The following is a 57640-nucleotide window of genomic DNA, read 5'->3' on the forward strand; positions in this document are numbered from 1 at the left end:
AGGCCTTTAGGCCCCTCGCCACGCCGCGACTTTTTCAGGTCGAAGTAGCTAGGGCGCGCTTATCACTACGTAGTGATCGGGGCTGCGCTTGTGCAACGAATACCCCGGCGGCATGGCGAACATCCCCGCGTCGGGCACCCAGTCGGGATGGCTCCGCTGCCTGATGAACTCACGTAGCGCGTTGTCGAGTCGACGGTGGCCTTTCTGACCGGCACCGACCACCTCTCCACTCGGCGTTTGGGTGACCCAATGCCACTGCCCGCCAACACTTTCGCTCCGCTCCCGGCGAAAGTGGGTGACCGTCGGATCAGTCATGGGCGACCCGCCCGGCGGCATCGGTGATGCGATCAAGCAGTACGTCGTCGACGTCCATATGCAACTCCACCGTGCCCAAGTCGAAGGTACCGCTGGCATACGGGAGTAACTCGCTCATCTCGCCGACCACTCGCGCGAGCTCATCGATGAAATCGCGGAAACCTGTCAACGGTACGTCCATCAGCTTGCCCAAATCACCTATCAGGCTGGCATATTCACCGGGAGCAGATAGTCCACGGCACCGCTCCGCCAGCTCGAGGAAGCTGTCGTGATAGTCCATCAGCCGGTTGGCGGTATGCACGATGCCGTCGGCGTCGGCGGTGTCCTCGTCGGCTGGATCGCCGAACACGCCCATGAACGCCGGAGTCGACATGAACGTCTCCACGCGATTGACCAGAGCGAGTAACTCGTCCATGCGGTTGTACACAATCGCCGCCATCTCGGCGCCGCTGTGCACGCGCTCGCCGGTCGGACGGCCATAGGACAGAGCGCTGTCGCGCAGTCGCGACTGCACCGCATTGCGCCGTTGCAGGAGCACCGAGACGAAAGCCACCCATCGCCAGCACGGCGGCTTCGTCGCAAGCAACTCCGCTAGCCCCTTCTCCGTGTAGGTGATCTGGGCCGTTGGTCCTGCGGCCTCAGTGGGGGAATCACCTTGTGGCTCAGGTGACACGCTGTCCATCACCTTGGCGCCCTCTCGACCGTAGACGCCTCTGCTGTCGCCGAGTTGGGCCCACCGGTGCTGCTGCTCGGCGCGTTGCAGTATCTCGTTCGGGTCGTCCGCGATCGCGCCGCGTTTACGACCTCCTCTCGAACGCCGCCAACCCACCGCACACAAGGCGATAGACCCCGCGAGCACCAAGATCAACCACACCGTCATCGAGCCACCGCCGTCATCATCGGTGCAAGCACAACGTGCACGTCCAAATATCTTCTTGGACACAGCATCCCCGGGCGTCTCTCCACGGCGCGATCCGCGCGGACGGGTCGAGCAATCCGAACAGCGCAGCCTGGGTCTGGCGGCCACCACACTCCGGGCAGACCGGATGCCGGAAGAACCGGTAATCGAGGAAGGAATCGAACGCGCGCATCGCCCATTGGCAGTTCAGACACAGCGCGGCCGGCCAGTCGACCGGGATCGCCGGCGGACGCGGCTGGAAATACAGGTCCCAATCGTCGTCGGCGTCCGATTCGACCAGCGCGGACTCCTGGCGCGGACGGTACTGCAGTGACTCGACGGTCCAGACGCCGACCGCATCACGTGCGTTCTCTGCTGCCAAGCGGAAGCGGGTGCCACAACCTGCGCAATTGCCACCGGATCTCAGCAGGATGCGGGCGGCGGCCATCGATGAGCTACCGAAACTGGGCGTGTCCTCGATGTCGAACACGTGCTGCTCGAGCGTCTGAAGAAACTCCGCCGCCTCCGGTCCCTCGACGAGCAGGTGGCGGCCGTCGATATCCTCCAGCCCGACCTCCGACGCCGGCACCGCTTGTCCGACAGACCACGCCGAAATCTCGGCGATCGCGCCTGCGACACCTTTGCGGCCGGCCCGCGCCACCCGAGTCAGCACCAGCCGGGGCTCTGAATCGATCGCCACGACAACCGTGTCACCGCGACGCACATCCGGCAGCGACGGCCAAGGCCGATACGGTGACCTGCTGTCCAGACAACTGATCACGGCGTCTTTCCACGGCGTCCCGACGACAACGTGCACGCGATGCGCCTGAGTCCCGGCCATGATCCCCCCTTGAAACGCGCTGCCCGCGACCCTAGACCCGGCCACCGACAACGACAGGGCCACTCGACGTTGTCGGCGGCCCGGTGTTCAATCGGGGCATGGAGTTAGCTGACAGCCCGGAGACCGCCCTCGCCGCAGTATGACTTCGTGAACGGATTGTTCAGCCTGCTCGGCCACCGATCGATACGACGCAATCCGTTGCGTACAGCGTTTGAATAGCACCCCGAGACTCGACGCACGTGAACCCCCAAGCGCAAGCCAGACGGTGTCTAGCCTCGGCCGAGTCCTTCGAACACGTTCCACGACTGGCTGCCCCTGATGTGGAGGTAGTACGCGTAGTTGGCGGTCGTCATCGCGATTGCGGGCACGACGAGGGACGCGATACGAACGACGACGTCCGGTGTGTCGAGTCCGAGGACGACCACGGCGAGGCCGACGGCGATAGCCAACAACGCTAATCCCTTGCGCCACATCCCTTTCAGGAAGAAGTAGATCGGCCCGAAGAAGAACGCCCAGCCGTTCGCGGTGAGCCGCATCTTGGTGCCGAACGGAAGCTGTCGGTACGCCGCCCGGCTCTCCGGCGTCGAATTCGGCACGCCGTAGCGGTCATAGAACGCGAACCGCTGCTGCCATGAGGACGCCAGATCGGTGTAGCTCTGCTGTTGGGCCATGAAAAAAGTCTATGGCCGCCGATGACCACCCCCACGCACCAAAATCTGGCCCCGGAGGCGGTTGCTGCGGCTCGTGCGGCAACCAACCGACACCGCGGCCGACGAGCGACGCGCACTGCGGTGCCCACGCTTGCCCGGCACACCGCCAGACCCATCGGCGGGCGCGTCGCGTCCGCCCCCGTCGTCCACAGGTTTTGTCCAACCCCCGTCCGGGCCCGTCCACAGGTTTCTCGCCAGGCGCGAGTTCCGCCACGCGATCGATCCACAGGTTTGCTCGCGGATCGTCGATCTCGCCCTGCTGAAACGGCTGCCCGGTCTGCACAAAGGAGAATTCGTCTGCTCCAGCCCGTCCACAGGTATTGGCGAAATCATCCACAATTTCCGCGCGTAGAACGGAATGTCAAACACATGTATCCACCCCTGAAAGCTAGCCGAATCCACAGGTTCACGCCATTTTTCGGGCGGCCAATCGGTGCAGCTAGACAGACATTTTTAATGAGGCCACGAGCTATCTTGACAGGAAACGCCGGCACGTTAAACTTCCGTTCGTTCTGCCCAACGATGAGGAAACCAGCTAGGAGTTGACCGTGAAATTTGCCCCACATTTCTGGCTGCCAATTATTTGCCCATCATTCGATGCCGCGAGCGGCAGCTGGGGGACGGCGAGCAATGACCACGCTTCTGGGTGAGCCGATCCGTCACCTCTCGGGCGAGGACCGCTGATGGTCGCCACCGCGCCGCCCACCGAACCCGAAACTCAGCCGGACCGCCTGCCTCTGCCCCCGGCAGTGGCCGGCCCCCTCGGCGAGCTGGGCAAGTTCTTCGCGCTCACGCTCGACATCGCGAGAGTCGGGGTGACCTCCCGATTCGCCTGGCCGGAGTTCCTGCTCCAGACCTGGTTCATCGCCCGCGTCTCGTTGATACCGGCCCTGGCGGTGACGGCCGCCTACGGGATGGTCGCCGCGATGTTCTTCAACGGACTCTTCGGCGAACTCGGCGGCGCCGACATCAGCAGCGCCGGCTTCGCCGCCGTCATGTGGGGGCAGGCAGTGCCACTGCTCACCGCCCTGGTCCTCAGTGGTGCCAGCGCCACCGCGATGTGCGCCGACCTCGGTTCGCGCACCGTTCGAGAAGAACTCGACGCAATGCGAGTAATGGGGATTAATCCGGCGCAGCGGCTATTCGCGCCCAGGGTCGCGGCAATGATGGTGAATGCGGTGATAATCACCTCATTTTCCATTGTCTCAACGCTGGTTCTGCACTATTTCTATTCGATCTACATCAGCAATATCACCCCGGGTGCCTGGGCTTCCAACGCGACCCTTCTGGTCGCCATGCCGGTAATGGTCGTCTGCTTTGTGAAGGCCCCTTTGATGGGCGCACTCGCGGCCGCCATCGCCTGCTATCTGGGCAGCAGCGCGACCGGCGGCCCGGAGGGCGTGGGCAACCGAGTCGTCGAGACGGTGGTCTGGTCGTTCATCGGCACGTTGCTGTTGAACTCGGTGATCACCGCATTGACCGCGCAGATGGTGGTGACGACGTGACCGACACGACCAGAGTCGTCAGTTCACGGTTTCCGCGGCTGACCAACAGCACCCAGCGCTATGTGAATGCCTGGAACAATCTCGGCGAGCAATTCGCGTTCTACATCCGCACGGTGCTGCTTTTCGGTGAGGCCATCCGCCGGTACAAATCGGAGATACTCCGTCTGGTCGCCTATATGAGCCTCGCGCTCGGCCGGCTCGCCCTGATCGGCGGCAGCGTCGTGATCACCGCCGCGGTCGTCATGAATGTTTCGTTCATCGTGACGATTTGGGTGTTCACCCAATTGGCAGGCGTCGGTGTGGAAGCGGTCGCGGGTTTCCTCGCCGCGTTCGCCCAAGTGCGCGTGGTTGTTCCGATGTTCTTCGCGTGCGCACTGTCGGCCACCGTCGGCGCCGCTGCCACCGCGCAACTCGGCGCCATGCGGGTCAACGACGAGATCGACGCGCTCGAGGTCATGGGGGTCCGCTCGCTGGCGTATCTGGGGTCTACCCGGGTGCTGGCGGGGATGATCGTCGCGGTGCCGTTGGGCTGCGTGTCGCTGATCGGCGCGGTCATCCTCAGCAGGTTCGTCGTCAGCGTCACATACGGACAGTCGATGGGCGGCTACGACCACTACTTCGCGATCTTCCTCAAACCCACGGACACGCTCTGGATGTTGATCCAGGTGTTCACCATCGGGATGGTCATCATGCTGATCAGCGTCTACAACGGCTACAACGCCTCCGGTGGCCCCACCGGCGTGGGGGAGGCGACCGGGCGCGCGGTCCGTGCCGCGATGACGGTCGGCATGTTTCTGGTCGCCCTGTTCTCGCTGGCGGCCTATGGATACTCCGGCGACTTCAACCTATCGGGATAGCTGCAGAGGCAATGAACGAAAATCAGCGCACCTTGGGAGTGCATCCCGCATTTTGGGCTCTGCTCTTGGTCACCGCGATCGTCGGGACGATATTCGTCGTCAAGACGTCCTTCAACAGAGACTTCCGGTCCTACGCCAGGGTGACCGTCACGACCGACCGTTCGGGTCTGCAGATGGAACCCAAAGCGAAGGTGAAGTTCCGCGGCGTCGAAATCGGCCGCGTCGCCACGATCCAGCCGGGCGATCCGGTGCAGCTGCAGCTGGAGTTGTACGACAACGAGCTGCAGTACATCCCGGAGAACGCCACGGCCCAGATCACCGCGCCAACTGTCTTCGGCAACAAGGCAATCGAGCTCATCGCGCCCGACGACCCGAGCCCCAAGCGGCTGGCCGCGGGCGACATGCTGACCGCTCGTGAGGTCAGCATCGAGGCGAACTCGGTGTTGGAGAACCTGGTCGACGTCCTCGACCAGATCGACGTGGCCAAACTCAACTCGGTCCTGTCGGCCCTGGGGGAGGGCTTCCGTGGCAAGGGTGAGGCGATGGGCGAGGCCGTCACCGACTTCAACGAAGTGCTGTTGGCGCTCAACCCGCGCAGCGAAACCATCAGTGCCGACATCAAGTCCGTGCAAGGTTTCGCCGACACATACAGTGCCGCGGCGCAGAACCTGGTCACTGTCCTCGACGCCGGCACCACGGTCGCCACCACCTTCGAAGAGCATGCCACTGAGCTCGAGGCGCTCCTGCTCAACGTGGTCGGATTGTCCAACAGCGGTATCAACCTGCTCGGTGCGAGCAAGGACAACCTGGTCCACCTCGTCGACATCCTGGAGCCGACGACACGTCTGCTCAACAAGTACAACCCCGTTGTCACCTGCACGCTCAAGGGCTTTGAGGTCCTGCTCGACCACGGCTGGGCCGACATGCTCGGCGGCTACACCGGCAAGTCGATGATCGGTGACGCCGCGCTGCTGTTCGGTGACGACGCCTACCGCTATCCCGATCACCTTCCGATCACCGGTGCCAAGGGTGGCTACGGCGGCACGCCCAGCTGCGGCTCGTTGCCCGACGTGGCCGACAACTGGCCCGTGCGCTATATGGTCACCAACACCGGATTCGGCACCGGACTCGACGTCCGGCCCAACCCCGGCATCGGCTTCCCCGGCTGGGCGAACTACTTCCCGGTCACCCGCGCGGTGCCCGAATCACCCAGTGTGCGAAACAACTTCGGCGGGCCGGCCATCGGACCGATCCCCTATCCGGGAGCACCGCCCTACGGCGCGAAGCTGTACGCGCCCGACGGCGCCCCACTGTGGCCTGGCCTGCCGCCCGCACCTCCGCCCGGGCGACCGGCGGAGCCCGGTCCGCCGCCACCGGGATCGGAGCCGTCGGTGCCGGCAGTGCCCGCAGGAATCCAACCGACACCGGTGCCACATCTACCGGGTAACTGACGCGGTCCACCTCCCCACGAAGCGCTGAAAAGGTCACCAGATGCAAGACAAGATGTCGAGTACGGCATGGCGTGTCGCCATCTACAGCACGGTCAGTGCTGTGGCGATCGCGCTGCTGTTCGCGACCTTCGGGCAGTTCCGCTTCGGCGACGAGAATGCGTACAACGCCGTGTTCAAGAACGTGTCCGGGTTGCAGAAGGACGAGTTCGTACGGATCGGCGGCGTCGAAGTGGGACGGGTCAAGAAGGTTGACGTTCAGCCCGATACCACTGTGCACGTCGTCTTCTCCGTGGAGCGGGCGGTGGTGCTGACCGAGGGCACCAGGGCCGTCATCCGCTACGACGACCTCATCGGCGGCCGTTACCTGGCGTTGGAGGAAGGGGAGGGTGCCACCAAGCGGCTGCCCGCCGGCGGGACCATCCCGATAAGCCGCACCGCACCCGCGCTGGACCTCGATTCGGTGGTCACCGGCTTCCGGCCGTTGCTGCGTGCGCTGAGCCCCGACGAAGTCAACGCGCTCACCGGACAACTGATCGAAGCGCTGCAGGGCCAGGGCGGGACGATCGGTTCGTTGCTGAACCAAGCCGCCGCCATGACCCACACCCTGGCAGATCGCGACAAGTTGATCGGCGATGTCATCAACAACCTGAATACCGTGCTCGGATCGCTTGGCAGCCAAGGTGATCAGCTCGGCAAGACCGTTGACTCGCTGGCGGAACTCATCGACACCCTGGAAGCGCGCAAGCAGGACATCACCAACGGTGTCGCTTACGCGAACGCGGCCGCCAAGTCGATCGCGGACATGCTGTCGCAGTCGCGCCAGCCGCTGAAGAAGGTGGTGCACGAAGTGGACCGGACCAGCGGGGTGGTGTTGGAGGAGAAGGAGTACATCGACGACTACCTGGCGACGCTGCCGGCCACCTACGACGTGCTCACCAGGCAGGGCCTGTACGGCGACTTCTTCACCTTCTACTTCTGTGACGTGTTGTTGAAGCTCAACGGCAAGGGCGGCCAACCCGTCTACGTCAAATTGGTCGAACAGAGTTCAGGGAGGTGCACACCGCGATGAAATCCTTGTCTGACCGCGACCCGATTTTCGTAGCGATCGCCGGATTGGCCGCCGTCGTCGTCATCACCGTCGCCAGCATGTTCATCAGCGGCTTGTCCCTGGTCACTGGTGAAAAGGAGTACTCCGCCTACCTTGCTCAGGCCGGCGGGCTGATGGCCGAGCAGTCGCCCGTCGAGGTGTCGGGCGCCGAGGTCGGCCGGGTGACCAGCGTCGAACTCGACGGTCCACGGGTGCTGGTGAAGTTCAATGTCGCCAAGGGTGTGCCGCTGGGTGATCGGACCGAGGCGGCAGTCAAGATGAAGACCGTCCTGGGCGCCAAGCTGCTCGAGATCACGCCGCGCGGAGAAGGTCAGCTCAGTGAGCCGATTCCCCTGGAGCGCACCACGCCCGCCTACCAACTGCCCGAGGCGCTGAGCGATCTGTCGATGACGATCAGCGGTTTGGACACCGACCAACTATCTGACTCGCTGGCGGTGCTCTCCCACGAGTTCTCCGACACCCCGCCGGCTCTGAAAGTCGCGGTGCAAGGTGTGGCGCGGCTGTCCGAAACCATCGGTGCGCGCGACGAACAGCTGCGAAACCTGTTGAGGGACGCCAAGAAGGTGACCACGGTGCTCGCCGAACGCGGCGACAAGGTGGTCAACCTGGTGGGCAATGCGAATGCGCTGCTGGCCCAGTTGAAGACCGAGAGCCAGGCGTTGGACGAGATCGCCCGCAATCTGTCCTCGGCCACCCTGGAGTTGAAGGGCTTCATCGCCGAGCACCGCGCATCGCTGCGCCCCACGCTGGACAAGCTCAACGAGGTGCTCGAGGTCGTCGAGAACCGTCGCGAAGAAGTACAGCTGACGCTCAAGGGCATGAACAGCTACCTGCTGTCGTTCGGTGAGGCGCTGGCGTCCGGACCGTTCTTCAAGGCCTACGTCGCCAACCTGCTGCCCGGACAATTCGTCCAGCCGTTCATCGACGCGGCGTTCTCCGACCTCGGTCTGGATCCGGCCACGCTGCTGCCCTCGCAGCTGCACGACCCGCTGGTCGGCCAGAAGGCCACCCCGCCGCAGCCGGTTCCCTTCCCGCGCACCGGGCAGGGTGGCGAACCCCGTCTGACCGTCCCGGACGCCATCACCGGCAATCCCGGCGACACCGGCGGATGTGTTGTCCCGCACGCGGGTTGCTACCCGTTGAAGGAAGAACCGCCAGCGCCGGCCCCCGGTGGACCACCGCCGGGACCGCCCGCGGAGTCCAGCGACGACGGCCGGGAAGTTCCGCATGGCGTCACCGCACCGGTTTTCGATGAGGGGAGAGGGCAGTGACCCGCCGCAATCTCATGATCGTCGTCGCGGTGACCCTGACCCTCGTGCTGGTCGGCGGCATCGTCGCGGTGACTCGCACGACGAGCCGCATCAACCTCGTCGCCTATTTCGACCGCGCCACCGGGCTGTACGAGGGCGACCAGGTGGTGCTCCTCGGCGTGCCGGTGGGCAGGATCGACAAGATCGAACCGCAGCCCAACCGGGTCAAGATCTCGTTCTGGTATGACAGCGACCATCAGGTGCCGGCGGACGCAAACGCGGTGATCCTGTCGCCGAGCCTGGTCACGGTCCGCCAGCTGGAGCTGACGCCGGCCTATACCGGCGGGCCTGTGATGGCCGACGGAGCGGTGATACCGCAGGAACGCACCGCGGTGCCGCTGGAGTACGACGACCTGCGTGAGCAACTCCAAAGGCTCACCGAGACACTGCAACCGACCGAGCCCGGCGGCGTCAGCACCCTGGGCGCGTTCGTCAACACCGCCGCCGACAACCTGCGGGGCCAGGGCCCGGACATGCGCAAGATGGTGATCTCGCTGTCCGAGGCGCTTGCCGCCCTCGACGATCACAGCGACGACCTGTTCGGGACGTTCGAGAATGTGGCCACCCTCGTCAAGGCGTTGCGCGACAGCAGTGGCCCACTCGCCCAGTTGAATCGGGACCTGGCCGCGGTGACCCAGCCGCTGGTCAACCAGCCGAACGAACTCGAATACGCGCTGACGAACCTCAACGACGTCGTCGGCGACGTGAGCAGCTTCGTGGCGGAGAACCGTGACGCGATCGGCACGACCTCCGACCGGTTGGTGTCGGTGTCGGATTCGGTGGTCGAAAGCATCGACGACGTCAAACAACTGCTGCACGTACTGCCCTCGACATTGGCGAACTTCCAGAACTTCTATCAACCCGCCCAGGCCACCTTCACCGGTGTGCTCACCGCGCAGAACTTCGCCAATCCGCTGCAGTTCATCTGTTCGGCGGTCGAGGCCGCGGCCCGATTGGGCGCCGCGGAATCGGCGAAGCGCTGCATCCAGTACATGGCGCCGATCTTCAAGAACCGCCAGTACAACTTCCCGCCGCTGGGCATCAACCCGGTCGTCGGGCCCATGGCACGCCCCAACGAGGTCACCTACAGCGAGGACTGGCTGCGCCCGGACTACATTCCGCCGGCCGGACCGGCGCCGACCGAACCCTTCCGTGCCGTGCCGCCGCCGCCCGAAGGCCCGCTGCCGCCGGCCAACGAACTGTTCAACTACTTCGGTTGGGGGCGCGATCTGGCGGTCAGCCCGCCGTTGCCGACCGACCCCGAGACCGGTCTACGCGGAATGATGCTGCCCGCCACCAGCGATGAGGGTGAAGGATGATCCGAGCAGTAGCCAGAAAAACCCGCTGGGGCCGAGCGGGAACGGTGCTTCTTCTGACTCTGGCCGTGGTGGCGTTGTCCGGGTGCGGCTCCCTGCGGGACTTCAAGGGGCTCAACTCCCTTCCGCTGCCGGGCCGAGCGGGCCAGGGCCCGGACTCCTACACCATCCAGGTGCAGATGGCCGATGTGCAGAACCTGCGGATGAACTCGCGGGTGCGCGTCGCGGACGTCAACGTCGGCAACGTCAAGAAGATCGAACGCCAGGATTGGCACGCGTTGCTCACCATCTCGCTGGAGGGCGACGTCGACCTGCCGGCCAATGCCACTGCCCGACTGGGCCAGACCAGCCTGCTGGGGTCCATGCACATCGAGCTCGCGCCGCCGACCGACGCCAAGCCGGAAGGAAAGCTCAAGGACGGGTCGGTCATCCCACTGGCCTCGACGGCGGCGTTCCCGTCCACCGAGGAGACGCTGAGCGCGTTGGCGTTGGTGACCAACGGTGGGGGCCTGGGCCACGTCCACGACATCACCACGGCGCTCAGTACGGCCTTCACCGGCCGCGAAGGCGAGCTGCGCAGCTTGATCGGTGAGCTCGACACGTTCATCGCCTTTCTCGACGACCAGAAGGGCGACATCATCTCCGCGACGGAAAGTCTGAACAGTCTGGCGGTTCAGTTCGCCGACGAGGAAGCCGTCTTGGACGAGGCGCTGAGAACCATCCCGGATGCGCTCGAAGTGGTCAAGGATCAGCGCGACATACTCGCCGATGCACTGACTCAGGTCGGCAAGTTCAGTGCGCTGACCGCTGATTCCGTGAACCAGATCAAGGACAATCTGGTCACCGAGCTCAAGGACATCGGTCCGCTGCTGCAGTCGGTCGCCGACGCGGGCCCCGGTGCCCTGGTCGCCACCACCGATGTCCTCGGTGCGCCGCCGTTCGCGAAGAGCACGCTCACCAAGTGGATGCGCGGCGACTACGGCAACCTGACCGCGGTCATCGACCTGACGTTGAGCCGCATCGACGCCGGCATGCTCACCGGCACCCGGTTCGAGGGTGCCCTCACCGAGTTGGAGCTGCAGTGGGGCCGCACCATCGGCCAGATGCCGAGTCCGTACACGGCCCGAAACCCACTGATCGCTCCCTACCAGTTCAACCAGGGGCCGTGATATGCGTTTGGACAGGAAGCTCGCAATCCAGCTGACGGCATTCAGTGTCATTGCGGTGACGGCGATCTCGTTCGTGCTGGTGCAGTACATGGAGTTGCCGACACGGGTGCTGGGGTTCGACCGGTACGACGTCACCCTGCAACTGCAGGACTCCGGTGCCCTCTATGCGAACGCGGACGTCACCTACCGCGGGGTCTCCGTCGGCCGGGTGACAGACGTGTCGTTGACCGACGCCGGCGCCCAGGCGGTGCTTCTGCTGGACAAGGGCGTCGACATCCCCGCAGACTTGACCGCCGAGGTGCGCAGCATGAGCGCGGTCGGCGAACAGTTCGTCGAACTGACCCCGCGCAGCGACAGCGGACCGGTCCTGAAGGGCGGCGACGTGATACCGGCGGACCGTGTCGAGGTGCCGCCCAATATCAACGCGTTGCTCGCCGCGACCAATCGTGGGCTGAACGCGATCCCGCGCGACGATCTGAAAACGGTTGTGGACGAGGCCTATACCGCCTTCGGTGGGCTCGGACCCGAGCTGTCCAGGGTGGTGGACGGGATGACCACGCTGGCCACCGGTGCGCGGGAGAACCTGGACTCGATTCTCACCGTGATCGACGAGGCCAAGCCGATCCTCGACAGCCAGATCGAGACCGCAGACTCGGTCCAGGCGTGGACCCGCAACGTCGCCGAGATCGAGACGCAGTTCGCGTCGGCAGACCCCGCGGTGCGCAACATCCTGCAGGAAGGCCCGGCGGCGCTCGATGAGGCCCGCCAGTTGTTCGACCGGCTACAGCCGACGCTGCCGACCATCCTGGCCAACCTGGTCAGCGTGGGGGAGGTTGCCCTCACGTACCACCCGCACCTGGAAAGCGTGCTGACGTTGGTCCCGGTCGTGCCCCAGGCGCTGCAGGGTTCGCACCTGGCCAACAGGTACGCCAAGCCGCATCTGCATCGCGGAATGTACTTGAGCTTCAACCTGAACCTGAACTGGCCACCACCGTGCACGACGGGCTTCTACCCCGCCCAACAACAACGGTGGGCCCAGTACGAGGATCCCGAGGGCTCCCCGGGACGGCCTCCCGGCGACGTCTATTGCCGTGTTCCGCAGGACTCGCCCATCGCAGTCCGCGGAGCGCGCAACATCCCGTGCGCGACCAAACCCGGCAAGCGCGCGCCGACGGTGAAGATGTGCGAGAGCGACGAAGAGTACATCCCGCTCAACGACGGTTGGAACTGGAAGGGCGATCCCAACGCAACGATGACGGGACAGGACATCCCACAGTTCCGCCCCGGTGAGGAACCGCCGGCGGCGCCTCCCGCTCCGGGTGAGCCACCGGCATCGGCGAACAACTTTGTGCCGACGCCGATCCCGTCAGCCGCATACGATCCCGCGACCGGAACCTACGTCGGTCCGGACGGACAGTTGCGCACCCAGTCCAACCTCGCGAACGGTGACGAACAAACATGGCAACAGATGCTGATACCGCCGACGGAGAACTGACCGAGATGGTCGGGCCGCGAGGTGCGCGTCGGGCGGCGGCGGCCGCGCTGGTGATGGTGCTCGCCATGACCGCGTTGGTGGGTTGGCTGGCCTACCGTGACCATCGAAGCCAGGCCTTTGAGGCCGACCAGCAGATGTTCGTTGCGGCGGGTCGACAGGTCGCCGAGAACCTCACGACGATCGACTGGGCGCAGGCCGAGGCCGACGTCGAGCGGGTCCTCGACTCCGCGGCGGGCTCCTTCCATGAGGAGTTCTCACAGCGAAGCGCCGACTTCATCGACGTGGTCAAGAAGGCGCGTTCGAAATCGGAAGGCACGATCAGCGAAGTCGGGCTGGAGTCGGAGTCCGAGGGCAACGCCGTGGTGTTGGTGGTGGCCGCCGTGCGCACCTCGACCGTCGACGACGACGGGAATCCCGTCGCGGACAGCGAAACCTCAAGCCAGTGGCGGATGCGGATATCCCTGGAGAAAGCCGACGGTGACGTGAAAGCCACCAATGTGGAGTTCGTCTCGTGAGGGCGCTGCGACGGATAAGCGTCTACGCCGTATTACCGTGCCTGGCAATGCTGTTGGCGCTGCCTGCGGGTTTTCTGAAGTGGCAGGACGGGGTGACTCGCAGCTCGCAGCTGGCCGGCACGCAAGCGGTGGCGGCGGCCAGGGACGCCACCGTGGCCATGCTTTCCTACCAGCCGGACAGCGTCGAAGCAGACCTCGGGGCCGCCAAGGAACGGCTGACCGGCACGTTCCTGGACGACTACACCCGCCTGATCGACGAAGTGGTGATTCCCGGGGCCAAGCAGCAGCGCATCTCGGCTGTCGCCGACGTGCCGGCTGCGGCTTCGGTGTCGGCAGAGCCGGACCGTGCGGTGACGCTGCTGTTCGTCAACCAGACCACCAATGTCGGCACAGAACCGCCGATCGAGAACATCTCCACGGTTCGCGTGACGATGGACAAGATCGGCGGTCGCTGGCTGGTTTCCGGTTTCGAGCCGGTCTAGAGCTTCTGCGTTTCCTCGGTGCTGTAGACCGTGACACCACCGGTGGCGAAGTTGGCGACATCGGCACTGGCGGCTGCCATCTCGGGTGAAGTCAATGCGGTCTGCAGATCCTCGGCCGTGTCGAAGGTCAGGCTGGCGACCATGTAATAGGGGGCTGCCTCCCCCGGCGCGATGGAGTGGCATTTGCCGACGCTGAGCCCACTCAGGCACGGAACCTTCAGCGCGAGTGGAATGTGGGTGTCGGTGTAGTAGGCATCGAATGCGGCGGGATCGTCCGGATGGCCGTAGCACACGGAAACACGAAACATATTGAGACTCCTGATAATTCGGGCGAAAACGGTCCGAGTCAGCCTAGCAGCTGGGAGACGTGGAGTGGCGTGTGCGGCTCGAGAATCGGTTGTTCGAGATTGCCCGCTTTTGCACACGCAAATGAGGCAACGGATTACCTGGCTTGGACATGCCGTCGGCGGTACCGTTATCCCATGGGTGGCTACCGCGAACTGTACGAATCCAGCATCGCGAATCCCGAGGGTTTCTGGGCCGAGGCCGCGCAGGCGGTCACCTGGACGAGAGCGCCGCAGCAGATCCTCGACGACTCCAATCCGCCGTTCTACCGCTGGTTTCCAGGCGCGGAGATGAACACCTGCGCCAACGCATTGGACCGCCACGTCGCGGCCGGCCGCGGCGATCAGGACGCGGTCATCTACGACTCGCCCGTCACCGGCACCACAGGTCGCATCAGCTACGCCGACCTGCTGGACCGGACGGCGCGATTCGCCGGGGCACTGCGTGACCTGGGAGTGGCCCAAGGGGACCGCGTCATCGTCTACATGCCGATGGTGCCCGAGGCGATCGTCGCGATGCTGGCCTGTGCCCGCCTCGGCGCGGTGCACTCGGTGGTGTTCGGCGGGTTCGCCGCCCACGAGCTGGCCGCCCGCATCGACGACGCCGCGCCCAAGGTCGTGGTGTCCGCGTCATGCGGTGTGGAGCCGTCGCGGGTGGTGCCCTACAAGCCGATGCTCGACGCCGCGCTGGGGATGACCGCGCATCAACCCACCCGCTGCGTGATCCTGCAGCGCGAGCAGTGCCTCGCCGAGATGGTGGCGGGCCGCGACGTCGACTGGGCCGATGCGCTGGCCGACGCGGAACCGGTCGCCCCGGTACCGGTCGCGGCCACCGACCCGCTCTACGTGCTCTACACCTCGGGCACCACCGGCACACCCAAGGGTGTCGTCCGCGACAACGGTGGACACGCCGTCGCGCTGCTGTGGAGCATGCGCAACATCTACGACATCGGTCCCGGCGACGTGTTCTGGGCAGCCTCCGACATCGGCTGGGTGGTCGGGCATTCCTACATCGTGTACGCCCCGTTGCTGCAGGGCGCGACGACCGTTCTCTACGAGGGAAAGCCGGTCGGTACACCGGATCCCGGCGCATACTGGCGGGTGGCCGCCGAACACGGCGTCAAGGCCTTGTTCACCGCGCCGACCGCCATCCGGGCGATCCGCAAACAGGACCCGGACGGCGCCCACATCGGCCGCTACGACCTGTCCAGGCTGCGTTATCTGTTCCAGGCCGGTGAGCGGCTCGATCCGGATACCTACGCGTGGGCATCCGAAAAGCTGGGGATCCCAGTGGTGGACCACTGGTGGCAGACCGAGACCGGTTGGGCCATCGCCGCGAATCCGATGGGCATCGAACCGCTCCCGATCAAGCCCGGCTCGCCGACGCTGCCGATGCCCGGCTATGACGTACGAATACTCGACCATGACGGCGCACAGGCGGACCCGGGTACCGACGGCGCGATCTGTATCAGGCTGCCGCTACCTCCTGGCACCCTGCAGACCCTGTGGCGGAACGACGACCGCTACCGGGCGGGGTATCTGACGGAGTACCCGGGCCACTACCTGACCGGCGACGGCGGCTACCTCGACGACGACGGCTACCTGTTCGTCATGGGCCGCATCGACGATGTGATCAACGTTGCCGGGCACCGGCTTTCCACCGGCACCATCGAGGCGGTGCTGGCGGAGCACGCCTCGGTCGCCGAGGTCGCGGTGATCGGCGTCGCCGACGAGATCAAGGGCCAGGTGCCACGCGGGTTCGTGGTGCTCAAGGACGGCGCCTCCGAGGACGGCCTGACCGAGGAACTCGTGGCGGCGGTGCGCGACGACATCGGTGCGGTGGCGAACTTCAAAACCGTCGACCTGGTGCCGGCACTGCCGAAGACCCGGTCCGGCAAGATCTTACGCAAGATCATGCGCAGCATCGCCGAGGGTCACGACGAACCGCTGCCGTCCACCATCGAAGATCCCGGTGTCGTCGAGGCGTTGAAACCGATCCTGCGCAGATAGGGGTGTGGCTGCCCGCCGGATCACGACGAAACGAGTGTCAACGCGAAGCCGGCATAGACGTCGCAGATCTCGTCGATGCCGAGCGGGCCGTCCGGTCGGTACCATCCCGCCACCGCAGAACACATCTGCAGGATGGCGAAGATGACAAGTTTCGTCCTGGGCGAAGCCGTCGCGGAGTCGTCGCCACACTCATGCACGATTCCGGTGAGGATCGCCTCGTATTCGGCGCGCAGCTTCACCGAGTGTTCCTGATGGTCTGAGGTCAGACTTCGGTGCTGAGAGTTGATGATCGACGCCTCATCGCGATGCAGGGCGTGGTAGCGGACATCTGCGCGGACGAACGCCACCAACCTCTCGGTGGGGGTGGCCGATGGTGGCAGCCGGTCCAATTCGGTACGCCATGACTCGTTGAGCTTGGCGAAGGCCTGCGTGGTCAGGTCCCACAGGATCGCTTCTTTGGACGGGAAGTGGTTGTACATGCTCGAGCCGCGAATGCCCGCGCGGTCTGCGATCTCGCGAATCGACGTTCGGTCATACCCCTGGGTGGAGAACAGATCCAGCGCGACGTGACGGATGCCCTCCGCGGTCGGTTTGACAACACGCTTTGCCACGCTGAGACCCTATTACACCCGACGCTGATCGTGTGGTGCCGGAGTTCGAGATGCCCCTCGGCTGGGCACCGCAAGATGCGCAGAACGGCCGCGCTGGTCAGGTCTGGTGCGTGGAAGTCGTTGTCCGCGGGCAAAATTGATGAGTCAACGCATGTCCTGTTCGGCTGGTCAACGGCGGGTAAGTTGGCGCTCAGGGCGACCCAGCACGTAGCCGTGCCATCCGCTGTCGACAGGAGGACCACCAGCTGTGGACGATTACGCATCGTATGACGCGCTGGGGTTGGCCGAGCTCATCCGGGGCGGCCATGTCAGCCGTGCGGAAGTGGCGGCTGCCGCCTACGCTGCGGCGCAAAAGGCCGGCGACGAGCTGAACGCCTTCACCGAGGGGCCCTTCCCGCAAGCGCTGGAATTCGACGCTGCCGGCCCGTTCGCCGGCGTCCCGTTCGTGTTGAAGGACATCCTCTGCCACGCACGCGGTGTCCCTGTCCACTCCGGTTCCCGGGTACCCGCAGGTGGGGTGGTCTACGAGCACGACACCATCCTGATGGAGCGGTTCCGGCGGGCCGGACTGGCCACGATCGGCACCACCCGAACACCGGAGTTCGGGTTGAGCACCAGCACCGAAGCCCGGCTCGGTGGCGCGGTACGAAATCCATGGGACCGCAGCAGGTCTGCCGGTGGCTCCAGCGGGGGATCAGCGGCCCTCGTGGCGGCCGGCGTGGTTCCCGTCGCCCACGCCAGTGACGGCGCGGGCTCGATACGGATCCCGGCTGCGCACTGCGGGGTCGTGGGTCTCAAGCCCAGCCGGGGACGAATCCCGATCGGTCCGGACGTCGCTGAACTGTTTTTCGGCAATGCCGTCGAGTTCGTCCTGACCCGTACGGTGCGCGACACCGCGGCGTTCCTCGACGTACTTCACGGCAATGAGGCAGGCGAAAAGTACGCTGCCCCAGACCCGTCGGGCCGTTACCGTGATATCGCCGAAGCCGACGGGACAAGCCTCCGGATAGCCGTTGCGTCGGGCGCATGGACGTCGTCACCCGTGGGTGAGGGCATCGCTGCGGCGATGAGCAACGTGGCGGCCGTGTTGGCCGATGCCGGACACCACGTCGAGATCGTCGATCCACCTCTGGATTGGGATGCGCTTTGCGAGGCGGCGACCACGATCTGGTGTGCGGGCACCGCCGCAGCCGTGGTTCCTCTTGCCGAGTCCTTGAACATCCGACGATTACAGGACGCCCCGTTCGAGAGAACAACCATCGCATGCGCCGAGGCCGGCAGGCTGATCTCGGCGGTGGAACTCGTCGCCGCCCAGTCGGTCTTCAACACGATTTCGCGCTCGATGGCGAACTTCATGACCGAGTGGGATGTGCTTGCCTGTCCCACCTCCACTCAGACCGCCCCACCCCTCGGGGAATTCTTGGCCGACGACGACTACGCGGCCGAAGACTGGGTGCGCAAGTGTCTGGACCCTTACCCCGCAGGCGTGCTCTACAACATCACCGGCGCCCCGGCGATGACCGTTCCGGTCGCGATCGCCGGCGACGGAATGCCTGTCGGGGTGCAGTTGGGCGCGGAGATCTTTCGAGAGGACCTGTTGATACAGGTCGCCGGCACACTGCAGCGACACTGCTGGTCAAGCGACCGGCGTCCAACATCCGATCGTGGAACTACAGAAAGAGGAAGTCTCCATGAAGACATTCGACCCTGACTTCATGCGCGGCCTGGTGCCCGGGTTCGTGTTCGGCGCCAGCCAGAACGGCATCGCATTCCTGGCCGGGCAGGTGGGCCTGGACCGCGACCTGAAGGTGGTCGAAGGCCGTCGAGCCCAGACCGAACAAGCTCTCCGAAACATCCGGGAAACCCTCGACGCCGGCGGTCTCGAAATCTCGTCGTTGGCGCAGATGATGATCTTCTACAAGGCGCAGGACGATCTCGTGCTCACCGAGGCGATAGAAGAGTTCGTGGCGCTCAAGGACGAGATCCTGCCCGGCAGCACGCCTGCGGGTTTCGTCTGCAGCGTGCACGGACTGCTCTACCCGGAGTTGCTGGTCGAGGTTCAAGCGGTGGCGTTCACCCGGCAATGACGGCCAGCGACTGCTCTGGAGGACGATGAGATGTCCTTGGATCCGGAAGTCAAAGCACTGCTCGACGACCTCGCCGCCCAGGGTCTTCCGGCCTTCGACGAGATGACGGTGACCCAGGCCCGCGAAACCGCCTACGCCTTCATCGACCTCCAGGGCGACGCCGAGGATGTCGACACGGTATGGACCGAGAAAGTTGCGGTCGCCGGAAGCGAGGTCGAGGTCCGCATCTACCGCCCCGCTTCGCAAGATCCGTTACCGCTCGTCGTGTACTTCCACGGCGGGGGGTGGGTGATCGGCGACCTCACGGTGGTCGACAAACCATGCCGTTCGCTGGCCAATGCCGCCGGCGCTGTTGTCGCGGCCGTCGGCTACCGACTGGCTCCCGAACATCGCTTCCCGACGCCCGCGGAGGATTGCTACCAGGCCACGGCGTGGTTGGTGCGGCACGCCGCACAGTTGGGCGCCGATCCCGCCGCCGTCACGGTGTGCGGAGACAGTGCCGGCGGGAACCTCGCTGCCGTAGTGGCCCTCATGGCTCGCGACCGAAACGGCCCCGCCATCGCGCGTCAGGTGCTTCTCTACCCGCCGATGCTGCCACCCCGGCCCGAGCGGTTTCCCTCCTACGTCGAGAATGCGCAGGGATATCTGCTGACCACCAACAGCATGCAGTGGTTCTGGAACCACTATCTGAGTTCGCCGGACGACGCCGACAATCCCTACGCGGCTCCTCTGACAGCGGCCGACCTCACCGGGCTGCCACCGGCGTTTGTCGCAGTGTGCGAATACGATCCGCTCCGCGACGAGGGTATTGCCTACGCCGAACAACTCGAGAAGGCCGGGGTCTCTGTCACCCTGCGCCGTGTCGACGGTGCGGTCCATGCCATCTGCTGGATGGCCGGGGTCGTCGCGCTCGGTCGTTCCGTGCTCGAGGACGTGGCGCGGCAGGTGTTCACCGCGCCGAAAAGGGACGAATAACCAAGGGCGCGGGCAAATTTGGTGAGTCAACGCAGGTCCTGTTCGACCCCTTCGAACATGTTACGTTGACCCGCGAACTCGCCCCCGAATTCCTTCGAGAGGAGCCTGCGATGCGGTTTGGTCTTATCTGCGAGGGTGACACACCTGAAGGTTTGACCCACTTCCACCGCTACCACGAACTGGTGGACGAGGCCGTGCTGGCTGAGGAGGTCGGCTTCGATTTCTGGGGGACGTCAGAGCAGCACTTCCATCCGTCGGTGGCCTCGGTGTCGGCACCGGAAACCTTGTACTCCTACGTCGCGGCGCGCACCAAGACGATCAAACTGCGTCTGATGTCGATCGTGATGTTGAAGTTCAACCACCCGATCCGGGTCGCGGAACGCCTTGCGACGCTCGACATCCTCTCCAACGGACGGGTTGAGTTCTGCACCGCTCGCTCCAACAATCCGGGAACCATCGACGCCTTCCAGGTCTCGGCGTCGGAGACCAGGGGACAGTGGCGTGAGGGTGTCGAGTTGACCGTGCGCGCGTTGACCGAGGACCCGGTCGAGTTCAACGGTGACTACTACCAGTTCCCGTCGCGGAGCGTGACCCCGCGCCTCTATCGCCCGATGTTTCCGGTATCAATGGCGGCGTCGAGTAGGGAAACCTTCACGATGGCAGGCGAGTTCGGTCTTGGCGTCATCATGACCGACAACTACGCAGGCTGGGAGTATGTCGAAGAGTGCGCGAAACTGTACCGGAAGGCAGCGGCGGACCCAACGCCGTTCGCGGCCTACCCGGCCAGTGAATCGCTCGGCTTCGTCGTGATGACCACGGCCTGCGATGAGGATCCACAACGGGCCAAGCGCAATGCCGCGCATGTGGCGCAAGGTGTGCTCGTGGTGTGCCATCAGATGTACACCGCGCTCGCCAAGCGTGACCAGAGCTACGCGGACCTGGCTCGAATCGAGACGTTGTACCAGAAGCGAGAGGATCTCGACTTCATGATGGATGCGTCGCCGACTGTGCTGGCGGGGGGTCCCGACCGGTTCATCGAGACGATCCGCCGACTCGAAGCGCTCGGTTACGACGAGGTGATCTTCCGAGTCGACGGCCTCGGGTATGAAGAGAACATGCGGACGATCGAGATGATCGGAAAGTATGTCATCCCCACGCTCCGGATGCCCAGCGCCGCGGTGACGCCGAGCCAGTATGTGACCGACATGAAATTGGAAAGCGTGCCGCAGTACCTGATCTAAGTGTGACCGCGGAGTAGAGCAGGAGGCACGAGATGGGTTTCATGACACCGGATCTGACGCCGAATGTGGTGCCTGAGGAGTTCCTACGCAGGCCGCTGATGCAGCGGATGCGTGCCTTGGCGATGGATTGGGCGGAGAACGGCTTCGGTACCGCGAGGATCGTCCATGTCACCTACATCGCCAAGCTGATCTTCTTCTTCGCCCTCGGTGGCATCGTGATCGCGACGGTGACATCGGGGTTACCGGCGTTCTGGCGGGTTTCGGAGTGGTGGAACCAGCCGATCGTCTACCAGAAGGTGATCCTCTGGGTGGTGCTGCTCGAGGCGGTGGGACTGGCCGGGACGTGGGGTCCGTTGGCGTTCAAGGTCAAACCGAAGATCTACGGAGTACGGTTCTGGGTGCGGCCGGGAACGATCCGGCTGCGGCCGTGGCGGTGGGTGCCGTTGACCGGTGGCGATCGGCGCACCGTCGTCGATGTCGTGCTCTACCTGGCGTTGTTGGGCAGTGTGGTGGTGGCCCTGGTGTCACCCGGTGTGAGCAGCGCGTCGTTGTCGGAGGCGCTGCCGGACAACACTTCCGGATTGGTCAACCCGGCTCTGCTGGTGGCGCCGATCGTACTGCTGGTTGTGACGGGCTTGCGGGACAAGACCATTTTCCTGGCCGCGCGCGGTGAACAGTATCTGCCTGCGCTGGTGTTCTTCGCGGTGTTGCCGTTCACCGACATGATCATCGCGTTGAAGATCCTGATCGTGGTGGTATGGGTCGGTGCGGCGTTCTCGAAGTTCGGCGCACACTTTCCGCGCACGGTGGCGCCGATGATCAGCAATATGCCGTTGGCGCCCAAGTGGTTCAGGCGGGCACAGTATCGCGACTTCCCGCAGGACCTGCAGCCGTCGAAAGTCGCGTACCTCATGTCGCACGGGCCGGGCACAGTGGTGGAGTTCGGCGCGCCGCTGGTGTTGTTGTTCTCGATGAACAAGTGGCTGACGCTGGTGGCCGTGTTGGCGATGGTGGCATTCCACCTTTTCATCATCCAGACATTCCCGCTGGCGGTACCGCTGGAGTGGAACGTGGTGTTCGCCTACGCCACGGTGTTCCTGTTTCTCGGATTTCCGGCTTGGCAGGGGTATGCGGTCGCCGACATGTCCACCCCGTGGCTAACGGTCGGGATCACCGCGGCGCTGTTCGTGTTCCCGGTCCTGGGCAACCTGCGCCCGGACAAGGTGTCGTTCCTGCCGGCGATGCGGCAGTACGCCGGGAACTGGGCGTCGGCGTTGTGGGCGCTGACACCGGGCGCCGAGGCTAAGCTCAACCGGGTGACGCGGCCGGTGACCAGCATGACCGATCAGTTCGTCGCGGCTGGGTTCGATCCGCAGTGGGCGGAGCTCACCGCGCAGAAAACGATCGCCTGGCGAAGCATGAACTGTCAGGCGCGTGGCCTGTTTTCGCTGTTGCTCAAGCGGTTGCCCGACATCGATTCGCGCACCGTCCGGGAGGGCGAGGTGATGTGTGTGTCGCTGATCGGCTTCCAGTTCGGCGACGGCCATCTGCACGATGAGCGCATGATCCGCGCTGTACAGCGCGAGGCCAACTTCGCGCCGGGTGAATGCGTGATCGCATGGGTGGAGTCGCAAGCCGTCGCAAGCAAGGTGCAGCACTACAAATTGATCGACGCCGCGATCGGCGTGATCGAGCGGGGCACCTGGCGGGTTGCTGAGGCTGCGGGCGAACAGCCCTGGCTGCCCAACGGCCCGATCGCGACCGAGGTCGCCTGGCGGCGAAAGGGCGACCAGCCGAACGGCCCGGCTCCGGCGCCTACTGAGCAGGCGATGGCCGGCGCCCACGAGGACAACCGGAAGTCGGGCCCTGCCTAGCGCGATCGTGGTCGGCGCCGGCCCCAACGGGCTGGCCGCCGCCGTTGTGCTCGCGGCGCGGGGCGTGCAGACCATCGTGCTCGAAGCCGCCGAGGAGATCGGCGGCGGGACGCGTTCGGGTGAGTCGATCCTGCCCGGCCTGCTGCACGATCACTGCTCGGCGTTTCATCCGATGGCGGTCGGTTCGCCGCTGCTCAACGGCCTTGAGTTGCAGCGTCACGGCCTGTCGTGGCGTCTCCCGCCGATCGATTGCGTCCACCCACTCGATGACGGCGGGGCCGGGGTATTGCACCGCTCGATCGACCAAACCGTCGCCGGGCTGGACCGCGACGGGCCGCGCTGGTCTGCGCTGTTCAGCAGGTCCGCGGCGAACTTCGACCGGCTGTCACACGACATCATGGGGCCGCTGCTGCGCATCCCTGAGCACCCACTGACACTGGCCAGATTCGGCATCACCGCATTGATGCCCGCATCGGTGTTGGCACGGCTGTTTCGAAGCGAACAGGCCCGCGCTCTGTTCGGTGGCGTGGCAGCACACGCCTTCCGCCCTCTGCACTACCCGATGACCGCGGCCATCGGACAGGGCATCATCGTCGCCGGACACCGCCACGGCTGGCCCGTCGCCGAAGGCGGCTCTCGGGCGATCACCCACGCGCTGGCCGCTCGGTTACGCGAGCTCGGCGGCCACATCCACACCGGCACCCGCGTGGAGGTGGCCACCCAGCTGCCGCCCGCAGACATCACCATGTTCGATCTGGATCCCCGCCACATCGCGGCCATCCTCGGCGAGCGTCTGCCGCGCCGTGTCGCCAACGCCTTCAGCCGGTTTCGGCACGGACCCGGGGCATTCAAGGTCGATTTCGCCGTCGAGGGCGGCGTACCCTGGCGCAACGCGCAGGCACGCCGGGCGGGCACGGTGCACGTGATCGGCGGCTACCGCGAACTGGCCGCCGCCGAACGTGACATCCACGGCGGGCGGATGCCTCGACGCCCCTTCGTCCTCGTCGGGCAGCAGTACCTGGCCGACCCGCAACGCTCCGTGGGCGACGTCCACCCGGTCTGGACCTACGCCCACGTCCCCAACGGCTACACCGGTGACGCCACCGAACAGATCCTCAACCAGATCGAACGCTTTGCACCGGGATTTCGTGACCGCATCGTCGGGCAGGCCGTCCGCACCACCACCGACATGGCCACCTGGAACACTAATTACGTCGGCGGCGACATCATGACCGGCGCCAAAGACATCCGCCAACTCACCTTCGGTCCACGGATCACGCTCTCCCCGTACTCACTCGGTCTGCCCGGCATGTACATCTGCTCGGCGGCGACCCCTCCGGGTCCCGGCGCGCACGGCATGTGCGGCGCCAACGCGGCAGCACTGGCACTCACCGAGCTCGGTCGGCATCGCAGCTAAGTCAGCTCACCCGACGGTACTGACCGGTGGCCCCGACGAGGTCGCTCACCGCTGGGTTTCGGGTCGGTCCGGACGGGTGGTGGCGATCGTGACGAGCTTGCGCTTCAGCGCCCAAATCTGGCGTCGGATGGCCACGGGGTTGAGGCCGGCGTAGACGTCGGCGAGGATCGCCTTGTCCTCGGGCGAGACCGCTTCATGGCGCTGCGCGCGCCGATACGGCGTCGCGGCGGTGTCGTGCTTGATGGACACCCGGTCGCCGTCGCGAATCTTGGAGACAAGCTTCTGTCTGGGGTAGAAGTAGTTCGTCAACTGGGATCTCAGCTCCCAAATCTCGTTCAACACAATGAGTTCTGCGGGTGTGTCGTATCGGTGGCGGCCGACGACGGAGCACGCGAACTGGTTCCTGTGCTCGGCGGTCGAGTTGTCCAGGCAGGACCAGATCAGCGTGAAATCGCGGTTGTCACACCAGTTCTGTAGGTCGTCGTGAAGATAACCGAATCCATCCTGCACGTCGACGCCGCGGATCGGGAAAGGCATCTTTTTGGCGATGTCGTCGAGCGCGTCGATCATTGCCTTGGGAGTCGAGCCCAGGACGCTGCGCTTCTCGGTCCAGCCGGTGGCGATGTCGGTGACGGCCAAGGTGTGGGCGTGGACACCGACGAGATGACCACCGTGATGACTCGTCAGGTGCAGTTCGACGAACCCCGGAACCCGGTCGTCCCAGCCTGCCCCCGCGCGGACGGCAAGCCGTCTTCTGGCGGCCACCTTCGGTCCGGTCGGACCGCGGCGGGTGACCCGGCGATTCTTCTGACGCTCCAGAGCCAGCCGCCGATCGATGGTGGCCGCCGACATTCCCGCCAACAGGGCCGCGGTGTCGTCGTCGACGTCCAATTCACCGCACCGACGCAGCACGGCCACCAGGTCACCGAGCACGGGCGCCAACCGCTTCCCGGCGGGCATGTCCAATGTCTTCCAGCAAAGAACAAGTGCCTCAATGGCTTTGCCGTCGTACTTCGGCGCCCGAGGCGCCCGCTTGCGGGCCACCCCGGGCTGCAAGACACCACGCAGCGCCTTGCGCGCATGGTCGCGATGCCAACCTGTGGCCGCGCACAGCTCGTCGAGGATCTTGGTCTTACCCCGATTGTCCGAGTCGTGGTAGCGGATGGCGACCTCTTCGGTCAAAACGCTGCACGCTGTCAAGCTCCAGCACCGACCTCCCCGCGGCGCCCGGCGGGCATTCCCACGTGAGGCAACAGGTAATTCCGACTTCCGCTGGACCACAACAAATTCCGCGCCATGCCGGAATGTTAACGGACGCTTGTTAGTTTGTCAGCGGATCACCGCAACTGAGGGGAGTGCCGGGCCGGCGCGTGACGGGGCTCAGCGGGCGTGTAATTGTCGCCGCAGCGTCGGCTTGTCGATCTTGCCAACCGGATTCTTCGGAAGATCGCCGAGGATGGTGATTTTGGCCGGCTGCTTGTACTTGGCCAGCGATGCGCGGGCGTGTTCCTCGATTCGGCCGACACCGATCTCCGTACCGGGGGTCAGGGATACGAACAGCACCGGTTCCTCGCCGTACACCGGGTGTCGGCGCCCGACCACGGCCGCTTCGGCGATCCCCGGCAGTTGATAGACAGCGGCCTCGATCTCCTTGGGGTAGATGTTCTCACCGCCGCGGATGATCAGGTCCTTCGCGCGGTCGACGAGGATGAGGTAGCCGTCTTCGTCGAGACGGCCGAGGTCGCCGGTGTGCAGCCACCCCTCGACGATGGTCTGCGCAGTCTCGTCGGGACGGTTGAGGTAACCCCGCATGACGTTGGGGCCGGTGATGACGACTTCACCGACCTCTCCTTGGGGCAGTGACCGGCCCTCCGCGTCAACGATTCTGACCTGCTGACCTGGAAGTGGGAGCCCGACGGTGCCGGGCTTACGTACTCCGCGCAGTGGGTTCAGTGTGCTCGCGCAGGTACCCTCCGAGAGACCGTAGCCCTCGATGATCGGTATGCGGTAGCGGGTTTGGAACCTTTCGAGTAGCTCGGGGCTGGCCGGCGCCGCACCGCACACGCCGAACCGCACGGACGTGGTGTCCGGGCGCAGCTCGGCGGGCAGATCGGCCAGCATCGTGTATATCGCAGGAACGGCCGAGAAATAGGTCGCTCGGCTCTCTTCGAGCCGGGTGAAGAAGGTTTTCGGGCTGAACCGTCCGGCGATGGTGACCCGGCCCCCGGCGAGCAGAGGCGACAGGACACTGGCCAGGATTCCGTTGACGTGAAAGAGCGGCAGCACCAGAAGGCTGTGATCGTCGCTGTTCAGTTCGAACCCGGCGACCATCATCCGGGCCATCGCCTCGAGATTGCCGTGACTGAGCATCACTCCCTTCGGCTTTCCCGTTGTCCCGCTGGTGTATATGAGAAGTGCCAATTCATCGGTAGCCGCCTCGGCCGATAGGTCGCCAAGCGGCGAGCTCGATGTCAGGTGGTCGACGGGCAGAAAGGTCGTCGCGGTTGGTTCGGCAGCGGGCGGGGCGTCCGCGATCAGCAGCCGGGCGGCTGCGTCGTTGATTTGATACTCGAGCTCCGGACCCGTCAGCGCTGGGTTGATCGGGGTGACCACCGCCCCCAACCGCCAAGCGGCGAACAGCGTCACCACAAGACTGGTGATGTTCGGCAGCGCAACCCCGACGACGTCACCAACACCGACACCCTTCGCATGTAGCGTCGCCGCTGCGCGACGAACCGCCATGGCGAACTGCGCGTTCGTCAAGCCGCTCTCGTCGTCGACGATGCACACGCGATCCGGGCTCCGCTCGGCACGGAGGTCGGGTAATGCTGCAAAGTTCATGTGGGCCAGTACATCATGGGGTACCCGATTAGGACAGCGGTAGATCTACGGTGCAGCAAGGGATATGACGAAAGTCATGGCCGAACGAGTTTGACGGCGATGTCGCCGTACTCACGCGCAAGCTTTTCGACGTCGGAGAACCGGGCCGTGGGAAACCAGCGGCAGACGTCGACGCACAACGACGAGATGGCCAGCACCACCGTGTCGGGATTGGCGGCGGTGAACGCTCCGGAAGCGAGGCCAGCACGGACGATCGCCTCGATGACGGCCGTGGTGTCGCGACGCAGCGTGGCGATCACGCGGAAGTGCTCGGGTGTCAGGGCATGCAATTCGTACTGGACCACTCGTGCGAGTTGCCGTTCTGTGGCCTGCCATCGGGTGAACGCGCTGACCACCGCCCGTAACCGTTCGACCGGCTCGGCGGCGGGGTCATCCGCGGAGCGCACCGCCTGTAGCGCGCCGCGGTGGCCGTCGAGGCTGATCTCGAACAGGAGTTGTTCCTTATTCTTGTAGTGCGGGTAGATGGCGCTCCCGCTCATCTCGATTCGCTTGCCGATATCCCGTGTCGAACTACCGCCGTAACCCGACTCGGCGAATGCCTCGACAGCGGCCCGCCGGATCCGCGCTGCTGCTGCGGAGCCGTTGACCCGATACTCCGTAGCCATCGCCGGCCTCCCGAATGTCGCCTGACCACGCTCGACTCTGCGTCACCTCGCGCGTCGCCGAGATGGTAACAGTCAGGGTAGGGAAGACGACCGGGCAAAGTCGACGAGCTCTGCGACGGCTTTCATCACATCGCGACGGTCGACACCGCTCTCCGGAAGGCGGTCGGCGAGCTCGGTCCACATCGAGACGATCAGCAGCGCCCTGGCTCGCGCGACTCCCCGCGGCACCCCCTGCGCTTGATAGGCCTTCGCGGTCTTCTCGACCTCTGTCTCGAAGATGTTCTTGAACCAATCGGCGACCTCGTTGTCCAGGGCCGCACCCTGGCGGATGTGTTTCCACAACATTCGGGTCTTCTGCCCGGAATCGGAGAGCTGTCGGTCCCAGTAGGAGAAAATGGCTCGGCAGGCGTCGTCGATCTCCTTGCGGCTGCGCGCCTTCCGCAAGGGCTCATGCAGGGTGGCGAACCCCTCGAGGTTCTCGACGATCGCCCGCAGGATCTCGCCCTTGTTCTGGAAGTGCACGTAGATGGTGCCGCGGCTCAAGTTCGCCCGCTGGGCGATGTTGTCCATCGTGACCGCGTGGTACCCGAGTTCATCGAACAGGCTCAGCGCGCCGTCCATGATCCGGTTGCGGGTGAGTTCCCGTTGCATCTCCCGGAGGCTCCGGGCAGGAGCCTCCGCCGTGTTCTGAGCGGACCCGCTATCGGCGTTCATATTCCACACGCATTCTGTTGGAGCGTACCGAGACCTGGGTGGTCTTGACAGTCAGTGGATTTCGGGCTGGGGTTCCGGCCGCGCGCATCGAAGTCACCGTTGCGTCCGGCGGCCTTGCGGCAGTCTGCGGGCATCCGAGGCTCAACGGCATACCGACCCGACACTCCTGCGTCCCCTTAGTCCTCGTCACCGGTGCTATCGCGCTGCGTTCCAGCTGTGGCGCCGCCGCCGCTGCGCACCATGACCAAAGTTTGCCAGACAGAATTGCTAGAAGTTCTGCGTCGGCAGTCGTCACGGCATCGCGGCAGGCGAAACCGTTGATCAGCATAGAGCTTCTGGGCTCCAACCACCACCAGGCCGATGCTCCCGCCGTGGGAGAGGCCCTGGCCTGCGCTCATAGGCAGGTTCGCTAAGTCCGCGTGCATGTCACTCATTGAACACTATGTCCGGAAAATATGCGGAGTGTTGACAGTTAAGACAGGCGGCCATTAGCCTTCGGGCCACCAAGCGGAAACGACAGAGGGGATCTGTGGGAATTGGCAGCTCCGGTGGAGGTCCACGGGCCGTCTGTTGACGATCCGCGGCCCGCGATGGAACACCAGGCCGAAACGGTCGTGGTGGGATCACGGTGTCAGGCGTGCGGGCGCGAACAGGCTTTTCAGTGGCCACGGTGCGCGGCCTGCGGTGGACCGACCGCGACGGCGCGGTTCGGACCCGAAGGCGTGGTGTGGAGCTCCACTGTCGTACGGATTCCGGTGGCCGGCTATGCGCCGCCCTATTGCCTGGCCTATGTCGATCTCGACGAGGGTCCGCGCGTGCTGGCCCACGTGACGCCGACTGGCGGTGATGCAAGCTCGGACATCGACCGTGTCGCCGCGGGAACACGCGTACGCCTGGTGCAAACGCCGTCCGGCAACCCGACGGTCGAGGTGATGTCATGACGACGGCAGTGCACGGCGTCGGGATGTCGCGGTTCGGCCGCCAGCCTGACAAAGACATCAGCCAGCTCGCCTGGGAAGCGGTCAGTCGAGCCCTCGACGACGCCGGGCCGGGCGAAATTGATGCGGTCTTCGTCGGCGCCGTTCTGGGTCCGTCGGGAGTGGGACCACGGGTGGCGCGCGCGTGCGGTCTGGCGGGAGTCCCCGTCGTGACCATCGAAACAGCCTGCGCCAGTGGAACGACGGCCTTCTATGAGGCCCACGAGGCAATCCGTCTGGGTCGGTACCGACGGGTTCTCGCGCTCGGTGTCGAGAAGATGAGCACCGCATTCGACGGACCCATCACTCCGGAGCAGACCGACCCGGAGGGCCGCACGGGATTGGCGCTACCCGCGCTGTACGCCCTGGCCGCGTCGCATTACCTCGATGCGGGGATGGCCACGCCCGAACAGCTGGCCGCGGTGGCTGTCAAGAACCGTGCGAACGGGTTGCGCAACGAAGCGGCCCGGTACGGCGGTTCCCACACCGTCGCCGAGGTGCTGGCATCCCGAATGATTGCTGACCCGTTGACATTTCTGCAATGCTGCCCGACCTCTGACGGCGCGGCCGCAGCGGTGCTGGGTCCGTTGGGAGAGGACAGCCGCCACGTACCGATCCGTGGAATTGCCTCTGCCACCGGCGAGGTCTGGGACCATCGCTCCCCCCACGTGTGGGGATTCGATCTCGTGGCTGAGGTAGCCCGGTCCGCCTATGAGAAAGCCGATCTCGCCGATGTGCGAGACCTCGACGTGGTCGAGGTGCACGACGCATTCACCATCGGTGAGATCGTCACGATCGAGGCGCTCGGGCTGGCGGCACAAGGAGAGGGCGGGAAGCTGGCCGAATCAGGCCGCACCGCGCTGGGCGGTGAGCTTCCTGTGAACCCCTCCGGTGGATTGCTCTCACGGGGACATCCGTTGGGGGCCACCGGTCTGGCGCAGGTGGTCGAGATTGTCAAACAGCTTCGCGGCGAGGGCGGTAGCCGTCAGGTCGACGGTGCGCGGCTCGGACTTGTGGAAACTATGGGAGGTGGCGTGAGCGGAATTGACGGAAACGCTTGTGTGGTTGCGGTGATGGGCAGGTGACTCCAGGATCTGCATCGCCGGTCTCACCTGAGGTCGACGATCTACTCAGCCCGGCCGCGCTCGCGGACCCCTACACCGCATTCGGCGCCCTGCGCGAGCAGGAGCCGGTGCATTGGAGCGAGAAACACCAGGCCTGGATCATCACCCGGTACGACGATGTGGTCTCCGCGCTGAGGGATCCGCGGTTCTCGTCGGCCCGCATGTCGCCCTACCAGGCATTCAGACAGACCGGGCCGGAACCCGAAGTCGCGACCGAATGGAGTCTGGACGGACTGCAGCACTGGATGGTGTTCAAAGATCCGCCCGACCACATGCGGCTGCGGCGGCTGGTCCGTTACGCGTTCACGGCTCGCGCGATGACCTCGCTGAAACCCGCTGTGCAAGCACTGGCCGGCGAACTTCTGGCGGATCTCGAGACCGATGACACGGTGGACATCGTCCAGCGCTTCGCCTACCCGCTGACGGCCAACGTCATCGCCCAGTTGTTGGGAGTGCCGCGCAGCGATTGGGACCAATTCAAGGACTGGTCAGTGGATTTGGCGAACTTCCTGTTCGGCGCGCTGCAGGCGACGGATCGGCACGACCGGGCCAACGCGGCGATGGCGGGGCTCGGAGAGTACCTGAAGACCCTGGTCCATCGATACGAAGCGGAGCCGGCGGACAATCTGGTCTCGGCGCTCATCGCGGCCAGGGACGCCGGGGACGCGCTGACCCACGACGAGGTGATCGCCACCGGGGTGCTGCTCTTGTTCGCAGGACACGAGACGACCACGAACCTGATCGGGAACAGCTTGCTGGCGCTCATCCAGAATCCGGATCAGCGGCAGCTCTTCCTCGAAGGCAAGTGCACACCGGAACGGGCTGTCGAGGAGCTGTTGCGGTTCGGCGGGCCGACCAAGACCATTGTGCGGGTCATGGCGTCCGACACCACGCTCCATGACCGGTTGTTGAAGGAAGGCTCGCGGGTTCTGCTCTCTCCGCTCGCCGCGGACCATGACCCTCGGCGCTTCCCGGACCCGGACCGACTCGACCTGACTCGTTCGGATGTGGCCCATCTCCAGTTCGGGTTCGGGATCCACTACTGCCTCGGCGCACCGCTGGCGCGTCTGGAGACCCAGATCGCGATCAGCGAGGTGCTTCGGCGTTGGCCCGGCCTCGAGTTGGCCGACCAGCCGCTGACGTGGCAGCCGATCCTGCTCGGACGCAGCCTGCAGACCCTTCCGGTGAGGCTGCGAAATGGGTAGCGGTCAGCGGTGGCGGGTCGCGGTCGACGCACAGCGCTGCGTCGGCACGGCGAACTGCATCGACCGGGCACCTGAACTCTTCGAGCTCACCGACCAGGGTGTTTCCCAACCGAGGGTCGACATCGTCACCACGGCGGCGCAACACGGGCTCGCGGCCGAGGCGGCCGACGTCTGCCCGGCACAAGCCATCCACGTCGACTTGCTCGACGAGGACGAACCTCGCACGGACCTGAGGGAAAGGCAGACCGGTGGCGCGGACGAAAACTGACTACTCGAGCTACAAGCGGTACTGGGACGAGGAACGCGAGACACTGGCGCCCAAGCTGCGCGACAGGATCATCCTCGAGCGTGTGCAGCACCAGCTGCAGTACGCGTACCACAAGCTACCGTTCTACCGACGCCACTACGACGCCAACGGATTTCATCCCGACCAGGTACGCACGCTCGAAGACTTCACCACCAAGGTCCCCGTCGTCACCAAGCAGATGCTGGTCGAGGACCAAGTGCAGAACCCACCGTTCGGCAGCTACGGCGCGCCGTCTCGTAAGGACCTGGCCCGCATCCACGGGTCGTCTGGGACAACGGGCCGGCCCACCATGTACGGCGTTTCCCGCAACGACTGGGAGCGGGCCGGTCAGGCGTCCGCCGCCGGCCTCTGGTGTGCGGGACTGCGGCCACACCATCTGGTCCAAATCACCTTCCCCTTCACGCTTTTCTTCGGCGGTTGGGGCAACCTGCAAGGCATCGAGTTGTTGGGTGCGGGCTGCTTTCCCACCGGCACCATGATCCCGACCGATCAGCAGATCGAGTTCATGCAGAAGTTGGGCGTCGACGTGTTGGTCGCCACCCCGTCATATCTGATGCATCTCGGTCATCGAGCCGCCGAACTCGGAATGCCGGGTGAGGCAATGCAAGTCGAGCTCGCCATGGTCGGCGGCGAGCCAGGAGGCAGCCTGCCCGCCGTGCGCAAGATGCTCAGCGAGCTGTGGGACGGGGCCAGCATCGTCGACGGAGCGGCGGGCTCGTCGTCGGAGATGTACCCGTTCATCACCAACGTTGGCTGCCATGAGAACACCGAAGGCGGAGTGCACCTCTTCCAGGACGAGAACTACACCGAGATCGTCTCGCGTGAGGACCCGAACGTTCCCGTTCCGGCCGGCACACCGGGCGTGACCGTCGGCACCCATCTGTGGCGGGAATCGCAGCCGATGATCCGGTTCTGGATGGGCGACGAGTCCGTCCTCGACGAGGAGCCGTGCCCATGCGGCCGCACCTATCCACGGTTGCCCCGCGGCGTGTTCGGGCGCGTCGACGACATGCTCGTCATCCGCGGAGCCAACGTCTATCCGAGTGCCGTGGAGGCTGCGATCCGGTCCGTTCCCGGCGCGGGAAACGAATTCCGGATCATGGTGGATCGTCGCGGTGACCTCGACGACATCACGGTCGTGGTCGAGCGTCAACCCGACGTCGATCCCGCTCGCGTCGAGGACCTGCGCGCACAGCTTGCCGCCGAGATCCGCCGTGCCGTCAACATTCGGGTGCCGGTCGAGATCGCCGCGCCGGGCACCTACGAGCAGCAATCATTCAAGGCGCGCCGGGTCGTCGACCGCCGCACGGCCCCGCACGCAGAACTCGACCGGGCCCGCAAGATGCTCGGCGACGTGTTGACCGCCTTGCCCGCCGATGCGGAACCGACCATCGAGGACTTTCGTCGTGCGTTCGGCGGATTGTTCGCGAACTTCACCCTGCCCGACGACGCCGAGACCACCGATGTCGATGCGAACGGAGTTCCGGCGACATGGGTCAAGGCACCGGGTGCTCGTGACGACCGCGTGCTCATCCACCTGCACGGTGGGGGATTCTGTCTGGGCTCTGCCGAGGGTTATCTGCCTTTCGGGTACCGGCTTTCGGAGGCGTTCGGGGGCGCGGTGCTGCTCGTCGATTACCGCCTTGCACCAGAACATCCCTATCCCGCGGCCATCGAGGATGCCGTTGCCGCCTACCGCTATGTGCTCGGCACCGGCGTAGCCGCCGATCACGTACTCATCGCGGGGGATTCGGCGGGCGGGGCCCTGGCAGTCGGTCTCGGCCTGTCCGTTCGTGACGCCAACGAGCCGGAGCCCGCCGGGATCGTGCTCTTCTCCCCGGTTCTGGACCTGGCCGCCGAAGCCGAGTCGATGACCAGCCGGGCCGAACTCGACCCGCTGGTGTCCGCCGAGATGATCACGACCATGGCAGACTCGTACCTGGCGGGTCGGGACCCGAAGCACACCCCGTTGGCGTCGCCGATGCACGCCGAACTCGGTGGTTTGCCACCCGCATTGGTCTTCGTGGGAACCGCTGAGGTGGTCCATGACGACGCCACCCGCTTCGCCGATCAAGTTCGCACTGCCGGCGGCGAGGTGGAACTCGTGATCGAGAGGGACATGATCCACACCTATCCAGTATTCGACTTCCTACCCGAGGCAAAGGAGGCGCTGCGCCGGGTCGGGCTATTCGCCCGCACGCACATCGGACCCGCCTGACGATTTGACCCACGACCGTACTGATCAACCTTTGAACCGAAGAAATGGAGATTGCCATGAGGTTTGGCATTGTCACCGAAGCTGACACCACCCCGCGGGCATCGATTGCCGAGCGCTACCACGAAGTTCTGCGCGAAGTGCAGTACGCCGAAGAGATGGGCTTCGACTTCTGGGGCCCCTCCGAGCAGCACTTCATCCCGCCCGTCGCGACGATCTCCGCTTCCGAGGTGTTGTTGGGCGCCGCATCCCAGGTGACCAGCAGCATCGAGCTGCGCGCGATGTCGTTCGTGATGCTCCCGTTCAACCACCCCATCCGGGTCGCCGAACGTGTCGCCACCCTGGACATCTTGACGAAGGGCCGGTTCACCCTCGGCACCGCACGCGGAAACAACGCCAACGTGGCGAAGGCCTTCGAGGTGGACCAGTCCAAGACCCGCGAACAGTGGCAGGAGTCTTTGGAGCTGTGCGTCAAAGCGCTGACGGAGACCGACGTCGAATGGAAGGGTGACACCTACACCGTCGACAAGACGACGGTCTATCCGCGGCTGTACTCACCGGAGATGCCGCCGATCTTTTTGTCCGCGACATCAATTGCCACCCACGAGATCGCCGGACAGTTCGGTCTGGGTGCGATGCACGCCCCGCTTTACGGCTGGTCGTATCTGAAGGACTGCGTCAGCGCTTACAAGACCGCATTGCGCGACGCCAAGCCGATGGGCAACTATCGGGTCAACGACTCGATGTCCATCGTCGCGCTCGGGGCCAACTGCGCTGCGACCACCCAGCAGGCGTTCGACGACTGCCGGATCTCGGCGCACGGATTCGTCAAGTGGCTCATCGAGTTCTACAGCTCGCTGAGCGAGACCAGCCCGGACTACGCCTATTTCGCAGACATCAAGGATGTGATCGAATCCGAGGGCGACAACCTCGAGGGATTGAATGCGGCGCTGCCCTGGTTCCTGATCGGCACCCCGGACGAGGTGATCGAACAGACCATGCGTTACAAGGAAGCGGGCATCGACGAGATGATCCTGCGGCTCGACGGCTTCGGCCACGAGAAGATCATGCACGCGATCAAGATGTTCGGGAAGTACGTGATCCCCGAGTTCAAGACGCCTGCTCAGGTCAACCGGCAGAACCCGTACGAGGATGTCGGTGTGAAGACGCAACCCTGGCTGCTCTGACACCGCAACGCTGACAGCAATTCGGACATAGGTCGAAAGCGGAGGTAACCGGCATGGGGAAGCACAGTTATGCACTCGAGGTGGAGGGGCATCCGCCGCTGTACTCGCCGGCGGTCATCTCGCATGCCGGTCGCCTCGCGCACATCGCCGGACAGGTGGCGGTACACGACGGTGTCGTCGCTCACGTCGGTGACGTCAAGGGGCAGACCCAGGTTGCCCTGCAGAATCTGACCGACGTGATCGATGCGGTGGGTGCGACCTGGTCCGACGTTTGCATGTTGCGCGCGTATGTGACGCGGGCGGAGGATGTTGCCGTGTTCGGCGAGGTGTATGCCACCTTCATCCCGAATCCTCCGCCCGCCAGCACTCTTCTCGTCGTACAGGCGCTGTTCATGCCTGAGGTACTGGTCGAAGTGGAAGCGGTAGTGGCGCTTGGTGATTGACGTCCAACGTCCACCTAAGTCACGTCGTCGAAGCGTTGGCACAGTTGTTTGGAAGGTATGCCTATGCTCAGGGTAGTTCACGATGCTCACGCGGAGTTCAGCTGCAACGGTGGCGTCGGCCAGTCGCCGTTGGATGAAATCGTCCGCGACGCGGCCCGGCAGATGTTGGCCTCGGCCTTGACCGCGGAGGCCACGGCCTACATCGCCCAGTTCGCCGACGAGGTCGACGAGGATGGTCGACGCCTGGTGGTCCGTAACGGCTACCACGAGGAGCGTGAAGTCCTCACGGCCGCAGGTGCGGTGACGATCCGTGCACCACGCGTCAACGACCGACGCGTCGATCCCAAGACCGGCGAACGGCGCAGATTCTGCTCGACGATCCTGCCTGCCTGGGTGCGCACGTCACCACAGATGACGCGGACGTTGCCATTGCTGTATCTGTATGGCGTGGCGACGAGGGATTTCGGCGCGGCGCTCGAGAGATTCGTCGGTTCCGAGTCCGGTCTGTCGATCAGCGCGATCATCCGTCTGACGAGTCAATGGCAGCAGGAAGCGAAGGCCTTCGGCCAGCGCAATCTGGCCGACAGGCAGTACACCTACGTATGGGCCGACGCGGTGCACCTCGAGGTGGATTCTGAGCTCGAGCCGTCGTGTCTTCTGGTCCTGACCGGGGTGCGCGGTGACGGAGGCAGGGAACTCGTCGCATTGCACGTCGGTCGCGCCGACTCGGTGGACGCGTGGGCCGATCTTCTTCGCGATTGCCGCCACCGCGGGATGACCGCTCCGCCAATGGCTGTGGGCGACCGGGCGCTCGGCTTCTGGAACGCCGTGGGCGAGGTGTTCCCGCTCGCCGACGATCGGCGACACGTGCTGCCACAGCCGGTCAACATCCTTGCCGCGGTGCCGCAGTCAGGCCGGCAGGAACCGGCGGCGCTGCGCGAGGTCTATCACGCTCAGCTCTTCAACACCGCGCAGCTTGTCGTGAAGTCGTACCATTCCGGCGCCGACCATCACGAAGAAATCGCTCAGGTCGTCTGAGAACTCGGGCATCGACACTGTCTAGCTTCCGTTCTGGTACCGGCGAAGTTCGCGGATTGCGATGGCGCGCTTGTGCACCTCGTCGGGACCATCTGCCAGACGCAACGTACGCAGATGCGCCCAGGTCCCGGCCAGGGGGAAGTCCTCGGTGACGCCGCCACCGCCGTGTACCTGGATGGCCCGGTCGAGGACCTTGAGCGCGATGTTCGGCGCGGCGACCTTGATGGCCGCGATCTCGGTTCGGGCTTCCTTGTTGCCGACGGTGTCCATCAGGTACGCGGCCTTGAGGGTCAGCAGTCGAATCATCTCGATCTCGATGCGCGACTCGGCAATCCAGTCCCGGATGTTCGCGTTCTCGCTGAGCGGCGTGCCGAACGTGACCCGTGCCTGGGCACGCGTGCACATCAGTTCCAAGGCTCGCTCAGCCATGCCGATTGCGCGCATGCAGTGGTGGATGCGGCCGGGGCCGAGGCGTGCCTGGCTGATTGCGAAACCCTCGCCTTCCCCCTTCAAGACATCTGCGATCGGCACCCGGACATCCTGGAAGTCGACCTCGGCGTGGCCTTCGCGGTCCTGGTATCCGAACACGCCCAAGTTGCGCATCACCGTGACGCCAGGAGCATCGATCGGAACCACCATCATGGATTGCTGACGGTGGACCGGTGCGGTCGGGTCGGTCTTGCCCATCACGATCAGGACCTTGCAATTGCGGTGCATGCCGTTGGAAACGAACCACTTTCGACCATTGAGGAGATAAGAGTCACCATCTCGCACCATGGACAGTTCGACATTCGTCGCATCCGAACTCGCCACCTGAGGCTCGGTCATCGCAAAGGCCGACCGAATCGTGCCGTCAAGCAGTGGCTTGAGATAACGCTCCTTGTGCTCCTCGGTGCCGAAAAGGGTGAGCACCTCCATGTTGCCGGTGTCGGGGGCACTGCAGTTGCATGCTTCGGAGGCAAGGTGGCTGCGACCCATGATCTCGGCCAACGGCGCGTATTCAAGGTTGGAAAGTCCCGAGCCCCACTGCGGATCGGGGTGAAAAAGGTTCCAGAGCCCACGCTTTCGAGCTTCAGCCTTCAGCTCCTCGAGCACCGGCGGGTGGAAGTGCGGATCGCCCGCGTCCCGCATCTGCTGGTCGTAGACCGGCTCGGCCGGATAGACGTGAGAATCCATGAACTCCAGTAACTGCGCTTGGAACTGCTGGGCGCGCGGAGAAACTTCGAACAGCGACATGTGGGCTCCTGACCATCGAATGGTGGTGGACCCAGCAGCTATTCGATGTCACAGCGATATCGGCGGCTGCTACATTTGGGCCGAATCGGCTGCTGCGTCAAGGCTTGACAATACATCGCCGTCAAATCCGTCGGCACTCGGCCGTCGACGGGAAAGGGATACGTCAGTGAGTAATCGCAACATATTTGGCGATCTGAGTGGTCGCACGGCCATCATCACGGGAGCCTCCCGCGGCATCGGTCTAGCGGCAGCGCGGGCGTTCGCCGCTGCCGGCGGTAACGTCGTATTGACCTCGCGCCGGCAGGAATCCGCGGACGCGGCGGCGGCCGAGGTGGGCGGCAACGCGGTGGGTGTCGGCGCTCATGCGGTGGACGAAGCCGCGGCCCGCAATTGCGTCGAACTAACCCTCGAGCGCTTCGGGAGCATCGACATCCTGGTCAACAATGCGGGTACCAACCCCTCCTATGGACCGATCATCGACCAGGACCATGCGCGCTTCGCAAAGACCTTCGACGTCAACCTGTGGGCCCCGATCCTGTGGACCTCGCTGGCGGCGCGGGCGTGGATGGGCACGCACGGGGGAGTCGTCATCAACACCGCCTCGATCGGCGGCACCGGCAGGGGCTTCGAGGCCAATCTCGGGCTGTACAACGCGTCAAAGGCCGCCCTGATCCACGTCACCGAGCAGTTGGCGCTGGAACTGTCGCCGAACGTGCGGGTCAACGCCGTTGCTCCGGGCGTGGTGCGCACCAAGCTCGCCGAGGCGCTGTGGAAGGAACGGGAGAACCAGTTGAATTCGGTGCTGGCGCTACAGCGGATCGGTGAGCCCGAAGATGTCGGCGCGGCCATCGCGTTTCTGGCCTCCGATGCGGCGAGTTGGGTCACCGGCGAGACCTTCGTGCTCGACGGCGGACACCGCCTCGGCGACGCTGGACCGTTCCGGACCGGCGGGTTCGGCCGTGGCTGAACGACAACGGATCGCGGGACTCGACGCCGACGCCGTCGCCGGGTGGCTTTCGGATCTGGGGATCGACTTCGATGCCCCGCTGACATACCAGAGGATCGGACTGGGGCAGTCCAACCTGACGTACCGGGTCATTGACTCCGCCGGTCGCTCGTGGGTGCTGCGCCGGCCGCCGATCGGTGACCTGCTGGCCTCCGCCCATGACGTGGTGCGCGAGGCGAAGATCATCGCGGCGCTGGGTGACTCCGACGTGCCGGTGCCTCGGATTCTGGGCGTCACAACGGATCCGAAGTGGACCGACGCCCCGCTGGTTCTGATGGAATTCGTCGACGGTCTGGTGATCGACACGATGGACGTCGCTCGGGGGTTGACCCCGCAGCATCGCCGCGCCGTCGCCCGGACGCTGGTGCATACGCTGGCGAAGATCCACGCCGTCGATCTCGCTGAGGCGGGACTGTCCGAGCTTGCCAGTCACAAACCGTACGCGCAGCGCCAGCTCAAGCGATGGGCCGGACAGTGGGAGATGTCCAAGACACGTGAGCTCCCCGACCTCGACGCGCTCACCCGCCGGCTCACCGCAGCATGTCCCGAACGGCAGGAGATCAGCCTGGTGCACGGGGACTTTCACCTGCGCAACCTGATCACGGCGCCCGACGGCGGCGAGGTGCTCGCGGTCCTGGACTGGGAGCTTTCCACACTCGGTGATCCGCTTGCCGACGTCGGTAGCCTGCTGACCTACTGGCCGGAGCCCAACGAGACGACGATCGACGATTACGCGCCGTCGACCCTGGCGGGTTTTCCCGACCGGGAGGAAATGGCCAGGCTGTATGTGGAGGAGACGGGTCGAGATCCCAGCGCCCTGGGCTTTTGGCATGCGCTGGGACTGTGGAAGCTGGCGATCATCGCCGAGGGTGTCATGCGCCGGGCGATGGACGAACCGCACAACAAGGCGGCATCGGGAACTCCCACAGTGGCCGCGATCGACGCGCTGGTGCGCAAAGCTCTACAAACAGCCGATCACGCGGGCATCTAGGTCCAAACCTGTGGATTGTTTAGCTTCGGGTGGGTAATCCACAGCTTCATTATCGTAGCTGCCACAATGGATTTCGGTGTAGGTTGGGTGTGTACGTCACGATGAGCCTCGGTTGTTTTCAGGAAAGTGCGATTGACGATGAGCGGGACTGCTGAGAGCGGCTACATGATCGAGAGTTTCCGCGATTTGATGGCCTGCGTCTGCGGCCCGGTGTGCGTGGTGGTGACCGCCCTCGCGGAGGAGGCGCCCCACGGCACCACGGTGAGCGCGTTCACCTCACTGTCGCTGAACCCGCCCATGGTGCTGGTGGCGCTCGACACCGAATCCCAACTACTGGCGATCCTGCGGAGCGCTGGGAGATTCAGTGTCAACATCCTCGGTACCAGGCAGGCAGATCTCGCCCGTCGATTCGCCGTCAAAGGTCGAGACGACTTCGCCGGCGTGGGGTGGAGCCTGGAATGTGATGTGCCGAGGCTCGACGGGGTGCACGGTTGGCTTGCCTGCGAGGTGGACGCTCTGGTGCCGGGTGGCGATCACGTCGTGGTGCTGGGCAAGGTACTCGCGGCCGACGCCGCTGACGCGACGCGCAGCGAACCGTTGACCTACCACCGAAGAACATTCGGCACTCACGCGAGCATCGAGGGACTGCCTTGAGTAGCGCGGTGCGGCTGGACGGGGTGGCGCAAGCGATCGCCGACATCGCCGAAGGTAAGCCGGTTGTCGTGATCGACGACGAGGACCGCGAGAACGAGGGCGACATCATCTTCGGCGCCGAGAAGGCCACCCCGGAGCTGATGGCGTTCACCATCCGCCACACCAGCGGCCTGATCTGCGTGCCGATGGCACCCCGGCTGCTCGATCGGCTGCGCATCCCGCCGATGACGCCGGATAACCAGGACAAGATGCAGACGGCGTTCAGTGTGTCCGTCGACGCACGGCACGGTGTGACGACGGGTATTTCGGCCACCGACCGGGCTCGCACCGCCCGTGTGCTCGCCGACCCCACGAGCGAGCCGACAGACCTCACCCTGCCCGGCCATGTCTTTCCGCTTCGTTACCGGGAGGGTGGCGTGCTGGTGCGACGGGGCCACACCGAGGCCGCAGTCGATCTGGCCATGCTCGCGGGTCTGGGCCCGGCGGCGGTGATCGGTGAGGTCGTCAACGACGACGGCACCATGAAGCGGACCCCGGAGCTGCGTGTGTTCGCCGACCGGCACGGCCTGTCGATGATCTCCATCGAGGAGCTGGTGCGGCACCGTCTCCGGCACGAAGTTCTGGTGCAGCGTGCGGTGGAAACCCGGCTGCCGACCAGAGCCGGTGAGTTCGCTTGCTACGGATACTCCGTTGCGGTCGACGGGGCCGAACACATCGCCCTGGTCTACGGGGACATCTCGGGCAGCGAGCCCGTGCTGACGCGGGTCTATTCGGAATGTGTCATGGGTGATGTCTTCGGGTCGTGCTGTCGTGTCCAGACCTCCCAACTGAACGAAGCCCTGGAACGCGTGGCGCATGAAGGCCGTGGGCTGGTGGTCTATCTGCGTGGGCGAGACGATCGCGACAATGGGCTGATCAGCAGGATGCGCGCGCACACCGTGCGACACGGCGGCTGTGACACTCTCGATGCACGCGACAGCAGCGCCGCCGCGCAGATCCTCCGGGACCTCGGCATCACGTCGATTCAGCCGATGACCGATGATCCGACGACCGCCGCGGCGCTGAGTGAGATGGGCGTCGACGTCGTCGAACGAGCCGTCACCGAGCCACGCATCGACCGCCACAGGCTTCGTGTCATCACCCCGGCCCGAGAGCGGATCGGCCATGACCTGAGCCTCGACGGCGTGGAATACGCTGCGTCCGGCTAGCTTTCCGCGCCTTTGGTGGCGCCCACCATCTGCAGGACCAGGTCCGCGTACGTGGCCGCCAGCGCCTGCGGGTCGCGCCGGCGCCGGGTCGGAAACCAGCGACTCACGTCGATGCACAACGAGGAGATCGCCAGCACCGCGGCGTCGATGTCGTCGACGTGAAACTCCCCGCTGTCCACACCGGTCTGCAGGATGGTGGCGAAGATCGAGGATATCCGCCGCCGGATCGCGGCGATTCTCTTGAGATGGTCCGGCGACAGCGAACGCAACTCGTATTGCACGACGCGGGCCAGCGCGTTGTGGTGTGCGTGCCACTCGGCGTAGGCGCTGACCGCGACCCGTAGCCGTTCGGTCGCAGTAGCGTCGGAGCGCTCGACGTCGACGATCGCTGCCAGCGCGGAGGCATGGCCTTCCAGGCTGATCGCGTAGAGCAGCGATTCCTTGGTCTGATAGTGCGGGTAGACGGCTCCAGGGGAGAGGCCCACCGCGGCGGCGATGTCGCGGGTGGAGGTGGCGCCGTAACCGCGTTCGGCGAACATCTGCGCCGCGGCAGCGCGAAGCCGTGCTGCGGCTTTGGATTTGCCGAGCTCTTTCTCGACGTCGACGACCTTCTGGTGTGTCACGACAACGCTCCAGCCCGCTTCTCTCGGTTGACACCGTATCGAGCATCATGCTACATATGCGATCGCATAGAAACTATGCAATTGCATAGTTTTGCCGAAGATCGGAGACCGTCCCATGAGCAATCTTTCCTTCGATTTCACCAGCCGAAGCGTGCTGGTGACCGGAGCCGCCCGTGGGATCGGGCTTGCGATCGCGCGTCAGTTCCGCGCCGCCAACGCGGCGGTGTTCATGGCCGATTTGGACAGCGACGAGCTGACGTCGGCCGCCGAGGACATCGGCGCCACTCCGGTTGTCGCCAGTGTGGCCGACACCTCCGATGCCGAACGCGCAGTCGCCACCGCAATCGACGAGACCGGCCGGATCGACATTCTGGTCAACAATGCCGGGATTCTCCGCGACAAGGTCCTGTGGAAGCTCACCGACGACGACTGGGAGCAGGTGCTGGCCGTCCACCTCGGTGGTACCTTCCGATGCACTCGCGCCTGTGTGCCGCACTTTCGCAGTCAGAAGTTCGGGCGGGTCATCAATATCACGTCGTATACCGGCTTGCGCGGGAATCGTGGGCAGGCCAACTACGCCGGGGCCAAGGCCGGGATCATCGGCTTCACCAAGACCGCCGCAAAAGAGTTGGCGCTCTTCGGGGTCACCGTCAACGCCATCTCGCCCAACGCCGCGACACGGATGACAGCCTCGATACCCGAGGAGAAGATCCCCGAGGTGACGGGCCCGATCCCGCGGTTCGCCGATCCATCGGAGATGAGCGCCGCGGTGAGTTTCCTGGCATCGGAGGAGGCCGGCTACATCACCGGCGTGGTTCTTCCGGTCGACGGCGGCCTGTCCATCTAGCAGACTCGGTAACCATTGTGTCTGAACTACTTTCCAAACGGGACATCGAGTTTCTCCTCTACGAGTGGCTCGACGTCGAATCGCTGACCACACGTGAGCGCTTCGCCGAGCATTCCCGGGAGACCTTCGACGCGGTACTCGAACTCAGCGCCGACATCGCCAGGCGGTACTTCGCGCCGCACAACAAAGACGGCGACGCCAACGAGCCCACGATGCGGCCCGACGGCGGCGTGGCCACCATCGACGAGATCAAGACGGCATTGGACGCCTACGCGACCTCGGGGTTGCTGGCCGCCGACTTCGACGAGGCGGTCGGCGGGATGCAGTTGCCCACCACGGTGTCGCGGGCCTCGATGGCTTGGTTCCAGGCCGCCAACACCGCGACCGCCAACTATCCGTTCTTGACGATCGCCAACGCACACCTGCTCGCCGCCCACGGCAGCGACGAGCAGGTGAACAGCTTCGTGCGTCCGATGCTCGACGGTCGGTACTTCGGCACGATGTGCCTGTCCGAACCGCAGGCAGGCTCGTCGCTTGCCGACATCACGACCCGTGCGGAGCGTCAATCCGACGGCACGTATCGCCTCACCGGCACCAAGATGTGGATCTCGGGCGGTGACCATGACATGAGCGAGAACATCATCCACCTGGTCCTGGCCAAGACGCCGGGTGGCGGCGGCGGAGTGAAATCGATCTCGCTGTTTGTCGTGCCCAAATTCCTTGTCGCTGCGGACGGCTCGACCCTGGATGAGCGTAACGACGTCGTGCTGTCGGGTCTCAACCACAAGATGGGTGTTCGTGCGACCACCAACACCCTGCTCGCATTCGGCGACGGCACCCACAGCCCGCACGGGCAACACGGCGCGGTCGGATATCTCGTGGGGGAGGAGCACCGTGGCCTGTCCTACATGTTCCACATGATGAACGAGGCCCGAATCGGGGTGGGCTTCGTGGCCACCGCGCTCGGTTATGTGGGCTACCTGAAGTCGGTCGAGTATGCGCGTCAGCGCGCACAGGGCCGGCTGCCCGACGCCAAGGGTGCGGACACACCCGCGGTGGCACTGATCGAGCACGCTGACGTGCGACGGATGCTGTTGGCGCAGAAGTCGTATGTCGAAGGTGGCCTGGCCCTGGGGCTGTACTGCTCGCGACTGGTCGACCAGCAAGTCAGTGCGAGTGACGAGCGCGAAGCACAGCGCGCCGGGCTGCTGCTGGACGTCTTGACCCCGGTGGCGAAAAGCTGGCCGTCGCAATGGTGTCTGGCCGCCAACGATCTGGCAATTCAGGTGCACGGCGGCTACGGCTACACCCGCGACTTCGATGTCGAACAGCACTATCGCGACAACCGGCTCAACCAGATTCACGAGGGCACCCACGGGATCCAGGGGCTCGACCTGCTGGGCCGCAAGGTGGCCCTCGGCGACGGCGCCGGGCTGCGGTTGCTCTCGGAGGAGATCGCACAGGCGGTACGACGCGCTCACGACGCGGGCGGGAGTGCGCAACGCTGGGCGTCGCAATTGAGCACGCAATGGGCACGGCTGGTCGAGATCACCCAGCTGTTGGTCAGCCATCCCGACCGACGGCTGGCGTTGGCCAACTCGTCGATCTATCTGGAAGCCTTCGGGCACCTGGTGATGGCCTGGATCTGGCTGGAACAGCTCAACGCCGTCTCGGACCGGCAGGGCGCCTTCTACGACGGTAAGCGTCACGCCGCGAGGTATTTCTTCACCTACGAACTTCCGAAGGTCACCTCACAGCTGGACATTCTCGGCGAGGTGGACGCCACCACGATCGAGATGAACCCCGACTGGTTCTGACTTCGAGGGCGACGCCGCCGATCAGCTCGCCGCGATCTGGCGCGCCACCGCGCCGTACCGCTCGAAGCGCTCGGGATCGCTCAGCGCGTTGTACAGCACGATCCGCGTCGCGACGCCGCCGTACTTCTGCTTCAGCGCATCGGCCAGCCCGTCCCACGTCGACTCCGTCGCGAACACCGCCATGTGCTCGTCGGTGATCTGTGCCGCCATCCCCGCGAAGTCGCCGGCCTTCTGCTTCTCCCGGATCTTGGCCGTCGTCCCCTCGAACCCCGCCTCGTCCCAGATGAACGCGTAGTTGGGGGTGCTTCCGTAGAAACTCATGCTCGCCCGCACCAGTTCGCGCTCGCGGGCGCGCTCCTCGTCGCTGTCGCCCACGATCGACATCACCGGCACGATCACCGCGATGTCCGACGCCGACCGGCCCGCCTTCTGTGCGCCCTCGGCCACCTTCGGCACCACATGGCGCGTCAGATAACCCGGCTCACCCAGCGGATGCACATGGATGCCGTCGGCCACCTCACCGGCCATCCGCAGCATCCACGGATTCACCGCCGCCACATCGACTTTGGGATCGGGTGCGTCGATGGGCCCGGCGCTCCACTGCGGGGTGATGAAGTCCAGCTTGTAGAACTCGCCGTCATGGTCGAGCGTGTTCGTCCGAAACGCCGCGAAACACGCCTTCACCGCGAGCACGTAGTCGCGCAGTCGCGGTCCCGGACGTTCGAACTCCATCCCGTAGCGGCGCACCACGTGGGTGCGCACCTGCGTGCCCAGCCCCAACCGGAAGTTCCCGCCGGTGGCCTCCTGCAACTCCCACGCCGCCGCGGCCGTCACGAACGGACTGCGCGGAAACGCCACCGCCACGCCGGTCGACAGCTCCAGTCCGGGCGCCGCCTGCGAGGCCACCGCGGCATTGAGATAGGCGGTGCGGCCGGTCTCGGTGAACAACAGCCCGGAGAAACCAGACGTCTGCGCCCGGCGGGCGATGTCGCCGATGTTGTTCAGCGGCTGCGGGGAGATCATCGCGTCGACGTACATCGGTCGAACAGTACCGCTTTGGTCGCGCCGCTATCCGAGATGCAGGAACGGGCTCATCGCGTCGCGCACGAACTGCACGACGTTGGTCGTCGGATCTCCGTCGGGGTAGCTCACCGTCGCCAGCAGATGGCCGCCCGCGTCGGCGAAGTTGTCGTCGGCCCGCCCCTGATGCGTCGACGACGTCACCAGGATGATCCCCGACGTGTCGGCCTTCTTCGCCAGCGGCACCGAGAACCGTGCATTCTGCACCGTGCTATTGGCCTTGTCCTCCAAGATGATTCGGTTCGCGGGGAAGCCGAGCATCATCAGCATGTTGCGCATCTGACCCGCTTCGGTGCGGCCGTTGCGCGGATTGCCGCCGGTCACGATGATCGGCGACTGCGGAAAGAACTGCGCCACCGCCAAACCCGTGAGCACCCGTCGGCGCAGGATCGTGCGCATCGTGCCGTCGGGGTTGAGCCCGTAGCCGAGGATGACGATCGCCGGTTTGGAGAAATCCTTGGCCGCGACGGGTTGCGCGTGAGCCACCACCGGCGAGGTCTCGCCCGCCAGGGCCGCCACCGCCAGGAGCACCGCCGCCGCTGCCGTCCGCCACCGGTGACGCATTCACCCTCCTGCCGATCTGTGAATTCTGAGCCTGATGTTGTCGATGATGTGATCGTGGTGCGGCGATGTTGCGTTACGTCGGGCGCGGGATGTCGTATGCTGGCGGCATGGATCTACTACGCAACGTAGTTGTCTTGCTGCACATCGTGGGGTTCGCCGTCACGTTCGGCGCCTGGGTCACCGAGGCCGTCGCGCGGCGGTTCCGCATCACCCGCCCGATGGACTACGGGTTGGTGCTCTCGCTGGTCACCGGGCTGATCCTGTCGGCGCCGTGGCCGGCAGGCATCGAGCTGAACTACCCCAAGATCGGCACCAAGCTGATCATCCTGGTCATCCTGGGCGGGGTGCTGGGCATGGGAAGTGCCCGCCAGAAGCGCACCGGCGAACCGGTGCCGGGGGCGATGTTCTGGGCGGTGGGTGTGCTGTCATTCCTGGGCGCGACGGTCGCCGTTCTCTGGTAGCGCGGGCTGCAGCGCTCGACGAGCCTTCGAATCTAGCCATGATGGAGGCATGACCCGAGACGAACTCACCCAGCAGATCCTCACCGCCCGGCTGACCAAGGGCCTGACCTGGCAGCAGCTCGCAGACGCCATCGACAAGCCCGTCGTGTGGACCACCGCCGCCCTGCTCGGCCAGCACCCGATCCCAACCGAGTCCGCCCGCACGCTCGTCGGACTGCTCGGCCTCGACGAGGAGGCCGTACCCGTGCTTGCCGCCGTGCCGATGCGCGGCGGGCTGCCCACCGCGGTGCCCACCGATCCGACCATCTACCGCTTCTACGAGGCTCTTCAGGTCTACGGCGGCGCGATCAAGGAACTCATCCACGAACAGTTCGGCGACGGCATCATGAGCGCCATCAATTTCAGCGTCGATGTCGAGAAGAAGCCGCACCCGGGCGGCGACCGCGTCGTGGTCACCTTCGACGGCAAGTTCCTGCCCTACGACTGGACCGCTGCCGAATCCTGACCTGACCTAGGTGTACACCTAGGCAACACCCCACGGCGGGGCGAACTTTCGGAACACCGGCCATTCGCCGCGGAATTGGTTTACGTTTACGCAAGGACGCGCAGCTTGTAGAACCAACTCCGCGGGGGTGGCCATGACCGAGCAGTCCACTGCATCCTCTTCGACGCCGGCCGCGACCAAGGCAGAGCTGGCGATATCGAAAGGCTGGGTTCAGGGCGTCGCCCTGGTCATGGTCTTCGGGTTCCTGATCATGGGCGTGCTGGCCGCCAGGACCTATACCGACTCGATGCCGCTGCCACAGCGGGTGGTCGGCCCGGACGGCCAGACGGTCTTCACCGAACAAGAGGTCACCGCGGGTCAGCAGATCTTCCTGCGCCGCGGACTGCAGCAGTACGGCTCGGTGATGGGTCACGGCGGCTATCTCGGGCCGGACTACACCGCCGAGTACCTTCGGTTGTCGGCCGACCACGTCGGCGCGTCACTGCGCGACCGCGGGGCACAGGATCCCACCGCCGCCGTCGTCGAGATGATGCGCACCAACCGCTATGACGAGGCCACCGGCACACTGCAGTTCACCGCAGAGCAGGTCAGCGCCTTCGACAGCATTCGCGCGCATTACGCCGACATCTTCGGCACCGACTCCACGGAATACGGTCTGATCCCGCGCGTCATCACCGACCCCCAGGAGATCCATGAGCTGACGGCATTCTTCGCATGGACTTCGTGGGCCGCCGCTGCCGAACGCGAAGGCCACGCCTACTCCTACACCAACAACTGGCCACCCGAACAGCGGGTCAACAACACCCCGACCGCCGACATCCTGGTCTGGTCGGCGATGTCGCTCATCGCGCTGCTGGCGGGGCTGGGTGCGCTGTTCGCGCTCTACGGCCGCTGGAGCCGCAAGATCGGTTGGCACGCAACCGAAACACCGTCGCTGGCCTTCCGTCAGCCCGGCGAAGTCCAGATCACGCCCTCTCAGAAGGCGACCGCCTGGTTTTTCCTCGTCGTCGCGGTGCTGTTCCTCGGCCAAGCGGTGCTGGGCGGAGCCATCGAGCATTACCGCGCCGAACTGAGCAACTTCTTCGGACTCGATCTCGCGCAGATCCTGCCGTTCAACCTGGCGCGCACCTGGCACGTGCAGCTGTCGCTGCTGTGGACAGCGGCGTCTTTCCTCGCCGCCGGCATCTTCCTGGCGCCGATCATCTCGGGGCGCGAACCACGACGGCAGTCGTGGCTGGCCTACGGGCTGCTCGGTGCGCTGTTCGTGGTGGTCGCGGGCACGCTGACGGGTACCGCGCTGAGCACCTTCGGCGTCGACTGGGCCAAGGGTTCGATCTTCTTCGACCAGCAATGGGAATACCTTGACCTGCCACGCTTTTGGCAAGCCCTGCTCGTCGTCGGGCTGTTCTTGTGGATGGCAATCGTCTTCCGGGCGATCCGCTCTCGGCTGAAGACCGAGAGCAAGCTGAACATGCCGTGGCTGTTCTTCTACGCAGGCCTTGCGATCCCGGCGTTCTACGCCGTCGGCATGCTCGCCGGCACCGAAACACATCTCACCGTCGCGGAGTTCTGGCGCTTCTGGGTGGTACATCTGTGGGTCGAGGACTTCCTCGAGCTGTTCACCACCGTCATGGTCGCCTACATCTTCGTGATGCTGGGCGTGGTGCGACGCAAGATCGCGATCCAACTCATCTTCCTCGACGTCATCCTCTACTCGATGGGCGGCGTGATCGGGACCATGCACCACCTGTACTTCTCCGGAACTCCCGTGGAGCACATGGCCCTCGGGGCGTTCTTCTCCGCACTGGAGGTCATCCCGTTGACCTTCCTCACCGTGGAGGCGTGGACGTTCCTTCAGCTCGGTTCCAGACAGCAGTCCCGCAGCAGCGCACCGTTCCCGCACCGGTGGGCGGTGCTGTTCCTGGTCGCGGTCGGATTCTGGAACTTCGTCGGTGCGGGGATATTCGGCTTCCTGATCAACCTGCCGATCGTGTCCTACTACCAGATCGGCACGGCGCTGACGGCCAACCATGCGCACGGCGCGATGATGGGCGTCTACGGGATGCTCGCCGTCGGACTGGCGCTGTTCGCGCTGCGATACATCATCCCGCCGCAGCGCTGGCCCGACAAGTTGGCCAAGGTGTCGTTCTGGTCGCTCAACATCGGACTGGCGTGGATGGTGTTCGCCACGTTGTTGCCGCTGGGTGTCCTGCAGTTGTGGCATTCGGTCAACGACGGCTACTACGAGGCCCGCACACTGGGCTATATCGCCCAATCCGGCAACGTCGTGCTGGAGTGGTTGCGAATGCCCGGGGACTTCCTGTTCATCATCGGCGGTGTGCTGCCGTTCCTCTGGATCGCGTGGCTCGGCGTCCGCCATGGGGTCAAGGCGACCACGCACACGTTGCCGGCCGAGACGCTGTTCGTCGAGGAGCACGCCGAGGCTGCCGAGGACCGCACCGGGATAGCGGTTTCCGCGGGTAGCCGATACGCCTCCGACCGCCGCCCGACGCCCGCCGACTCCGAACCCCGGGACGGCCCGTGATTTCCGGCGTCGGGGCCGCGGCGTGGCTGGCGATCGGATACGCCGCGCTGCTGGTCGTCATCGCCTACGGCATCGACACTTTCGCGCGCCGAGCGGCGGCCAAGGTCGAGCAACACCGGTCAGGTCCGTTCGTCTACCACGACGACCACGACGCGTGGCAGTGTCCGCAGGACCAGTGGTTGTGGCCGACGTCGTTCGACCCTGACAACCGAGTCATGCGCTACCGCGGCAAGCCGTCGATCTGTAACGCCTGCCCGGTCAAGCACACCTGTACTACTTCCGACGATGGCCGCGAGGTGAGCCGGGCCATCGACAGCTGGCCGGCTTCCGAGGCGGCACGCTTTCACCGTGGAATCGCCTGCGCGGTCAGCGTCATCGCGGTCGTCTGGCCGTTGGCCATGGCCATCGCGGCCGACACGGTGCCCGAGGCACTTCTGTTGGTGGGGTGCGCAGCCGCCGCCGGTGTGGCGTCTGCGCCGCTGTGGTCGCACTTGCGCCGCACTCCGGCAGTCCCGGTCGGTGTGACGTTCCAGTCGCTCGACGACAATCTCGAGGAGAGAAAACGGTTGGCCGAGACCGAATCACGCCGTCGCACCTCGTACGCATCGGATCGACGGAAGCCGCGCTGATGAGCGCCTGGGTGATGGTGGCCGTGCTACTCGCCGTCGCGGCGGTGGCGCTGGCGGTCGCATCGCTGCGCATCATCAAGGAGTACGAACGCGGCGTGGCGTTCCGTCTTGGGCGACTGCGCGGGCCGCTCGGACCCGGTATCGTCGTCGTGCTGCCCGGCGTCGACAAACTGGTGCGCGTCGACCTGCGTACGGTGACGCTGACCATCCCGCCGCAAGAGGTCATCACCCGCGACAACGTGACCGCCCGAGTCAATGCCGTTGTCCTTTTCCGCGTGATCGACCCCACGAAATCGGTGATGGCAGTGGAGAACTTCGCGATCGCGACCTCCCAGATCTCCCAGACCACGCTGCGATCGGTGGTCGGACGCGCCGACCTCGACACCCTGCTCGCACACCGCGCAGACCTCAACGAGGACTTGGCCGCCTCGATCGCCAGGCAGACCGAGCCGTGGGGGATCCAGGTGGAGGTTGTCGAGATCAAGGATGTCGAGATCCCCGAGATGATGCAACGCGCGATGGCCCGTGAAGCCGAGGCGGAGCGGGAACGGCGCGCGAAGGTGATCAGCGCGCACGGAGAGTTGCAGGCATCCGCTGAATTGCGCGATGCCGCGGTGACTCTCAGCGAAAGCCCGGCGTCACTGCAACTGCGCTACCTGCAGACCCTGCTCGAACTGGGCGCCGACCAGAACTCCACCGTGGTCTTCCCGATTCCCATCGACATCGTCCGCCCGTTCCTCGAGGGCGCCCAGCGGACTAAGAGGGATGACGCGGACGGCTCCGGCGAGGCTGTCTCTCACATCAGAAGGGTGAGATCCGATGAGTAGCGCAGCATCTGAGCCCACCGTCAACGAGCACGACGAACCCGACGACGGTCGCCCCGTGGTGCTCGAACCCACCCCGCCGGGACTGTGGCCGATGCTGTTGGGGTTGGCCGTCGCCGTGCTGGCACCGCTGTTCGGCTTCCTGGTGGGCGGGATCTTCGGGGCCGGAACGACCGGTGACTCGATCGACCCGATGTTCCTGTCGCTGTTCGCCGGCATCGTCATCGGCGGTATCGGTCTACTGGTGGCCATCGCCGGCGGGACGCGGCTGTGGCGGCGCCTGCACCTGCAGGACGCGTCCCCGAACTGAGCGTCAGCGTTCGGCCAGCCACGCGAAGAACTCGTCGGCGGTGAACACCGGCTTACCGTACTCCTGGGCCTTGCGCGCCTTGCCCGACTGCGTGCCGGCTTCGGCGGTCACCAACACCTCGCAGCGCGTCTTGGTCACCGACCGTACCGGGGCCAGCCCGGCCGATGCGGCCAGCCGCTCGATCTCGTCGCGCTCCACCACCCGCCCCGCCGGGTCCAAAGCGGTTCCGGTGAAACAGATCCGCGCGCCGGGGACCAGCGTCGCGTTGATGTCGTGGCGCAGAGCCGTGGCCGCGTCGCTCACCACGTCGACGCCGAGCAGCTTCGACGCCTCGTGTAGTCGCGCCACCACCTCGTCGGGCAGCAGCGCCCGGCCTGCCGCCGCACGCAACTGATCGGCGATCGCCAGTCGGGCCGCCGCCTCCCACGACGAGTCGAGGTCGCGATGCACCGACGCGCCCAGCAGCACGGCGCCCACGTCGCGGCTGATGCGCAGCAGCGCCGACAGCCCGGGCAGATGGTCTGCCGCGGGTGTCGGCACGTCGGGGTCACGGCTGACCAGCAACCCCGAAACCAATTCCGCCGGTTCGGGTTCCTCGAACGCCGACGAGCCACCCTCGACCTCGGCCGAGGCGTGCGCCGCCAGTGCCGAGCGGGCCAACTCCAGCGCCGTGTGGCCGGTCACCCGCGCTCCGCGCAGATCGACCCCCAGCGGCATCACCGTTACATGCCCCAGCCTCTTGAGTTCGAAGTCGATCAACCCCAGCGTCTCGTCCACCGCCGGACCGATCGGTGTGCAGCCGGCCAGCGCCGGCGCGATCACCGCCCACGCCTCCCGCAGCGTGGGCGCCAGCAGCACGTCAGTCACACTGATTCCGTAAGCGTTTCGCGCATCCGCCAGGTCACGCTGTGGATTGATCAGCGTCGACACCGCGGTGCCGTCGTCGAAGGCCACCGCCAGCTCCACCGGCCGCGGTCGCGACATGCGGCCCTCGTCGCCGACGGTGAGCATGCCGATGGCGCAGTACTTGCGCGCCGCCGAGCTGCTGTCCGAACTGCGCAGGAAACGGGCGATGCGCCGGTCGGTCTTCAGATCCTTCGGCAGCACAGGGCGTTTCAGCACCAGCCCGGCCATCGAGGTGCAACGGCTCAGCGCCACATAGAGCTGACCGGTCGAGAACATGCCGCCGGTCAGGTCGACGACGACCCGCTCCAGCGTCTGTCCCTGACTCTTGTGGATGGTGATCGTCCACGCCAGCTTGAATGGCAGCTGGGTGAAGGTGCCGACGACCTCGCGGCGCAACACGCCGCCGTCGACCACCGGGCGCGTGGCCTCCCAAGTGAACGGGGTGACGTCCGCGCAGGAGCCGTCGGCGAACTCGACCTCGACGACGACGCCGTAGCGGTCATAGCCCACCCCGATCACGCGTCCGATCGACCCGTTGACCCACCGGTCGCCCTGGTCGTTGTTGAGCATCATCACCTGTGCGCCAACCTTGAACCGCAGCTCGTCCTCGATGGGCTTGTCGAACAGCGACAGGTCGCCGGACTCGCGGGCGCGGTGCAGCATCTCGTCGCCCTCGAGCCGCTCGAGGTGTTGTCGGTTGCGCGCGGTCACCAGCCGATTGGTGGGCGCCAGCGTCAACCAGAACTCATCGTCGGGCGGCACGAAATCCTTGTCGGCGCGGGCGTTGAGTTGCTCCTGGGCGTGTCCGAGTAGCACGCCTTCGCGAATCTCGTTGAGAATGGCGGTCATCCGGTCGTCACCGAGTTGGCGGAATACCGTGGTCAGCGAGATGGTGGGGAAGTCGGAGCGCTCGAACGCGTGGGCCGAGAAGAAGTACGGCGTCTCGTAGACGGTGGAGAAGTAGGCCTCTTCGCCGTCGCCCACCACGGGCGGCAGCTGGTACAGGTCGCCGACCAGCACGATCTGCACGCCGCCGAACGGCGATCCCGGTTCGGGACCGAACCGCTTCAACGCGGTGGCCACCATGTCGAAGACGTCGGCGCGCACCATCGACGCCTCGTCGATGATCAGCGTCTGCAGCGACGCCAGGGTCTTGGCGAACCGGCCCGGGCGGTAGTCGCCGCCAGTGACGTCGGTCAGCGTGGTCGTGGTGCGAAATCCGAACAGCCGGTGGATGGTGTAGCCGTCGACGTTCAGCGCAGCGATCCCGGTGGGCGCGACCACGACCACGTTGCGATCGGTCTCGGCCATGAACCGCCGGATCAGCGTCGACTTGCCGGTGCCGGCCTTGCCCGTGAGAAACAGATGCCGACCGCCGGCCAGCAGCGCCAACGCCTCACGGAACTCGTCGGTGAGGATGATCTCGCGTTCGGCGGGCATCGCGACGGCTACATCCCCGCGGCCACCAAGGACCCCAGCGCAACGTCCGGATGGTCGCGCTGGAAGCCCTCCAGCCGCCACGGGGTGGAGAACAGCACGAGCATGACGCCGTCGGTGCGGGTCAAGACCTCGGCGGAGACCTGTTTGTCCATGAACTCGGCGTCCTCGGGGGCGACGATCCGCGCGATCTGGTAGGGCAGCGACTCCAGCGAGATCGGGGCGCTGAGCTCGGTGGCCATCCGGTGCGACGCCACCTCGAACTGCATCGGGCCGACGGCCGCCAGCACCGGGGCCTGGTCACCGCGCCGGTCGGAGCGCAGCACCTGCACCACGCCCTCCTGCTCCAACTGTTCGATCCCGCGGCGAAACTGCTTGTGCTTGCTCGGATCGGTGCCGCGGGCCACCGAAAAATGCTCGGGGGAGAAGCTCGAAATCGGCGGAAATGCCACGGGGACATCGCGATACAACGTGTCTCCAGGGCGCAGCGCGGCCGCATTGGCCAACCCGATCACATCGCCCGGCCACGCGGTGTCCAGCGTCGAACGGTGCTGACCGAACACCGATTGCGCGTACTTGGTGACGAACGGCTTACCGGTGGCGGCGTGGGTGAGCACATCACCGCGCTCGAACGTCCCCGAGACCACCCGGGCATATGCGATGCGATCGCGATGCGCGGAGTCCATACCGGCCTGCACCTTGAAAACAAAAGCGCTGAACGCGGATTCAGGGCCGCGCAACACCCCGTCGACGTCGACCGCGCCGGTCGGGGCGGGTGCCAGCTCGATCAGCACATCGAGTAGCTGGTTCACCCCGAAGTTCAGCGCCGCCGAGGTGAACAGCACCGGAGAGGCTGCGCCGCTGAGGAACTGGTCGCGTTCGTAGTCGGCGCCGTCGGCCGAGAGCAGCTCGGATTCCTCGACGGCGGTGTCCCAGTCCTCGCCCGCCGCATCGTGGGCGTCGACGGCAGCGATGTGCTCTTCGGGCGCCACCTTGGCGCCACCTGCAGTGCGGGTGAACCTGATGAAGTGGCCGTCGCGGCGGTCCAGCACCCCTTTGAACTCACCGGCGATGCCGACCGGCCAGGTCAGGGGAGTGGGGCGCAGGCCGATCCGCTCGGCGATCTCGTCCATCAACTCCAGCGCGTGGCGGCCCGGCCGGTCCCACTTGTTGATCACCGTGATGATCGGGATCCCCTGATGTTTGCACACCTGGAACAGCTTCAGCGTCTGCGGCTCCAGGCCTTTGGCCGCGTCCACCAACATGACCGCGCAATCGACAGCCGTCAGCACCCGGTAGGTGTCCTCGGAGAAGTCAGCGTGGCCGGGGGTGTCGAGCAGGTTGATGACGCAGTCGCGGTACGGGAACTGCAGTGCCGTCGACGTGATCGAGATGCCCCTGGCCTTCTCCATCTCCTGCCAGTCCGACACCGTCGCGCGCCGGCCCGCCTTGCCGTGCACCGCGCCCGCTTCGGTGATGGCCTGTGCATGCAGGGCCAACGCCTCGGTCAGCGTCGATTTTCCGGCATCGGGATGGCTGATGACGGCAAAGGTTCTGCGGCGGGCGGCTTCGGCCGCAAGGGCGCTGTCGGTCATATCGCCAGCGATGATATTTCGCCGCGGGGCCGATTCCGTAATCGCGATCGACAAGCGGCCCCGACACCGGGCCGTCAGACGATGGACACGAGGTGGGCGGTGATCAGGGCGAGAACATCGTCGCGTCGCGCTCGGTGTACTGCTTGTAACTCGGCACGCCGGACTCGTTCACCAACGCGTAGATGGCGTCCTGGCCGGGGCCGAGCCACAGCCCGTCGTCACGAGTCTCGGTGAACGTGCGGCCGCCGACCGGACGTGGCCGGCTTGCTTCAAGCGCAGTGCCGCGGTCAGACCGGCGAACCCGGCGCCCACCACGCAGTAGTCCACGTCGACCATGGCAGTGCCCTCCGTCGGTTGCGGGGCCGTCGCAGGGCGGCTGGGCGCGATGCCGCACTCTGGCTAACAGGCCTCCTCGCAACTGGCGCGGGAGTCAATAAAATGTGTGCCTGTGCAAACTCCGGCTACCTAGCCGAGGGATGGATCTCCGGCGAATAGCCGTGGCGCAGAGCCGTAATCGACAGCAACGGCGTCACGACCGGCGCGGTCTCGTCGGCGATGATCGGCACCGGATCGGGCGTAGCCCTCGGGAGACCATCGGTGCAACGCCCCGTTGGAGACCAGCCGATAGTCGGTTTCGTCGACCGTGACGAACGCACCGTCAGGCAGGTCGGCGAGGCGAGCTGCCGGTCGGGCGCCCGGCGTGAAACGTTGAGCCTGCGGTCGAGGTCTCTGGGCCCGTTGACTGGCGTGGCCTCGCCGGCGCTCACCGCTGCCATGTAGGCGCAATACTGCGCGCGCCGACACTCACCACATGGGCGGTGTCCGGCGGCGAGCGCGACGGCTTCGTCGAGGAAGAACAACTCGGTGTAGCTGCCCGGGCTCATCAACTCGCGCCTGCGGCCCTTGAACTCCAGCCGGCAGATCAGCCACATCGTGTTTCGTGACGTGCGCACCAGTTGCCGGGCGTCGTCGTGCAGGATGCCCCGGTTGCCCATCAGCGTGCCCCGGGCTGCGGTGGCGATGATGTCCCCGACCGGCGTCACCCGGTTCTGTAACGGCATGCGCCGACCCTAGGTGTCGTGACCTGAGAGGTTGTTGACGGCGTGCCTGCTTGAAATGGTGAGGACCTCCTGACGGAGTGGATGTGTCTTAGGC

Annotated in this window: 52 protein-coding genes and 2 pseudogenes; 37 read left to right on the forward strand and 17 right to left on the reverse strand. The window is 65.4% G+C overall.

Going from position 1 to position 57640, the window contains the following annotated elements; all coding sequences use genetic code 11:
• Positions 1–307: 307 nt before the first annotated feature.
• The 3 genes from ABQE89_RS24585 to ABQE89_RS24595 form a co-directional block, all read right to left on the reverse strand.
• Positions 308–1195 (reverse strand): hypothetical protein, encoded by an 888-nt coding sequence (locus tag ABQE89_RS24585; RefSeq protein ID WP_448421556.1) that lies wholly within the window; start codon positions 1193–1195, stop codon positions 308–310.
• A gap of 16 nt (positions 1196–1211) precedes the next feature.
• A complete protein-coding gene (locus ABQE89_RS24590) occupies positions 1212–2054 on the reverse strand; it encodes a hypothetical protein (protein ID WP_448421558.1) in 843 nt (280 codons plus the stop codon).
• A gap of 269 nt (positions 2055–2323) precedes the next feature.
• Positions 2324–2725: a DUF2628 domain-containing protein gene (locus ABQE89_RS24595; RefSeq protein WP_448421560.1), complete on the reverse strand. Its 402-nt coding sequence runs from the start codon at positions 2723–2725 to the stop codon at positions 2324–2326.
• A gap of 722 nt (positions 2726–3447) precedes the next feature.
• On the opposite strand from ABQE89_RS24595, the gene ABQE89_RS24600 reads away from it, so the two are divergent.
• The 10 genes from ABQE89_RS24600 to ABQE89_RS24645 are packed head-to-tail and all read left to right on the forward strand — an operon-like array spanning position 3448 to position 13972.
• Positions 3448–4269, forward strand: a complete 822-nt coding sequence (locus ABQE89_RS24600) for an MlaE family ABC transporter permease (protein WP_448421562.1) — start codon at positions 3448–3450, stop codon at positions 4267–4269.
• The gene (locus ABQE89_RS24605) at positions 4266–5126 is read left to right on the forward strand and encodes an ABC transporter permease (RefSeq protein ID WP_448421564.1); all 861 of its coding nucleotides are present in this window, start codon (positions 4266–4268) and stop codon (positions 5124–5126) included. The genes ABQE89_RS24600 and ABQE89_RS24605 overlap by 4 nt, the downstream gene beginning before the upstream one ends.
• Before the next feature lie 11 nt (positions 5127–5137).
• Positions 5138–6577 (forward strand): MCE family protein, encoded by a 1440-nt coding sequence (locus ABQE89_RS24610; protein WP_448421566.1) that lies wholly within the window; start codon positions 5138–5140, stop codon positions 6575–6577.
• Positions 6578–6617: 40 nt separating this feature from the next.
• Positions 6618–7646: an MCE family protein gene (locus tag ABQE89_RS24615; protein WP_448421568.1), complete on the forward strand. Its 1029-nt coding sequence runs from the start codon at positions 6618–6620 to the stop codon at positions 7644–7646.
• Positions 7643–8956: an MCE family protein gene (locus ABQE89_RS24620; RefSeq protein WP_448421570.1), complete on the forward strand. Its 1314-nt coding sequence runs from the start codon at positions 7643–7645 to the stop codon at positions 8954–8956. The genes ABQE89_RS24615 and ABQE89_RS24620 overlap by 4 nt, the downstream gene beginning before the upstream one ends.
• Positions 8953–10314 (forward strand): MCE family protein, encoded by a 1362-nt coding sequence (locus ABQE89_RS24625; RefSeq protein WP_448421572.1) that lies wholly within the window; start codon positions 8953–8955, stop codon positions 10312–10314. The genes ABQE89_RS24620 and ABQE89_RS24625 overlap by 4 nt, the downstream gene beginning before the upstream one ends.
• A complete protein-coding gene (locus tag ABQE89_RS24630) occupies positions 10311–11480 on the forward strand; it encodes an MCE family protein (protein ID WP_448421573.1) in 1170 nt (389 codons plus the stop codon). The genes ABQE89_RS24625 and ABQE89_RS24630 overlap by 4 nt, the downstream gene beginning before the upstream one ends.
• A gap of 1 nt (position 11481) precedes the next feature.
• On the forward strand, positions 11482–12975 hold the full coding sequence (locus ABQE89_RS24635) for an MCE family protein (RefSeq protein WP_448421575.1): 1494 nt from the start codon (positions 11482–11484) through the stop codon (positions 12973–12975).
• Positions 12939–13490 (forward strand): Rv1363c family protein, encoded by a 552-nt coding sequence (locus ABQE89_RS24640; RefSeq protein WP_448421577.1) that lies wholly within the window; start codon positions 12939–12941, stop codon positions 13488–13490. Before ABQE89_RS24635 ends, ABQE89_RS24640 begins: the two co-directional genes overlap by 37 nt.
• Before the next feature lie 47 nt (positions 13491–13537).
• Positions 13538–13972 carry a hypothetical protein gene (locus tag ABQE89_RS24645; RefSeq protein WP_448421579.1) on the forward strand — a complete coding sequence of 145 codons (435 nt, stop codon included), beginning with the start codon at positions 13538–13540 and terminating at the stop codon, positions 13970–13972.
• On the opposite strand, the gene ABQE89_RS24650 is transcribed toward ABQE89_RS24645, so the two are convergent.
• The gene (locus ABQE89_RS24650; RefSeq protein ID WP_448421581.1) at positions 13969–14280 is read right to left on the reverse strand and encodes an EthD family reductase; all 312 of its coding nucleotides are present in this window, start codon (positions 14278–14280) and stop codon (positions 13969–13971) included. The genes ABQE89_RS24645 and ABQE89_RS24650 overlap by 4 nt on opposite strands.
• 174 nt (positions 14281–14454) lie before the next feature.
• Between ABQE89_RS24650 and ABQE89_RS24655 the strand changes: the two genes are divergently transcribed.
• Entirely contained in the window at positions 14455–16326 is a 1872-nt protein-coding gene (locus ABQE89_RS24655) for a propionyl-CoA synthetase (protein WP_448421583.1), read from the forward strand.
• Between the two features lie 20 nt (positions 16327–16346).
• Here ABQE89_RS24655 and ABQE89_RS24660 read toward each other — a convergent pair whose 3' ends face one another.
• On the reverse strand, positions 16347–16937 hold the full coding sequence (locus ABQE89_RS24660) for a TetR/AcrR family transcriptional regulator (protein WP_448421585.1): 591 nt from the start codon (positions 16935–16937) through the stop codon (positions 16347–16349).
• Positions 16938–17184: 247 nt separating this feature from the next.
• Between ABQE89_RS24660 and ABQE89_RS24665 the strand changes: the two genes are divergently transcribed.
• From ABQE89_RS24665 to ABQE89_RS24690, 6 genes are all read left to right on the forward strand, one after another.
• A complete protein-coding gene (locus ABQE89_RS24665) occupies positions 17185–18648 on the forward strand; it encodes an amidase (RefSeq protein ID WP_448421587.1) in 1464 nt (487 codons plus the stop codon).
• On the forward strand, positions 18629–19024 hold the full coding sequence (locus ABQE89_RS24670; RefSeq protein WP_448421589.1) for a Rid family hydrolase: 396 nt from the start codon (positions 18629–18631) through the stop codon (positions 19022–19024). The genes ABQE89_RS24665 and ABQE89_RS24670 overlap by 20 nt, the downstream gene beginning before the upstream one ends.
• Before the next feature lie 30 nt (positions 19025–19054).
• A complete protein-coding gene (locus ABQE89_RS24675; protein WP_448421591.1) occupies positions 19055–19999 on the forward strand; it encodes a LipP1 family hormone-sensitive lipase in 945 nt (314 codons plus the stop codon).
• A gap of 110 nt (positions 20000–20109) precedes the next feature.
• Positions 20110–21240, forward strand: coding sequence for an LLM class flavin-dependent oxidoreductase (locus ABQE89_RS24680; RefSeq protein WP_448421593.1), 1131 nt, complete (start codon positions 20110–20112; stop codon positions 21238–21240).
• Positions 21241–21272: 32 nt separating this feature from the next.
• Positions 21273–23114 carry a DUF3556 domain-containing protein gene (locus ABQE89_RS24685; RefSeq protein ID WP_448421595.1) on the forward strand — a complete coding sequence of 614 codons (1842 nt, stop codon included), beginning with the start codon at positions 21273–21275 and terminating at the stop codon, positions 23112–23114.
• Positions 23107–24531 carry a phytoene desaturase family protein gene (locus ABQE89_RS24690; RefSeq protein WP_448421651.1) on the forward strand — a complete coding sequence of 475 codons (1425 nt, stop codon included), beginning with the start codon at positions 23107–23109 and terminating at the stop codon, positions 24529–24531. The genes ABQE89_RS24685 and ABQE89_RS24690 overlap by 8 nt, the downstream gene beginning before the upstream one ends.
• 45 nt (positions 24532–24576) lie before the next feature.
• On the opposite strand, the gene ABQE89_RS24695 is transcribed toward ABQE89_RS24690, so the two are convergent.
• From ABQE89_RS24695 to ABQE89_RS24710, 4 genes are all read right to left on the reverse strand, one after another.
• Positions 24577–25713, reverse strand: a complete 1137-nt coding sequence (locus tag ABQE89_RS24695; protein WP_448421597.1) for an integrase catalytic domain-containing protein — start codon at positions 25711–25713, stop codon at positions 24577–24579.
• 198 nt (positions 25714–25911) lie between these two features.
• Positions 25912–27372, reverse strand: a complete 1461-nt coding sequence (locus ABQE89_RS24700; RefSeq protein ID WP_448421599.1) for a class I adenylate-forming enzyme family protein — start codon at positions 27370–27372, stop codon at positions 25912–25914.
• Between the two features lie 74 nt (positions 27373–27446).
• The gene (locus ABQE89_RS24705; RefSeq protein WP_448421601.1) at positions 27447–28037 is read right to left on the reverse strand and encodes a TetR/AcrR family transcriptional regulator; all 591 of its coding nucleotides are present in this window, start codon (positions 28035–28037) and stop codon (positions 27447–27449) included.
• A 72-nt stretch (positions 28038–28109) separates the two neighbouring features.
• Positions 28110–28688, reverse strand: a complete 579-nt coding sequence (locus tag ABQE89_RS24710; RefSeq protein WP_448421603.1) for a TetR/AcrR family transcriptional regulator — start codon at positions 28686–28688, stop codon at positions 28110–28112.
• A gap of 653 nt (positions 28689–29341) precedes the next feature.
• Between ABQE89_RS24710 and ABQE89_RS24715 the strand changes: the two genes are divergently transcribed.
• From ABQE89_RS24715 to ABQE89_RS24750, 8 genes and pseudogenes are all read left to right on the forward strand, one after another.
• On the forward strand, positions 29342–29692 hold the full coding sequence (locus ABQE89_RS24715) for a Zn-ribbon domain-containing OB-fold protein (protein WP_448421653.1): 351 nt from the start codon (positions 29342–29344) through the stop codon (positions 29690–29692).
• Positions 29689–30813, forward strand: a complete 1125-nt coding sequence (locus ABQE89_RS24720; protein WP_448421605.1) for a thiolase family protein — start codon at positions 29689–29691, stop codon at positions 30811–30813. The genes ABQE89_RS24715 and ABQE89_RS24720 overlap by 4 nt, the downstream gene beginning before the upstream one ends.
• Positions 30810–32057 (forward strand): cytochrome P450, encoded by a 1248-nt coding sequence (locus ABQE89_RS24725; RefSeq protein WP_448421607.1) that lies wholly within the window; start codon positions 30810–30812, stop codon positions 32055–32057. The genes ABQE89_RS24720 and ABQE89_RS24725 overlap by 4 nt, the downstream gene beginning before the upstream one ends.
• Complete coding sequence (locus ABQE89_RS24730; RefSeq protein ID WP_448421609.1) at positions 32050–32325, forward strand: ferredoxin; 276 nt, start codon at positions 32050–32052, stop codon at positions 32323–32325. The genes ABQE89_RS24725 and ABQE89_RS24730 overlap by 8 nt, the downstream gene beginning before the upstream one ends.
• On the forward strand, positions 32306–34582 hold the full coding sequence (locus ABQE89_RS24735; protein ID WP_448421611.1) for an alpha/beta hydrolase fold domain-containing protein: 2277 nt from the start codon (positions 32306–32308) through the stop codon (positions 34580–34582). The genes ABQE89_RS24730 and ABQE89_RS24735 overlap by 20 nt, the downstream gene beginning before the upstream one ends.
• 56 nt (positions 34583–34638) lie before the next feature.
• Positions 34639–35766, forward strand: a complete 1128-nt coding sequence (locus ABQE89_RS24740) for an LLM class flavin-dependent oxidoreductase (RefSeq protein WP_448421613.1) — start codon at positions 34639–34641, stop codon at positions 35764–35766.
• Positions 35767–35846: 80 nt separating this feature from the next.
• Positions 35847–36209: a RidA family protein gene (locus tag ABQE89_RS24745; protein WP_448421615.1), complete on the forward strand. Its 363-nt coding sequence runs from the start codon at positions 35847–35849 to the stop codon at positions 36207–36209.
• Between the two features lie 63 nt (positions 36210–36272).
• Positions 36273–37202 (forward strand): annotated as a pseudogene (locus ABQE89_RS24750) (transposase); the annotation flags it as partial.
• Positions 37203–37268: 66 nt separating this feature from the next.
• Here the strand turns inward: ABQE89_RS24750 and ABQE89_RS24755 are convergent.
• Positions 37269–38483 carry an acyl-CoA dehydrogenase family protein gene (locus tag ABQE89_RS24755; RefSeq protein ID WP_448421617.1) on the reverse strand — a complete coding sequence of 405 codons (1215 nt, stop codon included), beginning with the start codon at positions 38481–38483 and terminating at the stop codon, positions 37269–37271.
• Positions 38484–38649: 166 nt separating this feature from the next.
• Here ABQE89_RS24755 and ABQE89_RS24760 point away from each other — a divergent pair, with 166 nt between their 5' ends.
• The 4 genes from ABQE89_RS24760 (at position 38650) to ribB (ending at position 42342) form a co-directional block, all read left to right on the forward strand.
• Positions 38650–39450 (forward strand): SDR family oxidoreductase, encoded by an 801-nt coding sequence (locus ABQE89_RS24760; protein WP_448421619.1) that lies wholly within the window; start codon positions 38650–38652, stop codon positions 39448–39450.
• Positions 39443–40480 (forward strand): phosphotransferase family protein, encoded by a 1038-nt coding sequence (locus tag ABQE89_RS24765; protein WP_448421621.1) that lies wholly within the window; start codon positions 39443–39445, stop codon positions 40478–40480. Before ABQE89_RS24760 ends, ABQE89_RS24765 begins: the two co-directional genes overlap by 8 nt.
• A 138-nt stretch (positions 40481–40618) precedes the next feature.
• The gene (locus ABQE89_RS24770) at positions 40619–41134 is read left to right on the forward strand and encodes a flavin reductase family protein (protein WP_448421623.1); all 516 of its coding nucleotides are present in this window, start codon (positions 40619–40621) and stop codon (positions 41132–41134) included.
• Positions 41131–42342, forward strand: coding sequence for a 3,4-dihydroxy-2-butanone-4-phosphate synthase (ribB, locus tag ABQE89_RS24775; protein WP_448421625.1), 1212 nt, complete (start codon positions 41131–41133; stop codon positions 42340–42342). The genes ABQE89_RS24770 and ribB overlap by 4 nt, the downstream gene beginning before the upstream one ends.
• Here the strand turns inward: ribB and ABQE89_RS24780 are convergent.
• On the reverse strand, positions 42339–42965 hold the full coding sequence (locus tag ABQE89_RS24780) for a TetR/AcrR family transcriptional regulator (RefSeq protein ID WP_448421627.1): 627 nt from the start codon (positions 42963–42965) through the stop codon (positions 42339–42341). The genes ribB and ABQE89_RS24780 overlap by 4 nt on opposite strands.
• Positions 42966–43080: 115 nt before the next feature.
• Here ABQE89_RS24780 and ABQE89_RS24785 point away from each other — a divergent pair, with 115 nt between their 5' ends.
• Both ABQE89_RS24785 and ABQE89_RS24790 read left to right on the forward strand, forming a co-directional pair.
• Positions 43081–43812, forward strand: coding sequence for an SDR family oxidoreductase (locus tag ABQE89_RS24785; protein WP_448421629.1), 732 nt, complete (start codon positions 43081–43083; stop codon positions 43810–43812).
• A 14-nt stretch (positions 43813–43826) separates the two neighbouring features.
• On the forward strand, positions 43827–45629 hold the full coding sequence (locus ABQE89_RS24790) for an acyl-CoA dehydrogenase (RefSeq protein WP_448421655.1): 1803 nt from the start codon (positions 43827–43829) through the stop codon (positions 45627–45629).
• A 21-nt stretch (positions 45630–45650) separates the two neighbouring features.
• Here the strand turns inward: ABQE89_RS24790 and ABQE89_RS24795 are convergent, their stop codons facing one another.
• Together ABQE89_RS24795 and ABQE89_RS24800 are read right to left on the reverse strand one after the other, a co-directional pair.
• Positions 45651–46667, reverse strand: coding sequence for a TIGR03617 family F420-dependent LLM class oxidoreductase (locus ABQE89_RS24795; RefSeq protein ID WP_448421631.1), 1017 nt, complete (start codon positions 46665–46667; stop codon positions 45651–45653).
• A 30-nt stretch (positions 46668–46697) separates the two neighbouring features.
• Positions 46698–47273, reverse strand: coding sequence for a YdcF family protein (locus ABQE89_RS24800; protein ID WP_448421633.1), 576 nt, complete (start codon positions 47271–47273; stop codon positions 46698–46700).
• 107 nt (positions 47274–47380) lie between these two features.
• On the opposite strand from ABQE89_RS24800, the gene ABQE89_RS24805 reads away from it, so the two are divergent.
• The 6 genes from ABQE89_RS24805 to ABQE89_RS24830 all read left to right on the forward strand — a co-directional run bounded on the left by ABQE89_RS24805 (position 47381) and on the right by ABQE89_RS24830 (position 52547).
• Positions 47381–47734: a Fe-S protein gene (locus ABQE89_RS24805; protein ID WP_448421635.1), complete on the forward strand. Its 354-nt coding sequence runs from the start codon at positions 47381–47383 to the stop codon at positions 47732–47734.
• 49 nt (positions 47735–47783) lie between these two features.
• Positions 47784–48239, forward strand: coding sequence for a cyanase (cynS, locus tag ABQE89_RS24810; protein ID WP_448421637.1), 456 nt, complete (start codon positions 47784–47786; stop codon positions 48237–48239).
• Positions 48240–48372: 133 nt separating this feature from the next.
• Complete coding sequence (locus ABQE89_RS24815; protein ID WP_448421639.1) at positions 48373–50784, forward strand: nitric-oxide reductase large subunit; 2412 nt, start codon at positions 48373–48375, stop codon at positions 50782–50784.
• A complete protein-coding gene (locus tag ABQE89_RS24820; protein WP_448421657.1) occupies positions 50784–51413 on the forward strand; it encodes a hypothetical protein in 630 nt (209 codons plus the stop codon). Before ABQE89_RS24815 ends, ABQE89_RS24820 begins: the two co-directional genes overlap by 1 nt.
• Positions 51413–52240: an SPFH domain-containing protein gene (locus ABQE89_RS24825; protein ID WP_448421641.1), complete on the forward strand. Its 828-nt coding sequence runs from the start codon at positions 51413–51415 to the stop codon at positions 52238–52240. The genes ABQE89_RS24820 and ABQE89_RS24825 overlap by 1 nt, the downstream gene beginning before the upstream one ends.
• Complete coding sequence (locus tag ABQE89_RS24830; RefSeq protein ID WP_448421643.1) at positions 52233–52547, forward strand: hypothetical protein; 315 nt, start codon at positions 52233–52235, stop codon at positions 52545–52547. The genes ABQE89_RS24825 and ABQE89_RS24830 overlap by 8 nt, the downstream gene beginning before the upstream one ends.
• 3 nt (positions 52548–52550) lie before the next feature.
• Here ABQE89_RS24830 and ABQE89_RS24835 read toward each other — a convergent pair whose 3' ends face one another.
• The 4 genes and pseudogenes from ABQE89_RS24835 to ABQE89_RS24850 form a co-directional block, all read right to left on the reverse strand.
• Positions 52551–54893, reverse strand: coding sequence for an AAA family ATPase (locus ABQE89_RS24835; RefSeq protein WP_448421645.1), 2343 nt, complete (start codon positions 54891–54893; stop codon positions 52551–52553).
• A gap of 8 nt (positions 54894–54901) precedes the next feature.
• Positions 54902–56485 (reverse strand): peptide chain release factor 3, encoded by a 1584-nt coding sequence (locus ABQE89_RS24840; protein WP_448421647.1) that lies wholly within the window; start codon positions 56483–56485, stop codon positions 54902–54904.
• A gap of 115 nt (positions 56486–56600) precedes the next feature.
• A pseudogene (locus ABQE89_RS24845) lies at positions 56601–56821 on the reverse strand (FAD-binding protein); the annotation flags it as partial.
• Between the two features lie 125 nt (positions 56822–56946).
• A complete protein-coding gene (locus ABQE89_RS24850; RefSeq protein ID WP_448421649.1) occupies positions 56947–57546 on the reverse strand; it encodes a hypothetical protein in 600 nt (199 codons plus the stop codon).
• Positions 57547–57640 lie beyond the last annotated feature (94 nt).

The organism is Mycolicibacterium sp. XJ1819 (genome assembly GCF_053483675.1).

Excerpts from the sequence above, each read along its gene's own strand:
- ABQE89_RS24585 (WP_448421556.1), bottom strand. The coding sequence starts at position 1,195 with ATGACGGTGTGGTTGATCTTGGTGCTCGCGGGGTCTATCGCCTTGTGT.
- ABQE89_RS24590 (WP_448421558.1), bottom strand. The coding sequence starts at position 2,054 with ATGGCCGGGACTCAGGCGCATCGCGTGCACGTTGTCGTCGGGACGCCG.
- ABQE89_RS24595 (WP_448421560.1), bottom strand. The coding sequence starts at position 2,725 with ATGGCCCAACAGCAGAGCTACACCGATCTGGCGTCCTCATGGCAGCAG.
- ABQE89_RS24600 (WP_448421562.1), top strand. The coding sequence starts at position 3,448 with ATGGTCGCCACCGCGCCGCCCACCGAACCCGAAACTCAGCCGGACCGC.
- ABQE89_RS24610 (WP_448421566.1), top strand. The coding sequence starts at position 5,138 with ATGAACGAAAATCAGCGCACCTTGGGAGTGCATCCCGCATTTTGGGCT.
- ABQE89_RS24615 (WP_448421568.1), top strand. The coding sequence starts at position 6,618 with ATGCAAGACAAGATGTCGAGTACGGCATGGCGTGTCGCCATCTACAGC.
- ABQE89_RS24620 (WP_448421570.1), top strand. The coding sequence starts at position 7,643 with ATGAAATCCTTGTCTGACCGCGACCCGATTTTCGTAGCGATCGCCGGA.
- ABQE89_RS24630 (WP_448421573.1), top strand. The coding sequence starts at position 10,311 with ATGATCCGAGCAGTAGCCAGAAAAACCCGCTGGGGCCGAGCGGGAACG.
- ABQE89_RS24635 (WP_448421575.1), top strand. The coding sequence starts at position 11,482 with ATGCGTTTGGACAGGAAGCTCGCAATCCAGCTGACGGCATTCAGTGTC.
- ABQE89_RS24640 (WP_448421577.1), top strand. The coding sequence starts at position 12,939 with ATGGCAACAGATGCTGATACCGCCGACGGAGAACTGACCGAGATGGTC.
- ABQE89_RS24645 (WP_448421579.1), top strand. The coding sequence starts at position 13,538 with ATGCTGTTGGCGCTGCCTGCGGGTTTTCTGAAGTGGCAGGACGGGGTG.
- ABQE89_RS24650 (WP_448421581.1), bottom strand. The coding sequence starts at position 14,280 with ATGTTTCGTGTTTCCGTGTGCTACGGCCATCCGGACGATCCCGCCGCA.
- ABQE89_RS24655 (WP_448421583.1), top strand. The coding sequence starts at position 14,455 with ATGGGTGGCTACCGCGAACTGTACGAATCCAGCATCGCGAATCCCGAG.
- ABQE89_RS24670 (WP_448421589.1), top strand. The coding sequence starts at position 18,629 with ATGAAGACATTCGACCCTGACTTCATGCGCGGCCTGGTGCCCGGGTTC.
- ABQE89_RS24675 (WP_448421591.1), top strand. The coding sequence starts at position 19,055 with ATGTCCTTGGATCCGGAAGTCAAAGCACTGCTCGACGACCTCGCCGCC.
- ABQE89_RS24680 (WP_448421593.1), top strand. The coding sequence starts at position 20,110 with ATGCGGTTTGGTCTTATCTGCGAGGGTGACACACCTGAAGGTTTGACC.
- ABQE89_RS24685 (WP_448421595.1), top strand. The coding sequence starts at position 21,273 with ATGGGTTTCATGACACCGGATCTGACGCCGAATGTGGTGCCTGAGGAG.
- ABQE89_RS24700 (WP_448421599.1), bottom strand. The coding sequence starts at position 27,372 with ATGAACTTTGCAGCATTACCCGACCTCCGTGCCGAGCGGAGCCCGGAT.
- ABQE89_RS24705 (WP_448421601.1), bottom strand. The coding sequence starts at position 28,037 with ATGGCTACGGAGTATCGGGTCAACGGCTCCGCAGCAGCAGCGCGGATC.
- ABQE89_RS24710 (WP_448421603.1), bottom strand. The coding sequence starts at position 28,688 with ATGCAACGGGAACTCACCCGCAACCGGATCATGGACGGCGCGCTGAGC.
- ABQE89_RS24715 (WP_448421653.1), top strand. The coding sequence starts at position 29,342 with ATGGAACACCAGGCCGAAACGGTCGTGGTGGGATCACGGTGTCAGGCG.
- ABQE89_RS24720 (WP_448421605.1), top strand. The coding sequence starts at position 29,689 with ATGACGACGGCAGTGCACGGCGTCGGGATGTCGCGGTTCGGCCGCCAG.
- ABQE89_RS24730 (WP_448421609.1), top strand. The coding sequence starts at position 32,050 with ATGGGTAGCGGTCAGCGGTGGCGGGTCGCGGTCGACGCACAGCGCTGC.
- ABQE89_RS24740 (WP_448421613.1), top strand. The coding sequence starts at position 34,639 with ATGAGGTTTGGCATTGTCACCGAAGCTGACACCACCCCGCGGGCATCG.
- ABQE89_RS24755 (WP_448421617.1), bottom strand. The coding sequence starts at position 38,483 with ATGTCGCTGTTCGAAGTTTCTCCGCGCGCCCAGCAGTTCCAAGCGCAG.
- ABQE89_RS24770 (WP_448421623.1), top strand. The coding sequence starts at position 40,619 with ATGAGCGGGACTGCTGAGAGCGGCTACATGATCGAGAGTTTCCGCGAT.
- ABQE89_RS24785 (WP_448421629.1), top strand. The coding sequence starts at position 43,081 with ATGAGCAATCTTTCCTTCGATTTCACCAGCCGAAGCGTGCTGGTGACC.
- ABQE89_RS24795 (WP_448421631.1), bottom strand. The coding sequence starts at position 46,667 with ATGTACGTCGACGCGATGATCTCCCCGCAGCCGCTGAACAACATCGGC.
- ABQE89_RS24800 (WP_448421633.1), bottom strand. The coding sequence starts at position 47,273 with ATGCGTCACCGGTGGCGGACGGCAGCGGCGGCGGTGCTCCTGGCGGTG.
- ABQE89_RS24805 (WP_448421635.1), top strand. The coding sequence starts at position 47,381 with ATGGATCTACTACGCAACGTAGTTGTCTTGCTGCACATCGTGGGGTTC.
- cynS (WP_448421637.1), top strand. The coding sequence starts at position 47,784 with ATGACCCGAGACGAACTCACCCAGCAGATCCTCACCGCCCGGCTGACC.
- ABQE89_RS24815 (WP_448421639.1), top strand. The coding sequence starts at position 48,373 with ATGACCGAGCAGTCCACTGCATCCTCTTCGACGCCGGCCGCGACCAAG.
- ABQE89_RS24825 (WP_448421641.1), top strand. The coding sequence starts at position 51,413 with ATGAGCGCCTGGGTGATGGTGGCCGTGCTACTCGCCGTCGCGGCGGTG.
- ABQE89_RS24830 (WP_448421643.1), top strand. The coding sequence starts at position 52,233 with ATGAGTAGCGCAGCATCTGAGCCCACCGTCAACGAGCACGACGAACCC.
- ABQE89_RS24835 (WP_448421645.1), bottom strand. The coding sequence starts at position 54,893 with ATGCCCGCCGAACGCGAGATCATCCTCACCGACGAGTTCCGTGAGGCG.
- ABQE89_RS24840 (WP_448421647.1), bottom strand. The coding sequence starts at position 56,485 with ATGACCGACAGCGCCCTTGCGGCCGAAGCCGCCCGCCGCAGAACCTTT.
- ABQE89_RS24850 (WP_448421649.1), bottom strand. The coding sequence starts at position 57,546 with ATGCCGTTACAGAACCGGGTGACGCCGGTCGGGGACATCATCGCCACC.